This window comes from Bifidobacterium amazonense (genome assembly GCF_018555435.2).
GTDB lineage: Bacteria > Actinomycetota > Actinomycetes > Actinomycetales > Bifidobacteriaceae > Bifidobacterium > Bifidobacterium amazonense.
Map to the genome: position 1 here is coordinate 1 of NZ_JAFEJT020000018.1, position 51,095 is coordinate 51,095.

A 51,095-nucleotide genomic window follows, 5' to 3' on the forward strand; every position below is an offset into this window, starting at 1 on the left:
CATCGGCGTCTGTTCGGCGGCGAGGCCGACGCCCTTGAGACTCCAAATGTCATGATGGTTGACGGTGGCGGCCTTGACGGACACGCTCGACCAGTACGGGCGGGGTTCGGGTTCGGGCCGCTCCCCCCCCCCATTGCCTGATGAGTGCATTATGCTGGCAAGAGAGCAGGAGTGCTGTTCGCGCCGAGTGGCTCCATCCCGGATTCGCGGCCGAAGCGCATGGCCTGCGGGCGCGCCGGGTCGAACGCGTCCCAGTGGGGCAGCGGTTTGCCGCCCCGGCCTTCGCCGTTCGGGTCTCCGGCGCGGATGAAGTTCGCCCAGCAGTCGCACATCGTCTCCGACAGCTCGTAATGCCAGCCGGAGAACGGCCTCCAGCAGGTGTGCAGCGAGTTGAACGTGAACCACAGGTCGGAGGAGTGGAACGCGCCGGCGTCGTCGCCGGGCATCTGTACGTCGAACCGGTAGAAGAAGGGGGCCGGATTGCCGGCCTCGATCCAGGCTTTCGCCAGCCTGATGTTGCCCAGCTCGCCTTCCGGCACGGGCGTGCCGCCCGGTCCGGGAACGGTGAACTCGCCGGTGGTGTTGCCGACCAGCAGTTCGCGGCGGTCGCGGCGTCCGTCGCGCAACAGGCTCGCGCCGTACTGGCCGGTGAGGAAGCGGCCGTCGATGCAGGGGATCCAGTTGACCAGCATCGGCCATTCGCCCTCCCGGCCGGAATCGGGCGGCACCGGGAACTCGCATGCGGCGTCGAGCAGTTCGGATGCGGGAATCGCGCGGGCCTCGTCGATCGATCCGACGCCGAGCGAGGAGAGGAAGCGCTCGCCGTTGCGCTGCGATTCGGCCAGCGACCACAGGTGCTCGTTGAAGACGCCGAGTCCGCCGCCGGACTGCATGATCGCGCGCCGGAACAGGCCGTCCGACGTGGCCGACGCGCATTGCGCCAGCACGCTGGCCGAGCCTGCGGACTGACCGGCGACGGTGATGTTGCCGGGGTCGCCGCCGAAGACATCGATGTTGTGCTTCACCCACGCGATGGCGGCCTGCTGGTCGAGCATGCCGAAGTTCGCGGTCGGATCGGTGGGATGCCGCAGATCGGGATGCGTGAAGAACCCGAATACGTTGAGACGGTAGGACACGGTCACCACGACGATGCCGCGACGCGCGAGCGACGCGCCGTCGAACTCCTTCTCCGACGTGGTGCCGCACTGGTAGGCACCGCCGTAGATCCACACCAGCACCGGCAGGCGCGGGCTGGCGCCGCCGGGGAACCCCGCTTCGCCGCCGGAGCCGCGCAATGCGGGTGTCCAGATGTTCAGGTACAGCGAGTCCTCGGATCGCGGGGTCGCCGGGTCGACCGCCCATTCGCGGCCGTAGAACTCGTCCGGCCGGCTCATCGGCTGCATGCCGATCGGCGCGAAATCATGTGTGCGCAACACGCCGTCCCACGGGCTGAGCGGCTGCGGGGCGCGCCAGCGCAGCCTGCCGACCGGGGGAGCGGCGAACGGCACGCCGCGGAACGCGGTGACGTTCGGATCCTCCAGGGCGAGGCCTTCGACGGCCCCGTATCGGGTGATGACTTGTCTTGATACCATGGTGCTCCTTTGCCTTGGTCGGGGCGGGCCTGGCGGCCGGCGGCGAGAATCTCCGTCAGTGGAGGTTCTCTTCTGAGATCTTTTTCCCGGATGTCGGTCCGCTGATAAAAGTTTTCTATAGATCTTAGAAAAATATCGACAAGGAAAATGCTAGCAGAAGAGTCTTCTATGTCAAGACTGATGCATGTTTGTATGTTTGGCTGAAATATAAAGGATTATCTGACTGATCGTGCAGTTCGGTTATACTGAAAAGAGAACGAAAATTTTCTATTTCTGAGGTAGATATGGCGGATAACACAGAGCGAAAAGTCACGCTGGCCGAAATTGCCCGACGCTCGGGCGTGTCGATCGCTGCGGTATCCAAGGTGATCAATGGACGCGATGGGGTTTCGGATGCCACGCGGCAGAACGTCGAGAAGGTGCTGGAGCAGGTCGGGTATCGCCGCAAGAGGCAACTCGACGCGAAGATGTCGTCCACGGTCGAGCTGATATTGCCATATGGCGATGGCAATGGCGTCATCGAGTTTCTCCGCGGCGCGACATCGCAGGCCAACGCGATGGGTGCGGTCGTGACGGTCAGCGAGACGAAGCCGGGGGCGGACCGATATGAATTGTTCCTGCAAATCTTGCGGCGCAATCCGTTGGGTGTAATCGTGAATCTCCCTGACGTCACCGACAAGGAACGCAAGCTGTTCCGCTCGCGATCGATTCCTTTCGTTATCGTTGATCTGAATCGTGGCACCAGTGACGAAGCGCTCTCCATCGGTGTCGACAACTGGACCGGAGGCCTGATTGCGGGGCGGCATCTCATCGAGTTGGGGCATCGACGAATCGCGGCCGTGTCGGGACCCGAGGACTCCGAATCGTCCGCTGCCCGTATGGCCGGATTGAGCATGGCTCTTCGGGAGGCGGGGATATCGATTGACCCGGCATTGGTGTGGACGGGTGATTTCTTGTCGGAGGCCGGCGTCGATGCGACCATGCATTTTATGCAAATGTCGGAACCGCCGACCGCCATTTTCGGATTCAATGATTTGACCGCGATCGGCGTACTGCGTGCCGCGGCCCATCTGCGGGTGTTGGTGCCGGAGGAGCTCTCAGTCATCGGCTTCGATGATGTATTCCCAGTGGCGGGGCTGGGCTTGACTACGGTCCATCAGCCGTTCTTGGATATCGCGCGGGAATCAGTCAAAATGATCATGAACGCGAAGGCCCAGCAGGACGAAGGTCGTCATATCGCGGATCGTCGTATCGTCATGACTCCGAGACTCGAGGTGCGTCAGACCACTGGCGTACCTCGGTCCTGAACGAATCATTCGTCGGGCGATGGCGCGGTGCTGCCTCTGACGATCAGGGTCGTGGGCAGCGTCAGATTGGTCATCAGCGTATCCCTCTCGTCCCAGCGCAGCAGCAGATCAACCGCTTCCGACGACATTTCGCGAATGGGCTGGCGTACCGTGGTCAGCGGCGGGCCCATGTATGCCGAAGTCTGCACATCGTCGAATCCGATGACCGACAGATCGTCGGGAATGCGCAGGTTGAACGTGTGTGCGGCGTCGTATACGCCCATGGCCTCCAAGTCGTTGCCGGCGACGATTGCGGTGGGGCGCGGTGTGCGTTTGAGGAGCTTCATTGCCAGGTCGCGCCCGCATGTTGTGGTGAAATCTCCTTCCATGATCATCGATTCGTCGACTGCCAGTCCTCGCTCCGCCATCGCGGCCAGATGTCCTGCCAGCCGTGCCTGCGAGCACAGCATGGACGAGGGGCCGGTGATGACCCCGATGTTCGTGTGGCCGAGATCCAGCAGATGCCGGGTGCCTGCAAGTCCGCCGCTCCAGTTGTCGGCTCGGATAGAGGCCGAATCCGGATCGGGGTCTCCCGAAGGGTCGAGCAGCACGTAGGGGATGTTTCTGGCGGTCAGCCGTTGCGCCGCGTCCTTGGTCAGATCGCTGAGTACCAGAATCACGCCTATGGGATTGCGCTCCACGCAAGCATCCACCCAGAACGAAGGATCATCGCTGACTCCTCGGGTCTCCGTGATCACCACGCCGAGACGATGCTTGCGGGCGGATCGCTCCACGCCGATGATGACCTCCAGCCCCCATACGTTGTCGAGACGTTCCAATACCACATCGATCAGCGGAGAGGTCGTAGATCGGCTTTTCGCATAGTTCATCGCGTCAAGCGCAGCCTGTACGCGACTTCTGGTGGAGTCGGCCACATCGGGTTTTCCGTTGATCACTTTGGACACCGTCGCCACGGAGACGTCCAGCTGGCTGGCGACTTCGGTCAGCGTCGGGCGTCTCTTCGAACGTGCTGGGCTTGTGAACTGTCTGATGTGTGTGTGATATGGCATGCTGCACATCCTCGTTGAGATAAAATTTTCGAAAAAACTTCTAAAAAGAATTATACACAAAAGTTGTTGTTTGTGGTGTCTAAGGCGACGGCTTCGATGTTTTAGTGTTGCCATAAACGGCTATTTTTCAATGTTTTAAGGTTTTGATCTTCTCGGAAAAAGTTTCGAGAACAGCGTTTTGTGACTGTTTGACGAATATGTTGGTTGAGCTGTATAAATGAATTGTTCTTGAGATATCGAGAACAGGGGGAAAATTTTCGCACAAAGGAGAGTGCAATGACACGACGAAGTGGCAAAGCCCGGATGATCACTGTTATGGCAGCGAGCGTCGCCGTCCTCACCGTTCTGGCCGGATGCGGGCCGGATTCCGAAAGCAACGGCGAGCGCCTCGCCTCGGACGGCAAACCGGAAGTGGAGATTCAAGTCCTCAAGTGGGATAACCAGGCGGCCATGAAGGACATGAAATGGACCGACGAACTGGAATCGGCCTGCGATTGCCATATCACTTGGAAGGAAGTCTCCACCACCGCTTGGGAGCAGCAGAAAGCGACCGCTCTCGCCGCCGGCGACGTCGCCGACATCTCTATCAACGGCCTGTATTACTCCGATGCGGTAAGCCAGTACCCGTATTTCGAGGATCTCAGCCAGCATCTCGATCAAATGCCCAACGTCAAGAAGATGCTTGACGAACAGCCTACGCTTAAGAAATGGGTAACCGATCTTGAAGGTCACATCTATGTGATGGGCCAGAGTAATGTGCAGGGTGGCATGTCCGTGCATCGCCGTGTGATCAATAAGACTTGGCTCGACAAGCTCGGACTCGCCATGCCGACCACATGGGATGAGCTGATCGACGTGCTTGAGAAGTTCAAGACCGAAGATCCGAACGGTAACGGCAAGGCCGATGAAATCCCGATGGATATCCGTAAGTTCGCCACCACATCCTATCGCTGGTGGGATCCGTTCGTCATCATGAACGATACCGGTATCCCGACTTCGTTCAACACCGCTCCCGGTCAGGAAGGCGTCTATGTCGAGAACGGCACGGTGAAGGCGTGGCTGACCGACGACCGTTATAAGGCCGCCATCGAGTTCTATCACAAGCTCATGAGCAAGGGGTTGCTGCCCGCCGACGCACTCACCCACGAGGACTCCTCCTATGATTCCGAGAAACAGGGTGAGGGTACGACCGCATCCGTCGGCGTCGCCATCGAATCGAACGCTTACTCGATGGGCAGCGACATCGCCGACCAGTATGTCGCGCTCGGACCGCTGAAGTACGATCCGTCCATGTCAGATGACGACCTCGTGTGGGACACCTCGCTGCAGGCATCCAAGTACGGCCAAGGCACATTGGCTGTCGCCAAGGACGCACCTAATAAGGAGGCCATCTGGAAGATCATCGACAAGATGTACAGCACTGATATGGCGGTGCAGATCAGCTACGGCACCGACTATATCAAGAAGACCGGCGACAATGAGTACACGGTCGATCCGTCCCGGTATGACGCCAATCTCAAGATCGCGCCGACCATCAACATGACCACCTACATCCCCGACGACATTACGATCAAGGGCGATGTGGACGTGGACCGCAATAAAGCCGTTGACGCTCCCTTCGAGGCGGCACAGCGTCATGTCAACGAGAAGAGCTATATGCCGGTCTATGTGAAGATGAACACCGAGGACGGCACCACACTGAGCAACCTGTACAACCGCGTGATGACCTACGTCATGACCACCACCGGCAACTGGATCCAGAATGGTGGCATCGAAGACGGATGGGATGACTATGTCAAGCAGGTCAAGGCTGCCGGCCTTGACGAGATACTCAGCCTGTGGCAGAAGGCATACGATGATCAGGTGACCGATCCGCTGCCGCTGTTCTCGGACGAAAAGTAACGCCGATACGGCATTGCATATACGCTGCGGAGATGCTTGACGGCGCAGTCGTCACATCTCTGCGGCCATCTCCCGATCGAATTGACAACTTCTTGTAAATAAGAAAGACCCGCTATGAGAAAGACCGCGCAGCGTGGCGCACAAGTCGTCACAACCCTTTCATCCTCCATTCCAGACAACATCGCCATCCAGCGAAGTCAGCCCCTGCCTGTGCGATTGGCGCGACACTTCCAACGATTCTGGCAGATCTGGCTGATGATTCTGCCCGGCTGCTGTTTCGTGCTGTTCTTCTCGTACGTACCGATGTGGGGTATTCAGCTCGCCTTCCGCGACTTCGACCCTCGCAAGGGTATCACCGGCGGCAAGTTCGTTGGATTCAAATACTTCAACCAGTTCTTCACCGACCCGAATTTCACCGCGGTCATCACCAACACCGTGCGCATCAGTTTGTGGACACTGGTCATGGGCTTCATTTTCCCTGTCATCCTCGCATTGATGATCAATCAGGTATCCAATGCCAAGGTCAAAGGCTTCATTCAGACGGTCACCTACATGCCGCATTTCATTTCGACAGTGGTCATCGTCTCTATGCTCAACATCCTGCTCACTCCGAACACCGGCATCATCGGCCGGTTCTTCCCCGACCATAGTCTGATGGGCGAGCCCAAGGCGTTCACGGCACTGTACTGGATCAGCGAGGTCTGGCAACATGTCGGCTGGAACTCGATCATCTATCTGGCTGCCTTGTCCGGAGTGAATACCGCGCTGTACGAGGCCGCGAAAATCGATGGTGCCGGCCGTCTCCAGCTCATTCGCCACGTCGACATACCCACCATCCTGCCGACGATGGGCATCCTGCTGATCATGAACATGGGTTCCGTGCTTTCCGTGGGATTCGAGAAAGTCTACCTCATGCAGAACGTGCTCAACCAGCCAGCATCTGAAGTCATTGCAACGTTCACGTACAAGATCGGTATCCAGCAGAGCCAGTTCTCCTACTCGACGGCTATCGGTCTGTTCAATACGGTTATCAACTTCATTTTCCTGGTCTTGGCGAACTTCATCGCCAAGAGGACTTCAGAAACCAGCATCTTCTAAAAAGGAACCTATCGTGAGCGCTCAAGCAATGCAAGCATCCGTGGCACCTGCGGCCAAGATTTCGCCGTCAGATATCCCGTGGAACAAACATGTCCGTCAGAAGCAGACGATTTCCGATTGGATCGTCAATATCGCCATCGCCGTGCTGATAGTCGCGGTGATCCTCGCAATCCTCTATCCGTTATGGTTCATCATCATTGCGTCCATCTCCGATCCAAAACTCGTGGCTACCGGCAAGGTGCTATTGCTGCCACGAGGTGTGCAAATGGGCGGGTATCAGCGCATTTTTGAAGATGCCCGCATCTGGACCGGCTACCGTAACACGATCATCTATTCGTTCATCGGCACCGCGCTGAACATGGCGATCACATTGCCGATGGCATTTGGTCTGTCCCGCCGCGAATTCAAGCCACGTCGTCTGATCCTGTTCCTTCTCACGTTCACAATGTTCTTCTCTGGCGGTCTGATTCCCAGCTACCTGCTGTACAAGCAGGTTGGTCTGCTTGACTCCATGTGGGTGTTCATCCTGCCGGGCGCGCTGTCCGTATGGAACCTCATCATCGCCCGTTCGTTCTTCGAGAACTCGATCCCCGAAGACCTGCACGACGCAGCACAGATCGACGGTCTGGGATACTTCGGATACTTCTGGAAGATCGTGCTTCCGTTAAGCTCGGCTATCATCGCCGTGATCGCGTTGTACTACTTCGTCGGCCATTGGAACGACTACTTCACGGGCCTTATCTACATACGAACCACCAACAAACAGCCGTTGCAGGTGGTATTGCAGTCCATCCTGCTGTCGAACCAGTCCGCGCAGAACACCGCCACTTTCGGTGACACCGCCCAGCAGGCCCGTCAGGTCGCCGACCAGATCAAGTACGGCGTGATCATCGTCTCCACTCTTCCGCTGCTGATCCTGTACCCCTTCCTGCAGAAGTACTTCAACAAGGGCGTCATGATCGGCGCCGTGAAGGGCTGACCCACTCGTAAAGGACCGACACCATGACCCAGATGACCCATGCCGAAGCACTCGAACAGGCCAGACGCATCGTCGCGCAGATGACGTTGGACGAGAAGATCGGCCAGCTCAACTACACGGCCCCCGCCATCGAGCGGCTCGGCATCCCCGAATACAACTATTGGAACGAGGCGCTGCACGGCGTGGCGCGTGCGGGAGTGGCCACCGTGTTCCCGCAGGCGATCGGCATGGCCGCCATGTTCGACGATGCCGAGCTCAAGCGCGTGGCCGAGACGATCGCCGAGGAGGGGCGCGCCAAGTACAACGAGTACGCCGCGCACGGCGACCGCGACATCTACAAGGGCCTGACCTACTGGTCTCCGAACGTGAACATCTTCCGCGACCCGCGCTGGGGTCGTGGCCAGGAGACGTATGGCGAGGACCCGTATCTGACCAGCCGGCTCGGCGTGGCGTTCATCCGTGGCCTGCAGGGCGACGGCCGTTATCTGAAGCTCGCCGCCACCGCCAAGCATTTCGCCGTCCACTCCGGGCCGGAGGCCAAGCGGCACGAGTTCGACGCGACCGCCTCCGCCAAGGACATGGCCGAAACCTACCTGCCCGCGTTCAAGGCGGCGGTCGAGGAGGCGGACGTCGAATGCGTGATGACCGCGTACAACTCCACCAATGGCCAGCCGTGCTCCGTCAACGACGATCTGCTGCACCGCCACCTCTACGGCCGGTGGGGCTTCGAAGGCCATGTCGTCTCCGACTTCATGGCGCTCGAGGACGTGCACGAGAACCACCATTACACGAAGGATGCGGCCGAGACGATGGCCGCGGCGATCAAGGCCGGGCTCGACCTGTGCGCCGGACGCTGCTCCGGGGCCACCAAGGAGGCGATCGAACGCGGGCTGGTGAGCGAGGACGAGGTCACGCACGCCGTCGAGGCGCTCTTCGCCACGCGCGTGCGCCTCGGCATGTTCGCGCAAGACTGCGAATACGACCACATCGGCTACGAGCGCAACGATTCGGCCGCGCACCGCGCGTTCAACCGCGCGCTCGCCCCGAAGACGTTCGTGCTGCTCAAGAACAACGGCATCCTGCCGCTCGACAAGTCGAAGCTCGACGCGATCTCGGTGACCGGACCGAACGCCGACTCCGTGCAGGCGATCCTCGGCAACTACTTCGGCCGTCCCAGCCACAAGTCCACGATCCTCGAAGGCATCGAACGCGCGTGCGGCGACGACGTGCGCGTCTACTCCGGCCTCGGCTGCTCGCTGTTCGGCACGCACGCCGAATCCGGGCTGTCGCGCGAGAACGAACGCGAATCCGAGGCGGTCATCAACGCGGAGCATTCCGATGTGATCATCGCCGTGATGGGCCTCGACTCGACCATCGAAGGCGAGCAGGGCGACGCCGGCAACTCGATGGGCGCAGGCGACAAGGCGAACCTGAGCCTGCCCGGCCGTCAGCGGCATCTGCTCGAACGGCTGCTCGAGGTCGGCAAGCCGGTGGTCGTGCTGCTCGCCTCCGGCAGCGCGCTCAGCCTCGACGGGCTCGAGGACCACCCGAACCTGGCCGCGCTCATGCAGGTGTGGTATCCGGGCGGGCAGGGCGGCGACGCGGTCGCCGATGTGCTGTTCGGCAAGGCCGCGCCCTCCGGCAAGCTGCCGGTCACGTTCTACCGCGACTGCGACGGGATGCCCGACTTCGAGGACTATTCGATGAAGGGCCGCACCTACAAGTACATGGAAGGCGAGGCGCTCTATCCGTTCGGCTACGGCCTGACCTATTCGACCACGGCGATCGGCGACCTGAGCGTGGACCTGAACCACGACGCGCGCACGGCGAACGTGAGCCTGACCGTCGAGAATACGGGCAAGCGCGATGAGCGCGAAGTCGTGCAGGTGTACGTCAAGAACCTTGACTCGCCGCTCGCGCCGCGCAACTGGCAGCTCGCCGGGTTCCGCCCGGTCGAACTGGCCGTCGGCGAACGTACGCAGGTCACGCTGCCGGTCGACCCGGACGCGTTCAAGGTCTATGACGAGAACGGCGAGCAGATCGTCGACGGCGACCGATTCGAGATCTACGCGGGCGTCAGCCAGCCCGACGCGCGTTCCGTCGAACTGCTCGGCTTCGCGCCGCGCTCGCGGACCGTCGAATTCTGACGATGCGGATCGGCCGGCCCGGCGATGGCGAACGGATCATCGCGGGCCGGCGATGACAAGGAGGACGTCAATGACATTGCAGTCAATGACTTTGCGGATCACGCCGCTGGTATCCGACGGCTGCATGATCCAGCGCGACCGGCCGGTCGCCGTGTGGGGCACCGCCGAGCCGGGACGTACGGTGAACGTCACGATGCGCGCGGCGGTCGCGACGGGGACCGCGGACGCGACGGGGACTGCGATCGCGACGGTCGCGACGGAATCATCCGGGTCCACGGAACCGGCCGTCGTTTCGTCGCACGTCACGGCCGGGGCCGACGGGCGCTGGGAGACGACGCTGCCGGCGCGTCCGGCCGGCACACGCGCCGAGATCACGGTCAGCGACGGCGAGACGACGACGGTCGTGCGCGACGTGCTGTTCGGCGACGTCTGGCTGCTCGCCGGACAGTCGAACATGGAACTGCGGCTCGAACGCGTCGCCGGCGAGGCGCCGCGGCTGCTGGACGACGTGGACGACGATCTGATCCGCTGCTTCGACGTGCCGCAGACGTTCGATTTCGAACGCGAACACGACGATCTGGACGCGGGGGAGTGGTTCAGCTCCTCGCGCGAACGCATCGCCGACATGTCTGCGGTCGGCTGGTTCTTCGCGCAACGGCTGCGCGCCGACGTCGGCGTGCCGGTCGGCCTGGTCTGCACGGCCGTGGGCGGCAGCCTGATCGAAACGTGGATGAGCCGCGGCCGGCTCGCTGCGATGGGCGCGCTGCCGGACGACTTCGACCGGCTCACGCCCGCGTACGTGGCACGCCAGCAGCGGCTGTTCACCGAGGCCGCGGCACGCTGGGACGAACAGGCCGACGCGGCCGACCCGGGATTGGGCGAACGTTGGCAGGAACCGGACTTCGACGATACGGACTGGGACGTCATGCGTCTGACCGAATCCGGACGGGTCGAACTGCGCGCGCCGGGCGTGATCTGGCTGCGCAAACGCATCAGCGTGCCCGAACGGTTCGCCGGCCTGCCGGCGCAGCTGCGATTCGGCACGATGCGCGACGCCGACCGCGTGTATCTCGACGGCCGGCTGATCGGCGAAACGTACTACCAGTATCCGCCGCGCGACTACGACATCGACGCGCTGCCACAGGAGTTCACGCTGGCCATCCGCCTCAAGGTCGAGAACCCGGGCGGCGGTTTCACGCCGGGCAAACGGCATCTCATCGTCGTCGGCGATGCGCTGAAGCGTGATCTGGTCGAACCAGCGGCGGTGAACGCGGCCATCGAGGCGACCGATCGCGCGGGAGCAGGTGAGCGCGCGGACGAAGGTGCGGCCGGCAAGGCCGGCGAGACCGGGCGTTCCGGAGGCGTGATCGACGTGGACGCGATGGGAGCATGGCGGTTCCGCCGCAGCGTGTGGATGCCGGTCAAGCCGGGCGACGAGTTCTTCCGCATGGAGCCGGTCGGCGACTACAACGCGATGATCGTGCCGTTGCGCCGGCTCGCGCTGACCGGCGTGCTGTGGTATCAGGGCGAGTCGAACTGCTGGCATCCGCGCGGCTACGCGGAACTGCAGATGGCATTGGTGCAGGATTGGCGACGGCTGTTCGGCCGCCCCGATCTGCCGTTCATCTACGCGCAGCTGCCGAACTACCGGCTCGACGATCCGAGCAGCTGGCTGTATCTGCGCGACGAACAACGGCGTGCGCTCGCCGTGCGGCACACGGCGATGGTCATGACCTACGACGTCGGCGACGACAGCGACCTGCACCCGCTGAACAAGCGTCCCGTGGGGGAGCGTATGGCCGTCGCGGCCGAGTCGCTCGTCTACGGCGGCGACGGCGAGCCGATGGGGCCGGTGCCGTGTTCGGTCCGGTCCGAACCGAACCGTCTCGTCGTGCGGTTCACGCACGTCGGCGACGGGCTGCGCGCGTGCGGGGCGCTGCGGTTCGAGGTCGTGAACGGCGCCGGACTGCCGCGCGTCGCCACGTTCGACGGGCGGATCGCGGCCTGCGACCGCATCGTCGTCGACCTGCCGCAGGGCACTGCCCCCGGCCGCGACGCAAGCCTGCGGTTCCTGTGGGAGCCGTCTCCCAAACCGTGCCTGACCAATTCGGACGGCCTGCTCGCCTCGCCGTTCTCCATGCCGATCGACTAGCACAAGCCGGTCCCTGCCGACCATCCGCGGCACCGACCATCATGGCACCAGATCATCGCACCAGATCATCGCACCAGAGCGCAGGAAAGGAAACCGTACATCATGACCACGAACGCAACGACCATGCCGACCGCGGCGACCGCGACGTCTGCGGCGATCGCAACGGGACAGCCGTCCCTGTTCGCACGATTCGGCCACGCGCAGGCCGACGTCGACGCGAGGCTCGCGCAGGTATGGCACGAGATCTTCGAAGGGTCGAACAAGTTCTACTGGCAGACCTCCGACGGCCTCGGCTACGTGATGGACACCGGCAACGACGACGTGCGCACCGAAGGCATGAGCTACGCGATGATGCTCGCCGTGCAATACGATCGGCAGGACGTGTTCGACAGGCTGTGGGGCTGGGTCATGAAGCACATGTACATGGCCGACGGCCCGCAGGCGCACTACTTCTCGTGGTCGGTCAAGCCCGACGGCTCCGAACGCGCGGGCGGCCCGGCCCCCGACGGCGAGGAGTACTTCGCGATGGACCTCTTCCTCGCCTCCGACCGGTGGGGCGAAGGCGAAGGACTGCAGGCGTACGCCGCGCAGGCGCGCGAACTGCTCCACTACTGCGTGCACAAGGGACGCGACGAGGATGGCGAGCCGATGTGGGACGCCGGCAACCATCTCATCGAATTCGTGCCCGGCATCGGCTGGAGCGACCCCTCATACCATCTGCCGCACTTCTACGAGACGTTCGCGGCACGCGCCGACGAGCAGGACCGCCCGTTTTGGCGGGCCGCGGCGGCCGCCAGCCGCGACTATCTGACGCGTGCGATCGACGCGACGACCGGACTCAACCCGGAATACGCCGACTACGACGGCCGGCCGGTCACCGTGGAATGGGGCAGGCACGACTGGTTCTACTCCGACGCGTACCGCACGGCGGGCAACATCGGACTGGATGCGGCGTGGCGCGAGACGGACGTTGCGGATGCCGCCGGTGACGCGCCCGATGTTGCGGATGTCGCGGATATTGCGGATGCTACGGGCTTGCCGTCGTCGGCATCAGTCGAACGAGAACTGTGCAACCGCGTAGCCGCACTGCAGCGCTTCTTCCTGACCCACGACCGCACCTGCGCGTACGAGGTGGACGGCACGCCGGTCGCCGACGAACGCGTGCTCCATCCGGTCGGCTTCATCGCCGCCACGGCGGAAGGCGCGCTCGCCGCCATCCACGCCGATCCGGCCGCATACCCCGACGCCGAACGCAACGCGCGCGCCTGGGTCGACCTGCTGTGGAACACGCCCATGCGCGTCGGGCCGCGACGCTACTACGACAACTTCCTCTACGCGTTCGCGATGCTCGCGCTCGCCGGCCGCTACCGGCGCGCGTGGTGAGCCGTTCGCGCCCCTTCCCGGGTTCCCGTTCTCTGCAGGAGCGGTCGAGGGGCGCGGCGCGTTGTCGCGACGACACATCGGTCGTGGCCGGTCATGGCCGGTCATGGGCCACGCAAAGGAGCATCATGGCACAGACTTCCAAAGCACAGACTTTCAATCGTATGGCCGCCCGCATCATCGCCAATCCCGTGCTGCGCGGCATGCATCCCGATCCGTCGTGGATCTGGGACGAGACGCGCGGCGAGATCGTGCTCGTCAACTCGTCGTTCGAACTCATCCCCGGCCTGCCGATCCACACGACACGCGACCTGGCGACATGGACGCACGTCGCCGACGCGGTCGACGAGCGCATGGCCCGCCGGCTCTTCCTCGACGGCGTCGCCGACTCCGGCGGCCTGTACGCGCCGACGTTGCGCCGCATCCGCGGCAAGTACGTGATCGTGTGCACCACCACGCGTGTCGACCGCGACAAGGCCGTCGCCGAGGGGCTTGGCGACGAGCTGGCCCGCTGCGACGCGGCCGGCGGCAACTTCGCGATCGTCGCCGACTCGTTGGAGGGGCCGTGGCGCGGGCCGTACTGGGTCGCGGGTGCCGAGGGCATCGATCCGGACATCTTCGAGGACCGCGACGGCACCGTCTGGTGGACGCAGACGCGACCCGCCGTCGACCCGCATTGGGACGGACAGACGGAGGTATGGGCCGCGCCGCTCGACATGGACTCCGATACCGGTTCCGACTCCGGTTCGGGCGTATGGCGTCTCGCCGGCGAGCGCACGGTGCTCTGGCGCGGCTACGGTCTGGACGCCGTGTGGGCGGAGGGTCCGCATCTGTACCGGATCGGCGACTGGGTGTATCTGATGACCGCGGAAGGCGGCACCGGCCCCGAGCACAGCGAGATGATGATGCGCACGTTCGCGCCGGATGGTCTGGTTCGGGCGATCGACGGGTTCGAAGAGGACTGCGCGTCCCGTGGCGTCGCGATCCGGCCGGCCCGCGAAGGCGAGCGCAGCGTGCTTGGCGAATACGACCGGCTGTTCCGCGCCTGCAAACGCAACCCCATCCTCACGCACCGGCATCTCGGCTTCAACGAGCCGGTGCAGTGCGTCGGACACGCGGACCTGCTGCGCCATCCCACGGCCGGCTGGCTGCTCGTCTGCCTCGGCGTGCGTGAAACCCCCGGCGACGAGCCGGGGGAGCGGTTCAGCTACTTCGGCCGCGAGACGTTCGTCGCTCCGGTCGTATGGGACGGCGAGCCGCGCGGCGGTGCCGATGGGCCTGCAGATGCCGACGGTGACGCGCAGACCGACCCCGGCTGGCTGACGGTCAACCCCGGCTTCGGACGTTTGCCTGCAGCCTTGGCTGTGACGGCCGGTGACGACGGGAGCCTGACGGTTGCCGATGCCGCATCCGCGACGGATCGTACGTCATCGTCGTGCGGTCCGGTGCCGGCCGACATCGTCGTGCGCGACCGTGACGGTGTCGACCCGACGGTCGGCGTCGCGGCCGCCCCCGGCTACCGGTTCATGCCGGTCGCCGACATGGACGTCGTCTACGCCGCGCGTCCGGATCGTTCGCTGATGCTTAGGCAGAACACGGACCGTTACGTCACGCTCGCCGTGACCGACTCGCAGGCCGGGCCGATCGCCGTCATGCACGTCGTCGACGAACACAATTCGTCGTGGACTCAGGTCGGACTGGACTCGTCCGAAACGGTGGGACTGCGGCTGCGCGGCAACCGTCTGGACATCCTCGCCCTGCCTGCGGATGCGGTGACGGAGAATACGACGCCGTCCGACACTTCCCGGACCCGTCTGCTGCGCTCGTACGATGCCCGTTTCCTGAGCACCGAGCGCGCCGGCGGATTCGTCGGCTGTCTGATCGGCGTGCGCTGCAAGCTGCAAGGAATAGGCCGGCAGCACCGACTATGTGTTGTGGGCATAAACGGCATCGTGGGCATGGGCGGTACGCGAACGGCGTTGATTTGACCTCTTCGTGTACCGTCCATGCCCACGATCGGATATATGGACTGCTTATGCCCACGATTTGAGTGGCTTCATGGCTGGTCTATGCCCACAACCAGCCGATCTCTGACTTGAATCTTCGTTATCCGGTCTCATACGTGGCCGGTTTATGCCCACAATCGTTCTGCGACCATCCCTAGCCGAGGCCCCGGTCACATGGAATGTGGGCATAAACAGGTCTTTTCCGTCGGTTTCCATTACCGAACCCTACTGTGCGGGCTCCTCGAAACGCAGATACGTGATCAGGTCGGCGGCGGCCTGCGACAGCACGCTGTCGTCGCCGTAGCCCGTCGGGGTGTCCGGATCGGCTTCGGCGAGGCCCAGCACGTAGGGCGTGCGGTTCGTGGCGGCCGCGCCGGCATGGTCGCGTGCGGCGGTCCACCGTGCGGACGTGTCGAGCCGCAGGCCGTACACCTTCGTCTGACGGATCATGATCGGGCCTCGCTGCGTCCACGAGCCGTCCGTCGCGGCGCCCTGTGCGGCAGGGTCGGCGTTTGAGTCGTCGCCCGCGTCGTCGCCGGCATTCGCATCGGCCTGCGGCACGACGACGATCGACGCCGGCTCGTACGTGCGGATGTTCAGCTGACGGCCGGCGGCCGTGCCGTCGTCCGTCGCACGGCACGTCACCTGCGCGACGGACGATGCCGACGCGGCGGACCGCGTGCAGTCCCAGGTTCCGTCGGCCGTGCCGGGCGCCTGTCCGGCCGTGCCGTCGACCGGCAGCTCGTACCACGTGTCGCGCATCGCGGTCGGCTGCGATCCGGCCGCGCCCGCGTCGCTGTACCAAGTCGTCGCGTCGTCGGTCGTCATCGCGGTCGAACCCTGCGCATACTGCAGTTCGGGCAGCGACGAGAACGGCGTGACGTAGCCGTCCTCGGCCAGCCGGTCGAACGTGCCGGACGGGGCGACGATCACGTCCTGCACGTTGTCGGCGCGCATCGTCTCCCACGCTCGGCGCAGCTGGTCCTCGTCCGACGACGAAAGCGTGCGCACCTGCACGTCGCGTGCGCGCATCCGCTTCGCATCGGCGAAATCGCGGGCCACGCCGGACGCGACCTGCGCGTACTGGCCGGCGTCGACCAGCGTGATCCTGATCTGCGGGTCGGCGAAGACGAGCATACGCAGCAGGGACAGCACCATCAGCAGCGCCACGAGCGCGAACGCGATCCAGCCGAGGATGCGGCGGCGACGCGTGTTGCGCCGCGGAGGGCGACCGCCGTGCAGCTCGTCGACGGCGTCGTCGTGATTGAACAGAATATCGTAGGTCGCGGGGCCGGCGAGCACCTGGTTCGGGTCGCCTGGCTGGTAGAGCGGATCGTTCATTGGAACTCCAGATAACGGGCGAACTGGTCGTTGAGTTCGGTGGCGGATTGGCTGCTGCTTCCGGTGAATTCGGAAGGGTAGAAGGCGATGAGATAGTCGCCGGGCAGGGCGGACGTGCCGGCACCGGACGAGCCGGGCGTATTGGACGAGCTGGCTGCGGCGCGGGAGGCCGCGGCCCACGTGCGCGAACGGTTCAGCGACAGTCCCTGCACCACGGACGCGTACGTTTGCAGCATGGCGGTCTGCTCCCACGCGCATTCGCCGGTGCTCTCGCACTGTTTGGCGGCGTCGGCGTCAAGCACCTTGATGCTGGCGGCCGGACGGTATTCGGTGCTGCCGCGGTCGGTGGCGCAGATCGTCGACCCTCGTTCGTCGGAACGTTCGCACCGGCGCACGAGATGGTCGTCGGTGGTCTCGTCGAGCACGGCGGCGACGCCCTCGCCGTCGCAGGTGAAGTAACGCCACGCGCCGTTCGGCACGGTCGCGGCGAACGAGTCGCCGAACGCCGGAGCGGCGCCCGCCGACCGATCGGGATACATGGCGACGTAGTTGGAACAGCCGACGGGGTCCATGGCGCTGTCGAACGATGTTGCGGAGGCGATGAGCGCCACCGAGCCCTGCTGCTGCGCCTGGTCGATCTGCTGGGACAACTGGCCGGGATCGTCGCCGTCCGGTGTGACGACGCTCACCTGGTCGGCGTCCAGTTCGTTCGCTTGCGCGAATCGTTCGCCCAGACGTTGCGTCTGTTCGACCAGCGCGTCGGAACCCCACGCGATGATCGTGAGCCGCATGCGATGCTCACGGCGGAATCCGTACGCCGCGGCCGCGATCAGCGCGATGATCACGACCGCGATCGCCGTGGCCTTGAAGATTCGCATGATGGCTGCCGTGCGGTGGCTGGCCGTGGCGGAGGCGTCGGGTGTGCGGGGTGCTCCGGGTGTATCGGGCATGCTGTGCGTGCCGGGTGCACTGCCGTCCCCCATTCGGCCTGCCTCATCCGTCTTGTCTGTCAAGCCTGTCATGTCGTTGATGCCGGGCTGCTTCATGATGGCCTCCTTCGGCTCGCCGGCAGTGCCGGAAGTCTTCGGTGCCTCCGGTGATTCCAGTGTGCGTCCGCCGCCCCGCATATCCAATCTCACGTCGCGCCCCACGTGACGCGGAGCGGTCAATGATGCTTGCAATTCCTGTAGAAGGTTGATTTTCCAAGGGTTTTGTGTGGTTGGAGATAGATGCGATTCGCTCCCTGTTACGCTCCGCGTCGCAAAACGGGACCGTGTCACGTGCCGCTCGGGGGTGTTGCTCGGGGTGTGCCGGGGATGCCGATCGGGGGATGGTGTCGCGAATCGGGAGTACATCACGCGCAGTAGGGGATGATCGCCTCGCACTGCCATGCGTCGCCGTCGCGGGACGCGGTCAGCGTGCCTCCGAGTCGTTCGATGACGACCCGGTGACGGGTCAGGCCGGTGCCCTTGACCGTTGCGTGTCGGACGGGCTCGTCGCCGCGAACCGTGTCGGCGCAGGAGACGATGATGCGGTCGGCGGTGGCGTTCACCGCGACGATGTACGGACTGTCCGGATCGGCATGGCGGACGATGTTCGCATAGCATTCGTCGATGAACGCCAGCGTCTCGCCCAGTACCGGCCGTGCGATCGCGGGCGGCGCCGTTTCGGCCGTGGGCGGCAGTCCGGTGCCGTCGAACCCCGATTCCGCCAGACGCGCGTCATGCGCGCGCAATCGTTCGCCGATCAGTCCGATCCAGCGGTATCCGGCGAGGGAATCGGCCGACGGCATGGTTACTCCGGCCGTCCCGCGGCCGCTGTCGTCGAATGCGTCTTTGTACGTCCCGTCGTTTGTCGCGTCGCGCGGCCCGCTTCCCGCCTCGCCAAACGTGCCGGCGTTCGGCGCATCGAATGCATCGCCGGACGATTCGGCATTCGTCCTGCCGCTCCCGTCGTCGTTCGTATCGGAGTCCGCGCGCGGCGTTCGCCCCAGCGTGCGGATCAGGCCGCGCGTCGTGCCGTACGCCTCCTGCGCGGCCTTACGCATCAGCCGCAGTTCCTCGCCGCCGACCGGATCGCCGGCCTCCAGCCGCCGGTCCATGACCATGAGTAGAAACGCGAGTTTGTTCGACACGTCGTCGTGCAGTCCGGCGGCGACCGTCTCGCGCGTGCGGCTGCGTTCCAATAGCAGACGATTGCGTTCCAGCGCGGCTTCCGTCGCCTGCCGGCGCATCTGCTCGCGCAGCGCGTATCCCGCGACGCCGGCCACTGCGAATCGGACGATCGTCGCGATCAGACCGCCCGCGACGTCGAACCCGGCGTCCGTGAACGCCGCGGCGGCTATTCCTGCACGCACGGCGACGGCCAATGTCCCGCACGTGTAGATGACGATGGCGGCGACCGGCGCCGGCAGGCATCGCAACCCGGCGTGGAACACGGCCACACCGACCGCGAACAGGACCGCATACTCCAGATTCGGCGGCAACACCGGTATCGCAACGTTGCTGACGCCGCCGGTGCCGACGTTCGCAACGATGTTCGGAAGGCTCGAACCGACGGTCCATCCGCTCGCGGATGCGGCTCCTGACGGGCTTCCCATACTGCCGCCGGATAGACCGTCCACAAGAGCGCCGATCGGGTCTCCCGCCACGCCGGTCGCAGAACCGGCGGATACGCCCACGATCCACGGCGTCGCCGACCACACCAACGTCAGCACGGCGGCACCCGCCGTCGGCAAGGCCGGCAGCAGCAGGCACGCGGCCGCGCAGACCGCCGTCGCCGCAGCCGAACCCCACGTCGGCGCCGCATATCGGGCCATGTGCTCCACGATCGATCCCAGCGTGAGATACGCGGCGAACAGCGTCGCAAACGCGGCCGTCCACCGGTGGTCGCCGTACCGTTGCGCCAGCCGACGTGCCGCGCGGGTCGCATCGGACCACGTGGGCGGCCGGCGCGACAGCCGGTTGGGGGAAGGCTTCGGAGAGGGCTGCGGGAACGTGCCGTCCGTCATAATGCCGACTCCGATGTGGCTCGGGTCGCCAGAATGGTACGTGCTGTCGTAGTGTGTACCGCCGTTGCCGCCGGTTCGTTCGACATGGTTGATGATGTTGGTTCAGCCGTCATATCCGGTGCCGTCGATTCGGCGTTCGTCGTTCGATCCGAAAGAGCCGGTTCCTGCGCTGGCATCATTGCCGTGGGGTGCGTGTGTGCCGTCGATGACGATGCGACCGCCGCCGTTGAACCTGCGGCGGCGACGCCGAACAGACGACGTTCGGTGCAGATGCGGATCGCCTGCGGCAGGCTCGCCGCGCCGAGCTTGGCACGCGCCCGATTGACGAGCGTCTGCACGCTGGACACGGTGACGCCCATGCGCTCGGCCACCTGCGCGGTCTTCAGCCCGTCCGCATACAGCGACAGCGCCTCGCGTTCGTGCGCCGACAGTTCGACGCCGCGCGATCGGCCCGCGTTGACCCGCGCGAACGCCGTCGCGACCGATTCGAACGTCGGCCTGTCGGATGGCGGTGCCGGATCGTACGGCAGGCCGTCGGCCGCCGCGGCGAGCACCGGCGCGAGCGCGCGCGGCGCGATGCGCTTGTTGATGAGCGCCTGCGCGCCGGCTGCGATCATCGCGTCCCGGTACTGCTCAAGCGGACGTGAGCTGATGCCGACCAGGCCGATCGTGCGCGACCGTTTGCGGATCTGCGCGCACAGGTCCGGGCCCTGCATGTCGGTCAGGGACATGTCGACGAGCATGACGTCGGGGGAGTGCTTGGGCGAGAGCGCCTTCTGGAACGCGGCCGCGCCCAGCTCGCACTGCCACGCGACCTCGAAACGCGGTCCGCACGCCTTCACCTGGGCGGCGAGCCCGTACAGCGCGTACGGGTCGTTGTCCACGATGCCCACGCGGATCCCCGCGCGTATGGGCCGCTGCGTCGTTTCCCCCGTTGCCACGATGCCTCCGATCCTGTCTCTTCGCTTCGAGTGTAGGATCGGAGGCATCGACATGCCCAATTCACGTCGTGCGATGCACGACGGGGCTCCTCTTATGCTTCCGCCCCTCCTCCTGATCCCAGTCTGATCTCGGTTCTGGCCGATTCCCAACGCAAATAAGTCTCTCTGCGTTGGGAATCGGCGGGTAGCGGGGTGGTTCTCGCCAGAAACCAACGCCGGGCGTCCTTTCCGCGTTGGGAATTGGCGAACACGTTGGGATTTGGCGGGTAGTGGGGTGGTTCTCGCCAGAGGCCAACGCTGGGTGTCTTTTCGGCGTTGGTTTCTGGCGAGAGCGTTGGAAGTTGGTGAGCGGTGGCATGAATTCGGCCGCCCGGTCAGGCGTCCGACGGGCTGGACCGCTCAGCCGCGATAACGGGCGTACTGCTCGTACACCTCGGGGGTCGGCTCGCCGGTGAGGGTCCCGTCGATCGCGAGCTGCCACGCCGGCGGCTCGGCCTCGCCCGACAGCACCCACGCGGCCTGGCGCGCCGCGCCGATCGCCACGTATTCGTCCGTCGCCGGCAGCACCACGTCCATGCCGAAGACGCCCGGCGCGTAGGCGCGCACGGCCGCCGACTTCGCGCCGCCGCCGATGAGCAGGATGCGCTTGACGTCCACGCCGAGCCCCTTGACCAGTTCGAGGCAGTCGCGCTGCGAGCACAACAGACCCTCGACGAACGCGCGCGCGATGTTCGCCTTCGTGGTGTTCCTCAGCGTCATGCCGTACAGGGCGGCCGTCGCGTCCGGACGGTTCGGCGTGCGCTCGCCGTCGAAGTACGGGATCAGCGTAACGCCCTCGGCGCCCGGCACGGACTGTGCGGCCAGATCGGCCAGTTCGTCGTAGTCGACGCCCAGCGCCGCACGGCCCGCGTCGGAGATGCGCGAGCCGTTGATCGTGCAGGCGAGCGGCAGCCAGTGGCCGGTGCAGTCGGCGAAGCCGGTCACCGACGCGGTCATGTCGTACGCGGGCACGGGGGAGATGGCTGCGGCCACGCCCGACGTGCCGAGCGAGATCGACACGTCGCCGACGCCCATGCTCAGTCCCAGCGACGCCATCGCGTTGTCGCCGCCGCCCGGCGCGATGATGCAGCCGCCGGGCACGTCCTTGCCGGCGATGGCCGGATCGGCGACGGCGCCGGTTTCGGTCGGTCCGAGCACGCGCGGCAGCGTCACGTCGTCGCGTCCGAACGCCAGCTTGAACAGGTCCATGCGATACTCGTTCGCCGCGGAGTCGAAATAGCCGGTGCCGGACGCGTCGGAACGGTCGGTGAACAGCGCGGCCAGATCGGCGGTTTCTCCGTCCGCGACCGGACCGTGGCCGGCGATGCGCCAGCTGAGCCAGTCGTGCGGCAGGCAGACCGCGGCGACGCGCGCCGCGTTGTCCGGCTCGTTCGCGGCGACCCACGCGATCTTGGTGATCGTCAGTGATGCGACGAGCGACGATCCGACGGCCTTGACCCAACGCTGACGGCCGCGCAGCGTCGCGTCGTCGGACAGGTCGTCCTCGGAGCCGTCCGCGGCCTTGGGCGCCGCGCCGAGCTCGGCGACGAGACGTTCGGCGTCGGGCGCGGAACGGGTGTCGTTCCACAGCAGCGCGTCGCGCACCACGCGGCCCTGCCGGTCGAGCAGCACCATGCCGTGCTGCTGGCCGCCGACCGCCAGCGCGGCGACGTCGTCGAGCCCGCCGGCCTGCGCCGCGGCCTCGCGGAACGCGTCCCACCACGCGTTCGGATCGCAGCTGGTGCCGTCCGGGTGCTTGGCCTGGCCGAAGCGCACGAGTTCGCCGGTCGCGGCGTCGGTGACGCGCACCTTGGTGGACTGGGTGGACGTATCGACGCCCGCCACGAGGATTCGGGTCATGGTTGCCTCCTTGCTGGTTCCGTCGCCGTGGCGGCCGTCGTTGCCGCGTCGGGTTCCGGAATGGGCGGCATGATGCCGCCGGTATTTAGTTAGATGGTTGAACTATGCCTCCAGTGTAACACATGAGGCCGTCGCGTCTGCTATGGTGTCGTGCGGCGTTCCCGCCCAAATCGCGCAGGTCAAGGAACGCCGGAAACCGGCCGGCCGGGCGCTAGGATCATCTGGATCATGCCGATCGTTTCGATCGTCGTGATCGTCCGGATCATCCGATCGCCGACGCGACGGACCATGCGGCGCACGCCCGCGGCGTCCCGCGCGGCACAGGTCGCGGACGCATCCGCAACGGCCCGGTTTCATCGATCACTGTGCGCGATCGCAAGTCAGGAGAAGGCCATGTCAGGCAAAGCCGACGCAACATCACCCACCAATCGTTCCATCGTCAACCAAACATCAGCGCGAACCGCGCCGGCCGGCATCTCCGACACGGCCGCGGCGGACGCTGTCTCGGCCATCGACGACCTGTCCCGCCTGCGCTGGAAGCCGCAGGACATCGCCGTCGGCGCGGCGCTCGGCGTCGCCTGCGGACTCGTCTTCTGGGCGTTCGACTTCGCGTACACGCCCGTCTCGTCGCTGCTCAGCGCGATCCTGCCGGGACTGATGAGCCTGTTCCACGGATTCTGGTACTTCTCCGGGCCGCTCGCGCTGCTCATCCTGCGCAAGCCCGGCGCGGCCGTCTACGTGAACCTCGTCGGCGCGCTCGCCGAGGCATTGATCGGCAACAGGTTCTCCATCGTGTCCATCCTCATCGCCGCGCTGCTCGAAGGCATTTCGGCCGACATCCCGTTCCTGCTGACCCGCTACCGCAGGTTCAGCCTGCCGATGTCGATCGCGTCCGGCGCGTTCACCGCGCTCACCTACGGCCTGTACCTGCTGTTCTTCTATTTCCAGGGCGTCGCGCCGTTCAGCCCGCGTGGCATCGTGCATATGATCAGCGAAATGATCGGCGGCGTGCTCATCGCCGGTGTGATGAGCTGGTTCCTGTACTTGGCGATCGGACGGACCGGCGTGCTCGACCGGCTCGCCTCCGGGCGTGACCTGCCCGGGCGCAAGATCGTGGACGCCTGAGTCGGCGGCGGGATCCCGGGAAACGGTTGTGATCCGCGGAGCCGGGATGGAATGGCGAACCGCCTGTGGACGGCCGCCGGGACGTGGGGCGCGTTCCTCGGACCGGGTGCGGGACGGCCGTCGCGTGTCGGGGGAGCGGTTTGCTACACTGGCGTGGTCGGTTTTCGCGCCACGCCACATGCGGCCGTGAAACCGACGTGGGGCCGTAGCTCAGTCGGTTAGAGCATGCGACTCATAATCGCCCGGTCCAGGGTTCAAGCCCCTGCGGCCCCACCGGCAAAGCCCTTGGAATCATTGGGTTCCAAGGGCTTCGTTTATGTGATGGAACCATCGATTGGCGTATCATTGCGCATGATGGGCGCCGTTCTCGTCCTTCGACGGGATTGATCCGCCGGGCCGATATGGGCAATGTAAGCGGCGGGTCTCCCTGCTGGTATCGTCCACCCCCGCGCGTATATTCCCATAGGTTCCGGTTCACGTCGGCCATAGGGGCGCGACGACCCGGGTCCCCCGAATCCTTAGGAGACACACCATGAAGCAGGGAATCCATCCCGATTACCATGCCGTCGAAGTCCTGTGCTCGTGCGGCAACACCTTCGTCACCCGTTCCACCTACAAGGGCGACCACATGACGGTCGACGTCTGCTCGCAGTGCCACCCGTTCTACACCGGCAAGCAGAAGATCATGGACACCGGTGGCCGCGTCGCTCGCTTCGAGCGTCGCTACGGCAAGAAGGCCAAGTAGCTTCTTCAACGCCAGTCCGTGCGGTCCGGCGTCGCCTCGGCGACCCGCAATCCGCCCGCGGACTGGCGTTTTTGTATCCCTCCGCGTACGGTTTCGCGGGAGCATCCGCAAAATCGTACGCATGCAGCTCTTTCCCGTACGGTTTGGCAGACAGTTACGCGAAACCGTACGCCAAGCGTCCCTTTCTGTACGGTTTCGCGGGAACATCCGCAGAAACGTACATACATCGGCTCTCTCTGTACGGTATTGCCGACGTCTTCCGCAAAACCGTACATATGGCACATCCATCCGTACGATATTGCCGAGGTTTCCGCACAATCGTACGCATGACGTGACCGATCCAGCTTGAACCACATCGTAAGCGAAGGAAGTTCCATGGCAGACGAACAGTTCCCCGCCGCGCAGACCGCGCTCGAGGAATATCACGACCTCGAAGCGAAGATGGCGGACCCGTCGGTCGCATCCGACCCCGAGAAAATCCGCAAGCTGGGCCGTCGCCACGCCGAACTCGGCGGCATCGTGTCCGCATACAAGACCTACCTGCAGATCCGCGACGACCTCGAGGCCGCCCGCGAAATGGCCGGCGAGGACGAGGACTTCGCCGCGGAGGCCAAGCGGCTCGAAGCCGAGCTGCCGGCCGCCGAGGAGAAACTGCGCACCGCGCTCATCCCGAGGGATCCGGACGACGCGCGCGACACGATCATGGAGATCAAGGCCGGCACCGGCGGCGAGGAGGCGGCCCTGTTCGCCGGCGACCTGCTGCGCATGTACACGCGCTACGCGGAAAAGCGCGGCTGGACCGTCACCGTGCAGTCCGAGAACACCACCGAGCTCGGCGGCGTCAAGGACGTGCAGATCGCCATCCGCGCCAAGGGCACGCCCGCGCCGGAGGACGGCGTGTGGGCGAGCCTCAAGTACGAGGGCGGCGTGCACCGCGTCCAGCGCATCCCCGTCACCGAATCGCAGGGCCGCATCCAGACCTCCGCGGCCGGCGTGATCGTCTTCCCCGAAGCCGACGAGGACGACGACGAGATCGAAATCGATCCGAAGGACCTCAAGATCGACATCTTCATGAGCTCCGGCCCCGGCGGCCAGTCGGTCAACACCACGTACTCCGCGGTGCGCATGACCCACATCCCCACCGGCATCACCGTGAACATGCAGGACGAGAAGTCGCAGATCCAGAACCGCGCGGCCGCGCTGCGCGTGCTCAAGTCGCGACTGCTCGCCATGAAGCACGAGCAGGAGGCCGCCGAGGCCGCCGACATGCGCCATTCGCAGGTGCGCTCGCTCGACCGTTCCGAGCGCATCCGCACGTACAACTTCCCGGAGAACCGCATCGTCGACCACCGCACCAACTACAAGGCGTACAACCTCGACGCGGTGCTCAACGGCGACCTGCAGGCCGTGATCGACTCCGACATCCAGGCTGACGAGGCCGAACGCCTCGCCAACCAGAAGTAGTGCTCGTTAATCAGCGAAGTACGTGACTGGAATGAGCTACGTAGTGTGACCGGGATGGGCCGGGGCATACGACGCTCGACACGCTCCGGGCCGCTCGGCCAAGTCATACGGTCGAGCATCGCATGCCCCGGCCCATCCCTCGTTGCGTACGTATGTTGCGCGGGTTGTAGCCGGAATGTAAGAGTGGATGTGTGCATGACGACTGTTGTTGATGTGATTCTGGACGCGGCGGCCACGTTGCGCGAGGCGGGAGTGGATACGCCCGAGCATGATGCGAAGCTGCTGTTGGCGGAGGCCCGCGGACGCGAGCTGCGCGACGTGGACAAGGCGATGCTGATGGGCGACGAATGGGGGCCCGACGCGGATGCCGACGCTCGTTTCGCCGGCATGATCGCGCGGCGGGCGAAGCGCGAGCCGCTGCAGTACATCGTCGGGCACGCGCCGTTCCGTTATCTCGACCTTGAGGTCGGGCCGGGCGTGTTCATTCCACGTCCGGAGACCGAAACCGTGGTGCAGGCCGGGATCGACTGGCTGACGCGCAACCGCATCGCGACCCCGCGCGTGGTCGACCTGTGCGCCGGCTCCGGCGCGATCGGCCTGTCGGTGGTCACCGAAGTGCGCGGCGCGCAGGTGTGGGCCGTGGAGCTTTCGCCGGACGCCTACCGGTGGACCGAACGCAACCGCGAGCTGGTCGCCCGGAAGGACCCGCTGGCCGGCTACAACTACACGCTCGAACAGGGGGATGCGACCAGCCCGCTCACCCTGCCGCAGCTCGACGGCACGATCGACCTGGTCATCACGAACCCGCCGTACGTGCCGCTGTCGGAGATCCCCGAACAGCCCGAGGTGCGCGACCATGATCCCGACCTCGCCCTGTACGGCGGTTCGGCGGACGGCGTGCTCATCCCCGAGCGGATCATTGAACGCGCGGCGAAGCTGCTGCGTCCCGGCGGAGCGCTCGTCATGGAGCACGACATCTCGCAGGGGGACAGGCTCGTCGCCTTCGCGCGTGCCAACGGCTTCGCCGAGGCCCATACGGAGAACGATTGGACCGGCCGGCCCCGCTATCTCTTCGCCGAGCGATACACGTAAGGGAGATAGCTTATTGAGAATGGCTTAATTCCGCCATTCTCAATAAGCTATCTCCCTTACGTGTAGCGGCCTATCGCGCATACTCCTGATACACGGACGCATCCGCGTCGCTGATCGTGCGCACGACGCGCGCGGGATTGCCCACGGCCACCGAATTGGCCGGAATGTCCTTGACGACCACCGAACCGGCGCCGATCACGCAGCCGTCGCCGATGGTCACGCCGCCGATCACGGTCACGTTGCCGCCGAACCAGCAGTTCGAGCCGATCACGATCGGCTTGCCGTACTCGTAGTCGTAGAACGAGCCGTCGGCGCCGCGGCGCACGTTGCGGTCCTGCCAGCGGATCGGGTGCATCGGCGGCAGGAGCGACACGTTGGGGCCGAACAGCACGTCGTCGCCGATCGTCACCGGCGCGCAGTCGAGGCATGTGAAGTTGAAGTTCATGAACACGCGGTCGCCGATCGTGGTGTGGCAGCCGTAGTCGAAGAACACCGGGCCCATGACGGCCAGGTTCTCGCCGTGGTTCGGCAGCAGTTCGTCGAGCACCGCGGCGCGGGTGGCGTGGTCGCCGCGCGGCAGCGAGTTGAACCTGGTGCACAGGTCTCCGGCCTTCTCCCGCAGGGCGACGAGCTGCGGGTCCTCGGGGTTGTAGAGGTTGCCGGCGAGCATCTCCTCGCGTTCGGAGGCGCGCGGCCGGCGCAGTTCGACGGGTGGGATGGGGGATGACGCGTTGCCGGTCATGTGGGGCTCCTTTGCGGTGGTTGGACGTGCGGTTGGGGATGAATACGATAGCAGTATACCTATGTGTACGAACGTACATATTAGGTCGTCGCGCAGACGCGCAGACGCGCAGACGCGCAGACGCGCAGACGTCGGACGCCGGACGTCACGATGTCGCACGTCATGACGTGACGCGGGGCGCGTCGTGACGCGGCGCACGACGTCACGTCACGTGCCGTGTGACGGGAGCGCGGCTGCGTTGCGCTCAGGCCGCCTTGGAACGCGGGACGGGATAAGGCCGGGAGCGCCCCATGATCGGGCCGCGATTGCCGGTCGGGGCGCAATGGTGCAATTATGGGGTTGAAACGTCAGGAGGAAGCATGAGCGCGGTATGCACGGTAACCGATGAGTCGCTGGACGAGGCGCGGCGGATCATAGCCGCCGGCGGACTGGTCGTGATCCCGACCGATACGGTGTACGGCGTGGCCTGCGACCCGCGCAACGAGGCCGCCATCGCCAAGGTGTACGAGGCCAAGCGCCGCCCGCGGTTCAAGGCCCTGCAGGTGCTGCTCGCCAACGTCGACCAGCTCGACGAACTCGGCCTCGACCTGCCCGCGCCGCTCAACCGGCTCGCCGCGCAGTTCATGCCCGGCGCGTTCTCGCCCATCGCCGTGTCCCGCGAGGACTGCGATCTGAAAACCCTCAACCCGACCCCGCAGGGCTCCAAAACGCAGGGCATCCGTATTCCCAACTCGGCGGTCACGCTGCGCGTGCTCAACGCGCTCGGCCCGCTTGCCGCCTCGAGCGCGAACCGCTCCGGCGAGGAAAGCGCGCAGACCGTCGAGGAGGCCCGCGCCGCGCTCGGCGACATCGTGGACCTCTATCTTGACGGCGGCCCCACGCAGGGTCATGTCGCCAGCACCGTCGTCGCCGCGAACCCGCTGTCGCGCGACGGCATCGACATCCTGCGCGAAGGCGTGATCCCGCAGTTGGTGATCCGCCGCGCGTTGCACATGAACGGCGGAGGGCTCGGCGCATGAGGGTCTACCTGTTCGTGGCCGCCGTCGCCGGCGGCATCACCTGGCTGCTCACCCCGCTCATCCGTCACGTGGCCATCCATATCGGCGCGGTCGGCAAGGTCCGCGCGCGAGACGTGCACACCATCCCCACCCCGCGCATGGGCGGCCTTGGCATGCTGTGCGGCTTCCTCGGCGCGATGCTGTTCGCCAGCCGCATGCCGTTCCTCGGCGGCCTGTTCCGGTCCGGCCATCAGGCGTGGGTCGTGATGCTCGGCGCGATCTCGATATGCCTGATCGGCATGGCCGACGACCTGTGGGACCTCGATTGGATGCTCAAGATGTCCGGCCAGCTGCTGACCGCCGTGTTCGTCGCGTGGGGCGGCCTGCAGATCATCTCGCTGCCGCTCGGATCGCTCGTCACGGCCAGTCCGAGCATTTCGATCACGATCACCGCGTTCCTGATCGTCGCGTCGATCAATGCGGTCAACTTCGTCGACGGTCTGGACGGACTCGCGTCCGGCATCGTCGCGATCGGCGGCATCGCGTTCGCCGTCTACTCGTACATCCTCGCGCGCAACTCGCCGTCGTACGCGTCGATGGCCACGCTCATCGACGTGGCGATGGTCGGCATCTGCGTCGGCTTCATCCTGCACAACTGGCATCCGGCGAAACTGTTCATGGGCGACTCCGGCTCCATGCTGCTCGGCTATCTGATCACGTGCGCGTCGATCATCATGACCGGCCGGCTCGACCCGGCCTCCATCCACGCGAGCATCTACCTGCCGGTGTTCATGCCGATCCTGCTGCCGATCCTCGTGCTGTTCCTGCCCGTGCTCGACATGTGCATGGCGATCGTGCGCAGGCTCGCGAAAGGCCAGTCGCCGATGCACCCGGACCGCATGCACCTGCACCACCGCATGCTCAGGATCGGGCACAGCGTACAGGGCGCGGTGCTGATCCTGTGGGGCTGGGCCGCGCTCATCGCGTTCGGATCGCTGATGATCCTGTTCTTCCGCGCACGCTACGTGGCGATCGGCATGGCCGTGGCCGTGGTATTGCTGTCGCTGGCGACGATGTACCCGTATCTCAAGCACCGGATCCCCGAGATCCGTGAGGAGAACGCGCTCGAACGCGCGCAGCACGCCAGCGGCGGCATGACGAAGGGCGGGAAGGACTGACCGGGCGCCGGCGCATGCGCCGGCCGACGGTTCATAGCACGGGGGCGTGTCCTGTGTCAACGCACGTTCATATAGTGGGTCTATGGCTTTAATTCCTGACATGAATTCAGCAACCAATTACGCCCCTCTCCCGCCTATTTTCGCCCAGCTCGGACTCGCGTACGACGACGTCCTGCTGCTGCCGAACGAGACGGACGTGATCCCGTCCGAAGTGGACACCACCACTCACCTGACCCGTGAGATCACCATGAAGGTCCCGGCCATCTCCGCGGCCATGGACACCGTCACCGAATCCGAAATGGCCATCGCCATGGCCCGCAACGGCGGCATCGGCGTGCTCCACCGCAACCTGTCCATCGACGACCAGGCCGCCCAGGTCGACGTCGTCAAGCGCTCCGAGTCGGGCATGATCACCGACCCGCTGACCGTCAACCCGGACGTCACGCTGGCCGACCTCGACAAGCTGTGCGGCAAGTTCCACATCTCCGGCCTGCCGGTCGTGGACAAGGACAACAAGCTCGTCGGCATCATCACCAACCGCGACATGCGCTTCATCGCCTCCGAGGACTACGACCACCTCAAGGTCCGCGACGTGATGACCAAGGAGAACCTGGTCACCGGTCCGTCCAACATCTCCAAGGAGGACGCGCACCGCCTGCTCGCCCAGCACAAGGTCGAGAAGCTGCCGCTCGTCGACAACGAGGGCCACCTGACCGGCCTGATCACCGTCAAGGACTTCGTCAAGACCGAGCAGTACCCGGACGCCACCAAGGACGGCCAGGGCCGTCTGCGCGTGGCCGCCGGCGTCGGCTTCCTCGGCGACGCCTGGCAGCGCGCCTCCGCCCTGATGGAGGCAGGCGTCGACGTGCTCGTCGTCGACACCGCGAACGGCGAGGCCCGCCTTGCGCTCGACATGATCCGCCGCATCAAGAACGATCCGGCCTTCCGCGACGTGCAGGTCATCGGCGGCAACATCGCCACCCGCTCCGGCGCGCAGGCCATGATCGACGCGGGCGTCGACGCCGTCAAGGTCGGCGTGGGCCCCGGCTCCATCTGCACCACCCGCGTGGTCGCCGGCGTCGGCGTCCCGCAGCTCACCGCCGTGTACGAAGCCGCCCAGGCCTGCAAGGCCGCCGGCGTCCCGTGCATCGCCGACGGTGGCATCCACTACTCCGGCGACATCGCCAAGGCCCTCGTGGCCGGCGCGTCCTCGGTCATGCTCGGCGGCGCGCTCGCCGGCTGCGAGGAGGCCCCGGGCGAGAAGGTGCTCCTGCACGGCAAGCAGTACAAGCTGTACCGCGGCATGGGCTCGCTGGGCGCGATGGCCCCGCGCGGCAAGAAGTCCTACTCCAAGGACCGCTACTTCCAGGCCGACGTCACCAGCAACGACAAGGTCGTGCCGGAAGGCGTCGAGGGCGAGGTTCCGTACCGCGGACCGCTGAACGCCGTGCTGTACCAGATGATCGGCGGCCTGCACCAGTCGATGTTCTACATCGGCGCGCACAACATCCCCGAGATGAGCGAGAAGGGCCGCTTCATCCGCATCACCGACGCCGGCCTGCGCGAATCGCACCCGCACGACATCGTGATGACCGCGGAGGCCCCGAACTACTCCGGCTTCCACAACAACTGATCGGTGTGACTGACCGGTGTGACTGACCGGTCGGTCTGATCCGACCGGTCGACCGGCAACGGCTCTCCCGCCCATTCTCGGCGGGGGAGCCGTTTTTGTATCGCCGCCGCGGTAGCCTGTACTGTTCGATACAGGGATACGACGTGACGAAAGGCGGCCCGACATGGTGGATGCACATGATGCGGAAACGTACAGCGCGAAGGATTCGCGACTGATCTGGATCGATTGCGAGATGACCGGACTCGACATCTTCGGCGGCGACGAGCTCGTCGAGGTGTCCGTCGTGCCCACCGACTTCGACCTCAACGTGCTCGACGAGGGCGTCGACTACGTCATCAAGCCGAGCGACAAGGCAGTGGCGCACATGAACGACTTCGTGCGCAACATGCACACCCGCTCCGGCCTCATCAACGAGTGGGAGCACGGCCTGAGCCTCGCCGAAGCGGAAGCCAAGGTCACCGAGTACGTGGCCCGCTTCACCCCCGACGGCGTGCGCCCGCTGCTCGCCGGCAATACGATCGGCTCCGACAAGAAGTTCCTCGACCACTACATGCCGAACCTCATGAGCCACCTGCACTACCGCAGCATCGACGTGAGCACGTTCAAGGAGCTCGCCCGCCGCTGGTATCCGGCCGTGTACGAGAACCGCCCGCCGAAGAACGGCGGCCACCGCGCGCTCGCCGACATCATCGAATCGCTCGACGAACTGCGCTACTACCGCGAGGCCGTCATGGCCCCCGCCCCCGGCCCGGACGAGGCGACGGCCAAGCGCATCGCCGCCGACATCGTCGCGACCAGCATCAACAAATGATCAACAAGTAACCAACAAGTGACCCGGACGATCCGGCACACGGCAGGCAGGCGGTAATCGGCACATGCGGCAAAGCGAAGCCTTGGCGATCCTGAACGCCGGCGCGAACGTGTTCCTCACGGGCGCTCCCGGCGCGGGCAAGACGTACGTGCTCAACGAGTTCGTCACGTCTGCGCGTAAGGCGGGCGCGCACGTCGCGGTCACCGCGTCCACCGGCATCGCCGCGACGCACGTCAACGGCCAGACGATCCACTCGTGGAGCGGCGTGGGCGTGTCCACGGCGCTGACGACCAGCCTGCTCAAGCTCATCCGCACGCGTCGCCGGCGCAAGATCCAGGACACCGACATCCTCATCATCGACGAGGTGTCGATGATGCACGCGTGGCTGTTCGATATGGTCGATCAGGTCTGCCGCGACGTGCGCCGCGACCCGCGGCCGTTCGGCGGCCTGCAGGTCGTGCTGTCCGGCGATTTCTTCCAGCTGCCGCCGGTGAGCGTCTCCGGCCGCAACCGCGACCTGATCGCCCCGCCGCCGGAGTATGTCGCCGCGCGCGAACGCTACGCGAAGGCCGGGCTCAATCCGGAAGGATTCGTCACCGAATCGCTGGTCTGGAACGAGCTGAACCCGACGATCTGCTATCTGACCGAGCAGCACCGCCAGGACACCGGTTCGCTGCTCACCGTGCTCACCGACATTCGCGAGGGCTGCGTCGACCAAAAGGACCACGACGTGCTCGCCGCACGGCTGGGACTTGCGCCCGCGCCCGGCGAGGTGGCCGTGCACCTGTTCCCGGTTAACCGGCAGGCCGACGGGCTCAACGACCTGCGACTCGCGCAGATCGGCGCGGAGGAGCACACGTTCCACGCCGAGGAGGCGGGGCCTGCGACCATGGTCGACCGGCTCAAGAAGAACATGCTCGCGCCGGAGACGCTGGTCCTGAAGACCGGCGCGGCCGTGATGGCGCTGCGCAACGACGCCGACCGGCAGTACGTGAACGGCTCGCTCGGCACGGTGCGCGGGTTCGCGCCCGAAGCGAAGGGCGGATGGCCGATCGTCGAGTTCGAGAACGGCAACATCGTCACGTTGAAGCCCGCATCGTGGGAGATGACGGACGGCGAGACGGTGCTCGCGTCGGTCAACCAGGTGCCGTTGCGCTGCGCGTGGGCGATCACGATCCACAAGTCGCAGGGCATGACGCTGGACCGTGCGGTGATGGATTTGAAGCGAACGTTCGCGCCCGGCATGGGTTACGTCGCGCTTTCGCGCGTCGAGTCGATGGACGGACTGTACTTGGCCGGCGTGAGCGAGCGCATGTTCTACGTCTCGCCCGACGCGGTGATGCTCGACGGCGATCTGCGCGCCGCTTCCGACGATGCGGCGATGCGGCTGGACGCGGAGGGTCCGGACGCGTTCGACCCGCGGCTGACGGCCGCCGCGGCCGCTGGCGGTGCCAGAGCCGCCGGCGCGGGCGCCGATCCCGAATTCGAGCAGGCCGAACTGTTCTGACGCCGTACGGTGTCGGCTTGATTGAGTACCTTGGAACGCATGAGTTCCAAAGCACTTCGTATGTCTACCCTGTTCCTGCGCACGCTGCGCGAGGACCCCGCCGACGCGGACGTCGATTCCGCGAAACTGCTCCAGCGCGCCGGATACATCCGCAAGGCCGCGCCGGGCATCTGGACGTGGCTGCCGCTCGGCCTGCGCGTCCTGAACAAGATCGAGGAGATCATCCGCGAGGAGATGAACGGCATCGGCGCTCAGGAGGTGCACTTCCCGGCGCTGCTGCCGCGCGAACCGTACGAGGCCACCCACCGCTGGGAGGAGTACGGCGACAACATCTTCCGTCTCAAGGACCGTCATCAGGCCGACTATCTGCTCGCGCCGACGCACGAGGAGATGTTCACGCTGCTGGTCAAGGACATGTACTCGTCGTACAAGGACCTGCCGGTCGTGCTCTACCAGATCCAGACCAAGTACCGTGACGAGTTCCGTCCGCGCGCGGGCCTGATCCGCGGCCGTGAGTTCGTGATGAAGGACGCCTACTCGTTCAACGTGGACGAGGAGGGCATGCGCAAGGCGTACATGGACGAGCGCGGCGCGTACGAGCGCGTGTTCCAGCGCATCGGCCTCAAGTACGTGCCGGTGTTCGCGATGTCCGGCCCGATGGGCGGCTCCGCGTCCGAGGAGTTCCTCGCCCCGATGCCGATCGGCGAGGACACGTTCGCGCTGGCCCCGTCCGGCAAGGCGTGGAACGTCGAGGCGCTGCACACGCCCGAACTGCCCGAGATCGACGCGTCGAACACCCCGGCCGCCACCAAGGAGCCGACCCCGGACGCGAAGACCATCGACAAGATGATCGAGCGCGCCAACGCCGACCATCCGCGCGCCGACGGCCGCTCCTGGGAGGCCTCCGACATCCTCAAGAACGTGGTCATCGCCGTCAAGCATCCGGAGGACGCGGATCACGACGAGCCGTGGCGCGAGCTGATCGTCGTCGGCGTGCCGGGCGACCGCACGGTCGACATGAAGCGTCTCGAGGCGCAGTTCGCGCCCGCGGAGCTCGAGGAGGCCACCGAAGAGGACCTCAAGCAGCATCCGGAACTCGTGCCGGGCTACATCGGCCCGATGGTGCTCGGCCCGCAGGCCGAGGCCGCCGGCGTCAAGGAGCCGCTGCGCTACTTCGTGGACGCGCACGTCGTCAAGGGTTCCGCATGGTTCACCGGCGCCGACGAGTTCGAGGTCGACTACTACGACCTCGTCTACGGCCGTGACTTCAAGGCCGACGGCGTGGTGGAGGCCGTCGAGGTCCGCCACGGCGACATGAGCCCGGACGGCTCCGGCCCGCTGAGCTTCGAGCGCGGCGTGGAGATCGGCCAGGTCTTCCAGCTCGGTCTCAAGTACTCCAAGGCGCTCGACCTGAAGGTCCTCGACCAGAACGGCAAGACCGTGCCGGTGTGGATGGGCTGCTACGGCATCGGCGTGTCCCGCGTGCTCGCGTGCGTCGCCGAAACGCATCACGACGAGAAGGGCCTCGCCTGGCCGGCCGTGATCGCCCCGGCGCAGGTGCATGTCGTGGCCACCGGCAAGGACGAGGCCGCGTTCGACGCCGCCGAGAAGCTGGTCGACGAGCTTGAGGCGCGCGGCGTCGAGGTCATCTACGACGACCGCAAGAAGGTCTCCCCGGGCGTCAAGTTCAAGGACGCCGAGCTCATCGGCGTGCCGCTGATCGCCGTCGCCGGCCGCGACACGGTCAACAACGGCACGATCGAGGTGCGCGACCGCAACGGCGAGAACTCGGTCGCCGTGCCGGTCGAGGACGCCGTCGCCGCGATCGTCGACCGTCTGGCCTGATCGCAGTCGTTTGCAATCCTTGCGATCCTGACCCGGATCGGATAACGGATCCGATAGCGGAGCCCCTCCCCAAACGGAGGGGCTCCGCTCGTTATCGGAGAAAAATCGGCATACGGCAGTCCGCACGGCCGGTGATGGCGTAGTCTTGAATACGGTTGCATGAATATGAAAGGACCCATCATGGCCAACGAAGACAAGATGAACGCCGACGACGTCGTGGCGGAGGCGGAAAGCATCGTGCACGCCGCAGACCAGGCGAATGCCGCGAACGCCGCGAACGACGCCGACGACAACAAGCCGCGCATCATCGGCTGGTTCTACGCGTTCGACGCGGACAACGATCCCAAAGACTCCGATCAGCTGGTCTGGGTGTCGCTCGAACAGCCGAAGGGCGGCGAACGCGAGATCAGCATCCACGCCGGCGACCTCATCAAGCAGCATGCGGAGAACCGGCAGCTGCTGCTCGCCGACGTCAAGCTGCTCGGCCAGGCGCTCGCCGAACACGACGATCCGAACGCCAAGGACATCACGTTCCGCCGCTATGCGTTCTCCTGCACCGAAACGCTGCCCGAGCACGTCATGCCGGTGGCCCGGTTCACCGCCGAATTCAGCGCCAGCGAGGAGGGGGTGAGCGTCTCCCACCGCTGCGCGATCAACAGCCAGCTCAAGGCGGAGGTGCTGACCGGCGCCAAGCGGCTCGTCGACGGCGTGGCGGAGCATCTGCCCGACCTGTTCGGCCAGCTCGAGGAGGCCGAGCGCAACGCGGCCGCCGAAGCGCAGGCCGCGACGGTCGAGACGTCCGATGCCGACGCGACGTCCTCCGTCGACGCGATCACCGACATCGCCTCGATCGCGGCCGACATGGCAGCCATCGGCGGCGAGGACGCGGCCGGACGCAACGGCGGCGGCGCCGGCGGCAACGGGGCCCGTGAGTCGAAGGTGTTCGGCTACTTCTACGCGTACGACATGAACGTGACCGTCGACGATCCCGGCGCGATCGCGAAGATCGGCGTCGACGAACCGGACGCCGACGGCAAGACGAAACTCGAGTTCTCGTTGTCCTCGTTCGTCACCGACAACGTCGACAACTGCGGCGCGCTGCTCGCGTTCGTCTCCCAGCTGTACGACGTGCTGCCCAAGTCCAAGGAGAACGGCAGCGTCTACCGCCGCTACGCGTTCACGACCCGGCCCGAACCGCCGCAGAACACGCTGCCGCTCGGCCGCATCGTCGTCGAACTCGAGAACGGCAAGCCGGTCGGCTCGCATTGCGAGACGCCGGGCGACGAGAAGCTGCACGACGATCTGATCGGCGCGGCGCACATCGTCGAGGCGTTCGGCCCGTACATGCGCCAGGTCTTCGACCAGAAGCGCGGCAAGCAGGGCGGCGACGAGTCTGCGTCCAACGGCGGCGACGACTGATCCGACTGGTTCGGAACGTCCGGTTTCTGTTTCGGCGGTCCGTTTCGGCACGTCCCGGCGACGGGCGTGACCGAAACGGACCGCCGTCGCGTATCGGGGCGTGCGGACCGCGCGGGCCGCGTCGCTCAGCGAGATGATTCGCGCGCGATAAGATGGTACGGGATCGTCTCGTGCATCGTCTCGGGCGGGGGAGCGCCGGCCGAGCGGGCCTCGATGAGCGAGACCAGTCGCGCGACGACGGTCGCGACCATCGCCGGCACGTCCATGGCGACCGTGCTGAGCGACGGCACGGCGTAGGCGTCGATCGCGAGCCCGTCGAAGCCGATCACGCGCACGTCGTCGGGCGCGCGCACGCCGCGTTCCGCGAACGCCCGCAGCGCGCCGAGCGCGACCGTGTCGGTCAGACACAGCACGCCGACGGGGGACGTCGTTGCGGTCGGAGCTGCCGGAGTGTCCGGGACGTTAGCGGCGTCCGGGACGTCGGCGCCCGCGGTTCCGGTCGCGTCGTGCGGTCGCGTCGCGAGTCGTGCCGCGAGCGTGGATCCTGCCGCATGGCCGCCTTCCAGCGTCCAGTCGCAGGGGATGCGGTGATCGGCGTCGATCTGCACGCCGTGACATGCAAGCGCGTCGGCGATCGCGGCGAATCGGCGCGGGCCGAAGCCGGTGGGATTCGGCGCGGCGGTGACGTGAGTCGAATCATCCGACCTGTTCTGGGCCGTCGCATCCGCAAGCTGAGCAGTCCGATCGGGCCAGTCTTCCGGCGCGCCGAGCACGTAGAACTCGCGGCAGCCGCGCTCCCACAGATGTTCCGCCGCCGCGGCCGCGCCGGGCGCGCATGCGGTGTCCATCGAATCGACGGCACGGAAGGCCGATCCGTCGCCGATCACCAGCGCCGGCCGGCCGTGCGCGTGGGCGAGCACCTGCGCTTCGGTGATGTTCGGCGCGTCGAGGATGACGCCGTCGTAGATCAGCCCGCGCTCCGTGCGCAGCACGCGCATCTCCGCGCTGCCCGAGCGCTCCGACTGGCGGACCGCCACCTGATAGCCGCGTGCGGTCGCCTCCTGCGCGAGATACTTGGCCAGACTGGCGTGGAACGGCACTTCGAAGTCGTCGATGACGATCTGGATGATGCCGCTGCGCCGATTGCGCAGCATCGTCGCCGCCGCGTTGGCCTGATAGCCCATACGTTGCGCGGTTTCCTTGATCTTCCGCCGATTCGCCTCGCTGACCTTGGGGCGGTCACGCAGCGCGTTCGACACGGTCATCTGCGAGAAGCCGGTCGCGCGGGCCACGTCGGCCAGCGTGACGACGTGGTTCGGATCGTCTGGTTCGGTACGGGCCGGCGCGGCGGCATCGGCGTCATTCTGGCTGGACTGCATGGATTCCATCTTAGAAAGCGGCTCCTTGCGGCGGGCTTGGCGGCTGCTGGCGTGTCGTCTGCCGCGGGGTGCGATAATCATATTGGTTTAAGGTTAAACCTAACCATGAATCCGGTGAAGGGGAAACGGGGAGATGCCATGGATCAGCTGCTCAAACCGGCGACGTTCCTGCTGATCATCCTGTTCGGCTACGCGCTCAAGCGCTGCGGCCTGTTCAAACCGCGCGACTATCGCATCATGCAGGTCGTCGTGTTCGACTGCACGCTGCCGGCCGCGATCGTCGTCTCGTTCGCCGAGAATCCGCACAACGCAAGCCTGCTGTGGGTCGCGCTGTTCGGCTTCCTCGCCGCGTTCCTGCCGGTCCCGTTCGTCTACTGGGCCACGCGTCGCCGTCCCGTCGCCGACCGCGCGTTCCTCATGCTCAACACATCCGGCTACAACATCGGCAACTTCTGCTTCCCGCTCCTGCATGCGTTCTACGGATCCGGAGCGATCGTGATCGGCGCGATGATGGACATCGGCAACGCGATCATGACCACGGCCGGCGGCAACGTCATGACCACGACGTTGCTGCGCATCGACCCGTCGCGTCCGCTCACCGAACAGCGCACGGACGGGCCGGTCGGCTGCCTCGCGCCGCCGGCCGCGGCCGACCGTCGACGTGCCCTGCGCGCGCGGCTGACGTCGATCGCGCTCGGCTTCCTCAAGTCCGGTCCGTTCGACATGTACATGATCATGACGATCGTCGTGCTGTTCAACCTGCCGATACCGCACCTGATACCGGACGTGCTCGGGCCGGTCGCCGACGCGAACCCGTTCTGCTCGATGCTCATGGTCGGCATGCTCATGGAACTGCCCGCGACCCGCAACGACGTGCGCGACGTGGCGCTGGTGATCGGCTGGCGACTGCCGTGCAGCGTGCTGTTCGCGCTCGCCGCATGGTTCCTGCTGCCGCTCGACGCGACCACGCGGCAGGCCGTTGCGCTTATGTGCTTCGCGCCGACCGCCGTGTTCTGCACGCTGTTCACCGACCGCGTGCTCGGCAACGCGCGTCTCGCCGGCTTCACCCTCGCCGCCACCAGCTTCATCGCCATGTTCGCCATGACCGGCCTGCACGCGGTGATCGCGGGGTGACTGACTTTTTCAATCAACATCAGCCAGCGTCAACCAATATCGACCAACGCAACAAGGAGCGATCAATGAACGACATCTGCCGGCTCGACGTCGACGCGACGCGCGCGGCCGGACCGCTGGGCCACGACTGGCGGTTCATCGGCTACGACGAATGCAACTACACGTACCTGCCCGAAGGCAGACGGCTGCTCGGCCGGTTCGGCGGGCTGCCGGACGCGCCGTACTGGGTGCGCACGCACTTCATGTTCTGCTCGGGTAACTGCTACGGCAGCCCCAAATTCGGCTCGACCAACATCTACGCGGAGGACGCGGACGGCAATCCGGTCTACGACTTCACGCACTACGACATGATCCTCGACGCGATCGTCGAATCCGGCAACAAGCCGTTCGTCGAGCTCGGATTCATGCCCGAGGCGCTCGCCGATCCGAAGTACCGCGACCAGCCCCGCCTGCCGTGGGTCGACCTGTATCATGCGAACGGCTGGACGTATCCGCCCAAGAGCTGGGAGAAGTGGCATGCGTTCATCGCCGCGCTCGCCGAGCACCTCAAGGAGCGCTACGGCGAGACGGAACTCGGCACGTGGTACTTCGAACTGTGGAACGAGCCGGACATCGGGTACTGGGCCGGCGGCGACGACGGCTACTGCACGCTGTACGACCACACGGAGGACGCGCTGCATACGGTCCTGCCGGGCGCGCGACTGTCCGGCCCGGCCGTCACCGGCGTGTTCGACGACGGCAGCGGACGCCGGCTGCTGCAGACGTTCCTGAAGCACTGCCGCGAAGGTGCGAACGCATGCACCGGCGGCACGGGAGCGCGGCTCGACTTCGTCACCTTCCATGTCAAGGGCGCGCACTTCCCCGGCGGCCGGCCGAACGCGGACAAGGCCGTGCCGAGCGTCGGCAACCTGGTGCACCAGGTCGAACGGGGGCTCGACATTGTTGCGGCGGAAGGATTCGGCGATCGGCATGTGGTGCTGTCCGAAGCCGATCCGGACACGTGGGCGGCCGGCAACATCGCCGACAATGCCAACATGCGATTCCGCAACACCGAATACTACGCGTCCTACGTGGCCGCGGCATACGATCGCATCCGCGTGCTGGGCGAGAAACGCGGCATCGCCGTCTCGCCGCTCGCGTGGGCGTTCATGTTCCCGCAGGAGGAGTGCTTCGCCGGCACCCGCTCGTTCAGCACTCAGGACATCGACAAGCCCGTGTTCAACGCGTTCCGCATGTTCTCACGGCTCGGCGGCGAACGGCTCGCGGCGGGCGGCGGCATCGCTCCGGACGTCGAACTCGAGCGTTCGATCGACGAGGCGTACGGCAAGGGCACGCCGCAGCGGTACACCGGCGAAGGCGCGCAGACGGTGATCGGCTGCGTGGCGACGGTTGGCGGGTGCGGCGGCGGGTGCGGCGTTGCGTCGGGGTGCGATGCACGCGATGATCGTGACGGCCATCGTGCGGTGCAGGTGCTCGTCTACTCGCACTGCGACGACATCGACGTCGAGGAATCGCATGACGTCGAAGTGCGCGTGACCGGTCTGCGTCCGGGAACGTATCGGCTGACGCACTACCGTCTCGACGCGACGCACTCGAACGCGTACGCGCGTTGGGTCACGGAAGGCCGGCCGGCGTATCCGCAAGGCGAACGGTACGACGCGATCCGTGCGGCCGGTTCGCTCGAGCGACTGGACGACGACCATGATGTCGCGGTTTCGGCCGACGGCACCCCGCTTGCGCTGCGCTTCGCCCTGCCGACCCACGCGCTCTCGCTGCTCCTGCTCGACCCGATCGACTGATCGCGTTTCGACGTGCGAGGGCGAGGGTCGAACGATTGCCGTGGATAAGTCGGCGGGTTGTCCACATGGAGTTATCCACAACACGCCGAGAGGTCGAGTCTGCGTCCACAGTCCCCGTTTTCCCTATGGTGATTGCGATCGATCGTGCATAGTGGTGTCACCGCGTGGATCACGGCGCTGGCTGACGACGAAGGCCCTTTCTCTCAACCTCGCATCTCCACCTCCATCCAAGGGCAAGTCCCATGCCCCGTGGTTCACGCGGTCCAACTTCGCCGGCGACCGTGCCGGCGTCAGCGCCGAAGAAAGGACCGATCATGGCACTGCAGCAGGGACTCGTCACCATCACCGGCCGCGTAGGCAGCACGCCGCAGGGCTTCGGGCACAGCAGCCCGCCCACGATCTGCACGTTCCGCCTCGGCTGCACGCGCGGCTACTACGACGCGAACCGGCAGTGGAGATCCACGCCGACCACATGGATCACCGTCAAAACGTTCCGCGCGCTCGCCGCCAACGTGATCTCCTCCGTGCGCACGGGCCAGCCGGTGATCGTCGTCGGCGTGCTCGCCACCGAGGAATGGACCGCGGAGAACGGCGACAAACGATCTCGCACCGTGCTCGAGGCCAGCAATGTGGGCCACGACCTCAACTACGGCACCACGTATCTGAACCAGCCGCGGCGCGATGCGGCGGGGGCCGGTCAGGGCGGCGATGGCGGCGGCGCTGGCGGCGTCGGATCGAATAACGCCGGTCCGGCGGGCGCGAATGGCGCTTTCGCGGCCGGCAACGCATCCCTGTCGTCGGCGATCGGCAACGACCCGTTCCTCCCGAATGCCGGCATGCCGCCGAATTCGCCCGCAACCGGTGGTGTTGCGCCGAACGCCGCGGATTATCGGCCCGTCGAGATAGTCAGCGAACCGGCCGATGCCTCCGCCGGAGAACCGCGCCCGGCGCAGGCCGCCACTCCGGACGGGCCGCCCGCGTCCGACCAATCCCCATCCGGAGGCATCCCGCCCGTCGACACCCCGCCGCCGGACGAATTCGGCAACGACGAATTCTAACCGGATTGTCCCGTATGCTAACGTGTCGCGATACTAACGGATTGCGGTAGTATTATGTATGTCGTCACGAGAGACCCGGAGCTTGCCGACTTCCTGTACGGCGGTCCGTATCCGCGAGGATATCCGTCCGGATGCGAGCGGCAGCTGGCGCGCCGGCTGCAGATGCTGAAGGCTGCGGGTTCGCTGCGTGATCTCGCGGTGCCGCCGGCCAACAGGCTTGAGAAGCTTTCGGGCGATCTTGCCGGCTGGTGGAGCATCCGCGTCAACCGTCAGTATCGGCTTGTTTTCCGCTGGAATGACGAGGAGCAGGAGGCATACGATGTCTACTTCACCGACTATCACGACTGATCGTGCGGATGCGGCTCGTCCGGGCGCATACCTGAGCACTCCGGGGGAGATCCTCCGGGAGGAGTTCCTTGAACCGCTGCATATCAGCAACTATCGTCTGGCGAAAACCATCGGGGTGTCCGAAACTGCGGTGGGGGAGATCGTCAACGGCAAGCGCCGCATCAGTGTGGCGATGGCGTACCGTTTGGGCAAGGCGTTCGGCACCACTCCCGAATTCTGGATGAACCTGCAGCGGGACTGGGATGTGTTCACGTTCGATCCCAGCGGAATCGGCGATATCAAGCCGCTGGTCGGGGTGTAACGGCGGGGTGGCATGTTCGGAAGAACGGGCTTTGTGGCGTGATGCGTGCGTCGGCTGAGCGGCGTTCGCTTGGTTTCGGAATCGCGTTGCGCGCGATGCTGTGAAGCTGGCGGCTTTTGGCCGCGAAGCTCCCCCACCCGGCTTCGCCGGGAGCCCCCTCAGTGAGGGGGCCGAGGCTCCGCCAGCTTCACTGCCGGTGCTACTTCAGTTGCCGTCGGCTTTACCGCCTGAAGATGTCACACGCGGCGGCATGAGCCGCGCCATGGCAACACAGCATCGCGCGACGCGCGATGCCGCGATCGTCACCAGATGGAGACGCGCTGGGCCGGGTCGAGCCACATGGCGTCGCCCTCGTGCACGCCGAACGCCTTGTAGAACAGGTCGACGTTGCGCACGATGCCGTTGGTGCGGCATTCGGCGGGGGAGTGCGGGTCGATCTGCAGGTACTGCTCGGCCAGCTCGTCGCGGTTCTTGGTGCGCCAGATCGACGCGTAGCTCAGGAAGAAGCGCTGCAGGCCGGTGAAGCCGTCCATGACCGGCGCGGTCGCCAGCGAAGCCTCGATCGCCTCCGGCGAGCCGTCCTTCGGGCGGCCGGCCGCATCGTCGAGCGCGAACGCATACGCCTTGAGCGCGATGTTCACGCCGCCCAGATCGCCGATGTTCTCGCCGATTGTCAGCGCGCCGTTGACGTGCGGGGCGCGGCCCGGCTCGTCGGCGTACTTCTCGGCCAGCTGCGTCGGCACGAACGCGTTGTACTGCTCGATGAGCGCCTTGGTGCGCTGCTCGAAGTTCGCCTTGTCGTCGGCCGTCCACCAGTCGTTGAGCACGCCGTCGCCGTCGTACTGGGCGCCCTGGTCGTCGAAGCCGTGGCCGATCTCGTGGCCGATCACCGCGCCGATGCCGCCGTAGTTGGCCGCGTCGTCGGCCGCCGGGTTGAAGAACGGCGGCTGCAGGATCGCGGCCGGGAACACGATCACGTTCATGCTCGGCTCGTAGTAGGCGTTCACGGTCTGCGGGTTCATCAGCCATTCGCCCTTGTCGACCGGCTTGCCGGCCTTGGCCAGCTGATAGCCGGATTCGTAGAGCGAGGCGGCCTTCATGTTGGCCGCGAGTCCCGCGTCGGCATGCACGTCGAGCGCCGTGTAGTCGCGCCAGTGCTCGGTGTAGCCGATCATCGGCATGAACTTGGAGAGCTTCTCGAGCGCCTTGCCGCGCGTCTCGGCGCCCAGCCACGTGCTGTTCGTGATCGAGACGCGGTACGCGTCGATCAGGTTCGCGACGAGCTGCTCCATGCGCTGCTTGGAGCTTTCGGGGAAGTGGCGGCGCACGTACTCGCGGCCGACGTCCTCGCCGCAGATGCCGTTGACCAGCGACACCGCGCGCTTCCAGCGGTCGCGCTGCGCCTTCGCGCCGGAGAGCACCTTGCCGTAGAAGTCGAAGTTGGTCGTGTCGAACACGCGCGACAGCATCGAGGCGGCGCCGATGATCACGTGCACGCGCGACCACAGCTTGAGGTCGTCGAGCTCGGCGGACTTCCAGAACGCATCGAGGCCTTCGAGGAAGCTCGGCTCGTGCACGATCGTGCGCCTGAGCACGCCGAGCACGTCGACCGGCTGGGCCGCGGCGGCCGGCGTCGCGTCGTACGCGGCCTGCCATGCCTCGGCCCATGCGGCGATGTCGAAGTCGGCGAGCGTGGCGCTCAGCTGCGCGAAGTCGGTCGGGTTGTAGGTCTTGACCGAGTCGCGCGTGGACACGTTGTCCCAGTGGTGCGCGGCGATGCGCGTCTCGACGTCGAGGAAGCGCTTCGCCTGTTCCTGGGTCGCCTCGAGTTCGCCGTAGCCGGCGTTGCGCAGCTGCTTGGCGACCATGTCGACGTACGCCGCGCGGATCGGCTCGTAGTGGTCCTCGCGATAGTACGCCTCGTCGGGCAGGCCGAGGCCGCCCTGTTCGATGTGCGCGATGTTGGTGGTCGGATCCTTCGGGTCTCCGTAGATGCCGACGCCGAACAGGTCCGGGCCGCCGGTCGGGTTGAGCGAGCCGAGCGTGCGGACGAGCGCGGCCTTGTCCGCGGCGGAGTCGATCGCCTCGAGATCGGCCTTGATCGGGGCGGCGCCGGCCGCTTCGATCGCGTCGACGTCGAGGAAGGAGCGGTAGAGGGCCTGCGACTTGGCGGCCGGGCAGTCGTCGTCTTCGAGGATTTCGCGGATCTGCGACTCGGCGTCTTCGGCGAGCTTGTCGAACGAACCGTAGCGCGCCTTGTCGTCGGGCAGGCGGTACGTGTCGATCCACGGTCCGTTCACGTAACGGAACAGATCGTCGGACGGCTTGATGACGGATGAGAACGATGCCGGATCAAGTCCGGATGTGAGCGTTGTAGTCATGCCGCCCATACTATCTGCGTTCGGTGACGTTGCGGACGGCGTGCGGCCGGTCGTCCGTGCGTACGTATGCGGCGCGTACGGCTGCATCATAACTGGACAGATTGTCGCATTATGCTGATGGTGTGAATTAGACAGTATGTCTAGACTGGTGGTAGTCAGATATCCGTCAGCGAGCGAAGGAGTCAACATGAGCGATCCGAACATCAACGGCGCGAACGGAACCGGCGACGGACAGACCGGCCGTCCCGAATACGGCGCGTACGCGCCGAACGGACAGCCGACCAATCAGGACTACCCGTACGGCGGCAACCCGAACGATCCGAACAGCCAGGCCAATCAGGGCAACCCGTACGGCCAGTACCAGCAGAACCCGTACGGCCAGCCCAACGGCCAGTACCAGCCCAACGGACAGACCGGCAATCCGTACGGACAGCAGAACCAGCTGTACGGCCAGCCGTTCGCCTACCAGCCGTTCGGCCAGGGCCAGTCCGGCGGCCCCGGGCAGAACCAGTACCAGCAGTTCAGCCCGTTCAAGCTCATCGAGGAGATGCTGCCGCAGAAGGCCAAGAACGCGATCCGCGGACTGTACGGCGTGATCGGCGCTGCGGCCGTGATCCTCGGCATCGCGCTGCTCGTCTGGCCCGGCAAGACGCTCACCGTGTTCGCCGTGGCGTTCGGCATCTACTTCATCGTCTCCGGCGTGATCCGCATCGTCGGCGCGCTCGTCACACTCGGCCTGCCGGCCGGCTGGCGCATACTCGACGTGTTCATCGGCATCCTGCTCGCGTTCGGCGGCGTGATCATGCTGAAAAACGCGGCGCTGTCCGGCACGTCGCTCGCCGTGTTTGTCACGCTCATCGTCGGCTTCGGCTGGATCATGGAAGGCGTGATGGCGCTCGCCGAATCGTGGCGGCTGCCCAAGTCCGGCTGGGCCGTGTGCTACGCGATCGTGTCGATCATCGCCGGCATCGCCGTGATCCTCTCCCCGGTCAGCTCGATGGTTTTCCTCGTCATCCTCGGCGGTTGCGCGTTGGTGGTGATGGGCGTCTCCGCGATCGTGCGCGCGTTCACGTTCGGCAAGCCCGCCAAGAACAAGAAGTAGCGCGCGGCGAGTAGGCTGGGCCGCATGATCGAACTGAAAACACCCAAGGAAATCGAGGAGATGAAGCCGGCCGGACGTTTCGTCGGCGGCATTCTCAAGGAACTCGCCGAAACCACTAAGGTCGGCACCAACCTGCTCGAAATCGACGAATTCGTGCACAAGAAGATCGTCGACCGTAAGGGCGCCGAATCCTGCTACGTTAACTACGCGCCCGACTTCGGCACCGGCCCGTTCGCGCACTACATCTGCACCTCCGTCAACGACGCCGTCCTGCACGGCGTCCCGTACGACTACAGCCTCAAGGACGGTGACCTCGTCAGCCTCGACCTCGCGATCAGCGTCGACGGCTGGGTTGCCGACTCGGCCGTCAGCTTCGTGGTCGGCAAGGACAAGGACCCGGAGGACCTGCGCCTCATCAAGTGCACCGAAGAGGCGCTCGCCGCCGCCATCGACGCGGCCAAGCCCGGCAACCGCCTCGGCGACATCTCCAACACGATCGGCGACGTCGCGCGCGAGTACGGCTATCCGATCAACCTCGAATTCGGCGGCCACGGCGTCGGCCACATCATGCACGGCGACCCGCACGTGCCGAACGACGGCCGCGCGCACCACGGCTACAAGCTGCGTGAGGGCTTGGTCATCGCGATCGAACCGTGGTTCCTCAAGACCACCGACGAGATCTACCAGGATCCGAAGGACGGCTGGACGCTGCGCTCCGAAGACGGCTCCCGCGGCGCGCATAGCGAGCACACCATCGCCATCACGGAAAACGGCCCGATCATTTTCACCGACCGCACCAACCTGTGACGATGCAATGATCCGGCGAGATCGACCGGTAAGATTAACCGAACGAACGGCTCCCCAACGCGGGGAGCCGTTCGTCGTTTTTGAGACGCCGACTTGCGCCGAAACACGCATGCCATATAGTGAGCCCTACTTTTGGGCCGATCGGCCCGCACCAATCGAGGGAGCAAGTATGGCAACAGCTCAGCTGAACGTGGATGACAGCAAGTACACTCTGCCGGTCGTCAAGGCCACGGCCGGAGCGGACGGCATCGTGGTCTCCACGCTGCGCAACGACGGCTGGGTCACGCTCGACCCCGGCTTTCTGACCACCGCGCAGTGCGAATCGAAGATCACGTTCATCGACGGCAACAATTCGATCCTGCGCTACCGCGGCTATCCGATCGAGCAGCTGTGCGAAAACTCCGACTTCCTCGAAGTCGCGTGGCTGCTGCGCCACGGCGAACTGCCCAGCCGCGAACAGTACGACAAGTTCGTCTCCGCGATCAACCATCGCACCATGGTCGGCGAGGACTTCCGCACGTTCATGGGCTCGTTCCCGCGCACCGCGCACCCGATGAGCGTGCTCGCGTCCGCGATCAACGCGCTCGCCACGTTCTACCCGGATACCACCGACATCACCGACTCGGACCAGCTCGACGAGGCGGCGATTATCATCATGGCGAAGGTGCGCACGATCGTGTCGTACATCTTCCGCCGCCGTCGCGATGAGCCGATGCTGTACCCGGACTACGCGCGCGGCTACGTTGACGACTTCCTGCGCATGTGCTTCGCTGTGCCGTACGAGCCGTTCGAATCCGACCCGCTGTACGTGCACGCGCTCGGCCGTCTGCTCATCATCCACGCCGACCACGAGCAGAACTGCTCCACGTCGGTCGTGCGCATCGCCGGCTCGGCCCACGCGAACCTGTATTCGGCCGTCGCGGCCGGCGTCAACGCCCTGTCCGGCCCGCTGCACGGCGGCGCGAACGAGGCCGTGCTGCGCCAGCTCAAGGCGATCCGCGACTCCGGCAAAACCGTGCGCGAGTTCGTCGAGGACGCGAAGGCGAACGGCCACCGTATTTCTGGCCTCGGCCACCGCGTGTACAAGTCGTACGATCCGCGCGCGGCGATCGCCAAGACGTATCTGGAGAAGATCATGGAACGCGAGGACACGTCCAAGCTGCCTGCCGACGAGCGTGCGCTGTTCGACGTGGCCACCGAACTCGAAGGCATCGCGCTGAGCGACGACTACTTCGTCTCGCGTCATCTGTATCCGAACGTCGACTTCTACACCGGCCTGATCTACCGCGCGATCGGCTTCGATCCGGCCATGTTCACCACGCTGTTCGCGCTCGGCCGCATCCCCGGCTGGATCGCGCAGTACCGCGAGATGCTCGCCGATCCGAACACGAAGATCGGCCGCCCGCGCCAGGTCTACACCGGCGAGACCGAACGCGACTACGTCCCGCTCGACGAGCGGTGAGTCTGAAACGGCCCGGATCCGCATGATCCGGGCCGTTCCGCGTTTTCGGGGCGTGCATTCATGTGCCGTGGCCGTGCGCCGGCCCCTATCGGGTGACCTTATACGCCGTCACAAGGAACGGCGATAATCGGGCCACCGTGTCGTGAGGCTGCGTCTGGAAAGATGACAACCAACCCGCGCGGGAGGGAACCGCGCAGCCACACCGACACGAACAGGGGAACCCATCATGGCACTGGAACTCAAGGAATCAGCCGTCAGCCTCAGCGCTCCCGCGGCGGACGCATGCGGCGTCCGTCCGGCCCCGCGCCCCGGCCACGACAAGCGCGACCGTCCGATCGAGGAGACGACCGTCGAGCAGACCCCGGACGGCGCGTTCCGCCGCCAGCGCAACGCGTTCACCGTGCGCTTCGGCGACGAGCCCGGACAGGCGCCGGTCGAAGCGGGCCGCTACCACGTGCTCGGCGCGATCGGCTGCGGCTGGAACCGCCGCCAGCGCATCGTGATCCGCCTGCTCGGCCTTGAGCAGGCGTTCGTGCCGGAGGTCGTCTACGGCCGCGACGCGGACGGCTGGAAGCTCACCAAGACGCCGGGCGGTGTGGCCGAACTGTTCGGCTACGACCGGCTCAACGACTTCTACCGCGCCACCGTCGGCGACAAGTTCACCGGCCGCGGCACCTCGCCCACGGTCGTGGACCTCAAGACCGGCAAGGTGGTCACCAACAACTACCACATCCTGAGCAACGATCTGGAGACCGCGTGGGCCCCGTTCCACAAGGAGGGCGCCCCGGACCTGTACCCGCAGGAGCTGCGCGAGGAGATCGACCTGCTCAACCAGCAGATCTTCGACGACGTGAACAACGGCACGTACAAGGTCAACTTCGCCACGTCGCGCGGCGCCGCCGAGGCCGCGTACACCGTCTTCAAGGCCCGTCTGGCCGACTACGACTTCCGTCTCGCCTCCCGCCGCTACCTGTTCGGCGACAAGTACACGGACAGCGACGTGCGCCTGTTCCAGACGCTCGAATCGTTCGAGAACGGCTATCGTCCGGGCTTCATCGACAGCCTCGGCACCGAGGACATCGTGCACGTGTGGGACTACCCGAACCTGTGGGCGTACGCGCGCGACCTGTTCCAGACGCCGGGCTTCATCGACGACGCCGAACTGTTCACGCTCGGCTACACGCCGGACGAGAACGGCGACTATGCGCGCAACCCGTTCACCGACGACGAGGGCCACACTCCGCAGTCCGTCAAGGACGCCCGCAAGGCCGTCTACGAGCAGTGGCTCGAACCGGCCGGCCGCGAGTCGCTCGGCGGATCCCCGCTCTACTCCGGCCCGGGCGGCGGCGGCTCGTTCGAGCTGTGGAAGTTCGGCGCGTACGCCGACTTCTACCAGGGCTGATCGGCTGAATTTATCAGCTGGGCTGATCGAGTAAAGCAAAAGGCCGGACGATTCGTCGTCCGGCCTTTTGGTTTTCACGGCTAGTCGCGTACTTGTTTGCGGCATCGTTCCTCGTTGTGATGCTGCGTCGCTTTCAGACGGATGGCTCGTGCCCGAAGGCTGGGATTGTATGCATCGGTCGGAGGGCGGGGGTCTCCTGGTGGTGTGACACGTGTATGTGTGTGCAAAGGTGGGGCCTGTGGGGGGGGCAGTTTGACGATTGAGAGGCTATTTCAGCCGCGTGCAGAGGTCAGTTTGACGATTGAGAGGCAGGTATCCTCCGAACGATCGCCCACACATACCCCCTAAGTTGCTATAGGGAGCATGTGCGGGCGATGTTTGTCGGGTCGGCAGCCTCTCAATCGTCAAACTGACCTACGCACATTCGAAAAACAGCCTCTCAATCGTCAAACTGTCCCTGCGCGGGGAGCAAACTGGGAGCAAACTGACCCGCAGTTGACTGTTGCGCGTCTAATCGTTACCAGTTCTGCGAGGCCGCGCGCGAGACGCGGGCGAAGCGC

The 51,095-nt window shown here is 65.6% G+C and carries 38 protein-coding genes and 1 tRNA gene; 29 read left to right on the top strand and 10 right to left on the bottom strand.

Annotated elements, in window-relative coordinates:
- Positions 1-149 precede the first annotated feature (149 nt).
- Positions 150-1,592, bottom strand: a complete 1,443-nt coding sequence (locus JS533_RS05765; protein WP_241513497.1) for a carboxylesterase/lipase family protein — start codon at positions 1,590-1,592, stop codon at positions 150-152.
- Between the two features lie 284 nt (positions 1,593-1,876).
- Here JS533_RS05765 and JS533_RS05770 point away from each other — a divergent pair, with 284 nt between their 5' ends.
- Positions 1,877-2,899: a LacI family DNA-binding transcriptional regulator gene (locus JS533_RS05770; protein WP_241513498.1), complete on the top strand. Its 1,023-nt coding sequence runs from the start codon at positions 1,877-1,879 to the stop codon at positions 2,897-2,899.
- Between the two features lie 5 nt (positions 2,900-2,904).
- Here the strand turns inward: JS533_RS05770 and JS533_RS05775 are convergent, their stop codons facing one another.
- Positions 2,905-4,062, bottom strand: a complete 1,158-nt coding sequence (locus JS533_RS05775) for a LacI family DNA-binding transcriptional regulator (protein ID WP_338024164.1) — start codon at positions 4,060-4,062, stop codon at positions 2,905-2,907.
- Between the two features lie 114 nt (positions 4,063-4,176).
- Here JS533_RS05775 and JS533_RS05780 point away from each other — a divergent pair, with 114 nt between their 5' ends.
- From JS533_RS05780 to JS533_RS05810, 7 genes are all read left to right on the top strand, one after another.
- Positions 4,177-5,850 (top strand): extracellular solute-binding protein, encoded by a 1,674-nt coding sequence (locus tag JS533_RS05780; RefSeq protein WP_241513500.1) that lies wholly within the window; start codon positions 4,177-4,179, stop codon positions 5,848-5,850.
- A gap of 114 nt (positions 5,851-5,964) precedes the next feature.
- Positions 5,965-6,948, top strand: coding sequence for an ABC transporter permease (locus JS533_RS05785; protein ID WP_241513501.1), 984 nt, complete (start codon positions 5,965-5,967; stop codon positions 6,946-6,948).
- Between the two features lie 28 nt (positions 6,949-6,976).
- Positions 6,977-7,927, top strand: coding sequence for a carbohydrate ABC transporter permease (locus JS533_RS05790; protein ID WP_241513532.1), 951 nt, complete (start codon positions 6,977-6,979; stop codon positions 7,925-7,927).
- Positions 7,928-7,950: 23 nt separating this feature from the next.
- Positions 7,951-10,074, top strand: a complete 2,124-nt coding sequence (locus JS533_RS05795) for a glycoside hydrolase family 3 C-terminal domain-containing protein (protein ID WP_241513502.1) — start codon at positions 7,951-7,953, stop codon at positions 10,072-10,074.
- Positions 10,075-10,144: 70 nt separating this feature from the next.
- Entirely contained in the window at positions 10,145-12,226 is a 2,082-nt protein-coding gene (locus tag JS533_RS05800; protein WP_241513503.1) for a sialate O-acetylesterase, read from the top strand.
- Between the two features lie 102 nt (positions 12,227-12,328).
- Positions 12,329-13,609, top strand: coding sequence for a family 8 glycosyl hydrolase (locus JS533_RS05805; RefSeq protein WP_241513504.1), 1,281 nt, complete (start codon positions 12,329-12,331; stop codon positions 13,607-13,609).
- A gap of 125 nt (positions 13,610-13,734) precedes the next feature.
- Complete coding sequence (locus tag JS533_RS05810) at positions 13,735-15,594, top strand: glycoside hydrolase family 43 protein (protein ID WP_241513505.1); 1,860 nt, start codon at positions 13,735-13,737, stop codon at positions 15,592-15,594.
- Between the two features lie 243 nt (positions 15,595-15,837).
- Here the strand turns inward: JS533_RS05810 and JS533_RS05815 are convergent, their stop codons facing one another.
- The 5 genes from JS533_RS05815 to JS533_RS05835 all read right to left on the bottom strand — a co-directional run bounded on the left by JS533_RS05815 (position 15,838) and on the right by JS533_RS05835 (position 22,803).
- Positions 15,838-16,953 (bottom strand): hypothetical protein, encoded by a 1,116-nt coding sequence (locus tag JS533_RS05815; RefSeq protein WP_241513506.1) that lies wholly within the window; start codon positions 16,951-16,953, stop codon positions 15,838-15,840.
- Complete coding sequence (locus tag JS533_RS05820; protein WP_241513507.1) at positions 16,950-17,831, bottom strand: hypothetical protein; 882 nt, start codon at positions 17,829-17,831, stop codon at positions 16,950-16,952. The genes JS533_RS05815 and JS533_RS05820 overlap by 4 nt, the downstream gene beginning before the upstream one ends.
- Before the next feature lie 476 nt (positions 17,832-18,307).
- Positions 18,308-19,963 (bottom strand): sensor histidine kinase, encoded by a 1,656-nt coding sequence (locus JS533_RS05825; RefSeq protein WP_241513508.1) that lies wholly within the window; start codon positions 19,961-19,963, stop codon positions 18,308-18,310.
- Positions 19,960-20,904, bottom strand: coding sequence for a response regulator transcription factor (locus JS533_RS05830; protein WP_241513509.1), 945 nt, complete (start codon positions 20,902-20,904; stop codon positions 19,960-19,962). Before JS533_RS05830 ends, JS533_RS05825 begins: the two co-directional genes overlap by 4 nt.
- Before the next feature lie 399 nt (positions 20,905-21,303).
- The gene (locus JS533_RS05835; RefSeq protein WP_241513510.1) at positions 21,304-22,803 is read right to left on the bottom strand and encodes a xylulokinase; all 1,500 of its coding nucleotides are present in this window, start codon (positions 22,801-22,803) and stop codon (positions 21,304-21,306) included.
- Positions 22,804-23,196: 393 nt separating this feature from the next.
- Here JS533_RS05835 and JS533_RS05840 point away from each other — a divergent pair, with 393 nt between their 5' ends.
- From JS533_RS05840 to prmC, 5 genes are all read left to right on the top strand, one after another.
- Complete coding sequence (locus JS533_RS05840; RefSeq protein WP_241513511.1) at positions 23,197-23,928, top strand: ECF transporter S component; 732 nt, start codon at positions 23,197-23,199, stop codon at positions 23,926-23,928.
- Between the two features lie 199 nt (positions 23,929-24,127).
- Positions 24,128-24,201: transfer RNA gene (locus JS533_RS05845), tRNA-Ile, on the top strand.
- A 259-nt stretch (positions 24,202-24,460) separates the two neighbouring features.
- Entirely contained in the window at positions 24,461-24,673 is a 213-nt protein-coding gene (rpmE, locus tag JS533_RS05850; protein ID WP_033495260.1) for a 50S ribosomal protein L31, read from the top strand.
- Between the two features lie 375 nt (positions 24,674-25,048).
- Positions 25,049-26,137, top strand: coding sequence for a peptide chain release factor 1 (gene prfA / locus JS533_RS05855; protein ID WP_241513512.1), 1,089 nt, complete (start codon positions 25,049-25,051; stop codon positions 26,135-26,137).
- 195 nt (positions 26,138-26,332) lie between these two features.
- Complete coding sequence (prmC, locus tag JS533_RS05860) at positions 26,333-27,229, top strand: peptide chain release factor N(5)-glutamine methyltransferase (protein ID WP_241513513.1); 897 nt, start codon at positions 26,333-26,335, stop codon at positions 27,227-27,229.
- Between the two features lie 70 nt (positions 27,230-27,299).
- On the opposite strand, the gene JS533_RS05865 is transcribed toward prmC, so the two are convergent.
- Positions 27,300-27,971 carry a sugar O-acetyltransferase gene (locus tag JS533_RS05865; RefSeq protein ID WP_241513514.1) on the bottom strand — a complete coding sequence of 224 codons (672 nt, stop codon included), beginning with the start codon at positions 27,969-27,971 and terminating at the stop codon, positions 27,300-27,302.
- Between the two features lie 359 nt (positions 27,972-28,330).
- Here JS533_RS05865 and JS533_RS05870 point away from each other — a divergent pair, with 359 nt between their 5' ends.
- The 7 genes from JS533_RS05870 (at position 28,331) to JS533_RS05900 (ending at position 37,362) form a co-directional block, all read left to right on the top strand.
- Complete coding sequence (locus JS533_RS05870) at positions 28,331-28,990, top strand: L-threonylcarbamoyladenylate synthase (protein ID WP_241513515.1); 660 nt, start codon at positions 28,331-28,333, stop codon at positions 28,988-28,990.
- Positions 28,987-30,147: an MraY family glycosyltransferase gene (locus tag JS533_RS05875; protein WP_241513516.1), complete on the top strand. Its 1,161-nt coding sequence runs from the start codon at positions 28,987-28,989 to the stop codon at positions 30,145-30,147. The genes JS533_RS05870 and JS533_RS05875 overlap by 4 nt, the downstream gene beginning before the upstream one ends.
- An 82-nt stretch (positions 30,148-30,229) precedes the next feature.
- Positions 30,230-31,780, top strand: a complete 1,551-nt coding sequence (gene guaB, locus JS533_RS05880; protein WP_241513517.1) for an IMP dehydrogenase — start codon at positions 30,230-30,232, stop codon at positions 31,778-31,780.
- Positions 31,781-31,943: 163 nt separating this feature from the next.
- Positions 31,944-32,591, top strand: a complete 648-nt coding sequence (gene orn / locus JS533_RS05885; protein WP_241513518.1) for an oligoribonuclease — start codon at positions 31,944-31,946, stop codon at positions 32,589-32,591.
- 64 nt (positions 32,592-32,655) lie between these two features.
- Complete coding sequence (locus tag JS533_RS05890) at positions 32,656-34,098, top strand: DEAD/DEAH box helicase (protein ID WP_241513519.1); 1,443 nt, start codon at positions 32,656-32,658, stop codon at positions 34,096-34,098.
- Between the two features lie 39 nt (positions 34,099-34,137).
- Positions 34,138-35,943, top strand: coding sequence for a proline--tRNA ligase (locus JS533_RS05895; RefSeq protein WP_241513520.1), 1,806 nt, complete (start codon positions 34,138-34,140; stop codon positions 35,941-35,943).
- 180 nt (positions 35,944-36,123) lie between these two features.
- Positions 36,124-37,362 carry a hypothetical protein gene (locus JS533_RS05900; protein ID WP_241513521.1) on the top strand — a complete coding sequence of 413 codons (1,239 nt, stop codon included), beginning with the start codon at positions 36,124-36,126 and terminating at the stop codon, positions 37,360-37,362.
- A gap of 125 nt (positions 37,363-37,487) precedes the next feature.
- Here the strand turns inward: JS533_RS05900 and JS533_RS05905 are convergent, their stop codons facing one another.
- Positions 37,488-38,750 (bottom strand): LacI family DNA-binding transcriptional regulator, encoded by a 1,263-nt coding sequence (locus JS533_RS05905; RefSeq protein WP_241513522.1) that lies wholly within the window; start codon positions 38,748-38,750, stop codon positions 37,488-37,490.
- A 129-nt stretch (positions 38,751-38,879) separates the two neighbouring features.
- Between JS533_RS05905 and JS533_RS05910 the strand changes: the two genes are divergently transcribed.
- From JS533_RS05910 to JS533_RS05930, 5 genes are all read left to right on the top strand, one after another.
- Complete coding sequence (locus JS533_RS05910; protein WP_241513523.1) at positions 38,880-39,875, top strand: AEC family transporter; 996 nt, start codon at positions 38,880-38,882, stop codon at positions 39,873-39,875.
- A 65-nt stretch (positions 39,876-39,940) separates the two neighbouring features.
- Positions 39,941-41,674, top strand: coding sequence for a GH39 family glycosyl hydrolase (locus tag JS533_RS05915; protein ID WP_241513524.1), 1,734 nt, complete (start codon positions 39,941-39,943; stop codon positions 41,672-41,674).
- Positions 41,675-41,988: 314 nt separating this feature from the next.
- Positions 41,989-42,732 carry a single-stranded DNA-binding protein gene (locus JS533_RS05920; RefSeq protein WP_241513525.1) on the top strand — a complete coding sequence of 248 codons (744 nt, stop codon included), beginning with the start codon at positions 41,989-41,991 and terminating at the stop codon, positions 42,730-42,732.
- Between the two features lie 54 nt (positions 42,733-42,786).
- On the top strand, positions 42,787-43,080 hold the full coding sequence (locus JS533_RS05925) for a type II toxin-antitoxin system RelE/ParE family toxin (RefSeq protein WP_241513526.1): 294 nt from the start codon (positions 42,787-42,789) through the stop codon (positions 43,078-43,080).
- On the top strand, positions 43,052-43,381 hold the full coding sequence (locus JS533_RS05930) for a HigA family addiction module antitoxin (protein WP_241513527.1): 330 nt from the start codon (positions 43,052-43,054) through the stop codon (positions 43,379-43,381). Before JS533_RS05925 ends, JS533_RS05930 begins: the two co-directional genes overlap by 29 nt.
- 302 nt (positions 43,382-43,683) lie before the next feature.
- Here the strand turns inward: JS533_RS05930 and JS533_RS05935 are convergent, their stop codons facing one another.
- Complete coding sequence (locus tag JS533_RS05935; protein WP_420838626.1) at positions 43,684-45,771, bottom strand: M13 family metallopeptidase; 2,088 nt, start codon at positions 45,769-45,771, stop codon at positions 43,684-43,686.
- Positions 45,772-45,949: 178 nt separating this feature from the next.
- Between JS533_RS05935 and JS533_RS05940 the strand changes: the two genes are divergently transcribed.
- From JS533_RS05940 to JS533_RS05955, 4 genes are all read left to right on the top strand, one after another.
- Entirely contained in the window at positions 45,950-46,864 is a 915-nt protein-coding gene (locus JS533_RS05940; RefSeq protein WP_241513529.1) for an HdeD family acid-resistance protein, read from the top strand.
- A 24-nt stretch (positions 46,865-46,888) separates the two neighbouring features.
- Complete coding sequence (gene map, locus JS533_RS05945; protein ID WP_033495239.1) at positions 46,889-47,671, top strand: type I methionyl aminopeptidase; 783 nt, start codon at positions 46,889-46,891, stop codon at positions 47,669-47,671.
- Between the two features lie 169 nt (positions 47,672-47,840).
- Positions 47,841-49,133 (top strand): citrate synthase, encoded by a 1,293-nt coding sequence (locus JS533_RS05950; RefSeq protein ID WP_241513530.1) that lies wholly within the window; start codon positions 47,841-47,843, stop codon positions 49,131-49,133.
- 226 nt (positions 49,134-49,359) lie between these two features.
- Positions 49,360-50,535, top strand: a complete 1,176-nt coding sequence (locus tag JS533_RS05955; protein WP_241513531.1) for a glutathione S-transferase C-terminal domain-containing protein — start codon at positions 49,360-49,362, stop codon at positions 50,533-50,535.
- The last annotated feature ends 560 nt before the right edge of the window (positions 50,536-51,095 follow it).

Excerpts from the sequence above, each read along its gene's own strand:
- JS533_RS05900 (WP_241513521.1), top strand. The coding sequence starts at position 36,124 with ATGGCCAACGAAGACAAGATGAACGCCGACGACGTCGTGGCGGAGGCG.
- JS533_RS05915 (WP_241513524.1), top strand. The coding sequence starts at position 39,941 with ATGAACGACATCTGCCGGCTCGACGTCGACGCGACGCGCGCGGCCGGA.
- JS533_RS05955 (WP_241513531.1), top strand. The coding sequence starts at position 49,360 with ATGGCACTGGAACTCAAGGAATCAGCCGTCAGCCTCAGCGCTCCCGCG.
- prfA (WP_241513512.1), top strand. The coding sequence starts at position 25,049 with ATGGCAGACGAACAGTTCCCCGCCGCGCAGACCGCGCTCGAGGAATAT.
- prmC (WP_241513513.1), top strand. The coding sequence starts at position 26,333 with ATGACGACTGTTGTTGATGTGATTCTGGACGCGGCGGCCACGTTGCGC.
- JS533_RS05835 (WP_241513510.1), bottom strand. The coding sequence starts at position 22,803 with ATGACCCGAATCCTCGTGGCGGGCGTCGATACGTCCACCCAGTCCACC.
- JS533_RS05910 (WP_241513523.1), top strand. The coding sequence starts at position 38,880 with ATGGATCAGCTGCTCAAACCGGCGACGTTCCTGCTGATCATCCTGTTC.
- guaB (WP_241513517.1), top strand. The coding sequence starts at position 30,230 with ATGGCTTTAATTCCTGACATGAATTCAGCAACCAATTACGCCCCTCTC.
- JS533_RS05790 (WP_241513532.1), top strand. The coding sequence starts at position 6,977 with ATGCAAGCATCCGTGGCACCTGCGGCCAAGATTTCGCCGTCAGATATC.
- JS533_RS05805 (WP_241513504.1), top strand. The coding sequence starts at position 12,329 with ATGACCACGAACGCAACGACCATGCCGACCGCGGCGACCGCGACGTCT.
- JS533_RS05930 (WP_241513527.1), top strand. The coding sequence starts at position 43,052 with ATGTCTACTTCACCGACTATCACGACTGATCGTGCGGATGCGGCTCGT.
- map (WP_033495239.1), top strand. The coding sequence starts at position 46,889 with ATGATCGAACTGAAAACACCCAAGGAAATCGAGGAGATGAAGCCGGCC.
- JS533_RS05865 (WP_241513514.1), bottom strand. The coding sequence starts at position 27,971 with ATGACCGGCAACGCGTCATCCCCCATCCCACCCGTCGAACTGCGCCGG.
- JS533_RS05815 (WP_241513506.1), bottom strand. The coding sequence starts at position 16,953 with ATGAACGATCCGCTCTACCAGCCAGGCGACCCGAACCAGGTGCTCGCC.
- JS533_RS05940 (WP_241513529.1), top strand. The coding sequence starts at position 45,950 with ATGAGCGATCCGAACATCAACGGCGCGAACGGAACCGGCGACGGACAG.
- JS533_RS05775 (WP_338024164.1), bottom strand. The coding sequence starts at position 4,062 with ATGGCAACACTAAAACATCGAAGCCGTCGCCTTAGACACCACAAACAA.
- JS533_RS05870 (WP_241513515.1), top strand. The coding sequence starts at position 28,331 with ATGAGCGCGGTATGCACGGTAACCGATGAGTCGCTGGACGAGGCGCGG.
- JS533_RS05920 (WP_241513525.1), top strand. The coding sequence starts at position 41,989 with ATGGCACTGCAGCAGGGACTCGTCACCATCACCGGCCGCGTAGGCAGC.
- JS533_RS05890 (WP_241513519.1), top strand. The coding sequence starts at position 32,656 with ATGCGGCAAAGCGAAGCCTTGGCGATCCTGAACGCCGGCGCGAACGTG.
- orn (WP_241513518.1), top strand. The coding sequence starts at position 31,944 with ATGGTGGATGCACATGATGCGGAAACGTACAGCGCGAAGGATTCGCGA.
- JS533_RS05925 (WP_241513526.1), top strand. The coding sequence starts at position 42,787 with ATGTATGTCGTCACGAGAGACCCGGAGCTTGCCGACTTCCTGTACGGC.
- JS533_RS05770 (WP_241513498.1), top strand. The coding sequence starts at position 1,877 with ATGGCGGATAACACAGAGCGAAAAGTCACGCTGGCCGAAATTGCCCGA.
- JS533_RS05905 (WP_241513522.1), bottom strand. The coding sequence starts at position 38,750 with ATGGAATCCATGCAGTCCAGCCAGAATGACGCCGATGCCGCCGCGCCG.
- JS533_RS05840 (WP_241513511.1), top strand. The coding sequence starts at position 23,197 with ATGTCAGGCAAAGCCGACGCAACATCACCCACCAATCGTTCCATCGTC.
- JS533_RS05820 (WP_241513507.1), bottom strand. The coding sequence starts at position 17,831 with ATGCGAATCTTCAAGGCCACGGCGATCGCGGTCGTGATCATCGCGCTG.
- JS533_RS05895 (WP_241513520.1), top strand. The coding sequence starts at position 34,138 with ATGAGTTCCAAAGCACTTCGTATGTCTACCCTGTTCCTGCGCACGCTG.
- JS533_RS05785 (WP_241513501.1), top strand. The coding sequence starts at position 5,965 with ATGAGAAAGACCGCGCAGCGTGGCGCACAAGTCGTCACAACCCTTTCA.
- JS533_RS05810 (WP_241513505.1), top strand. The coding sequence starts at position 13,735 with ATGGCACAGACTTCCAAAGCACAGACTTTCAATCGTATGGCCGCCCGC.
- JS533_RS05800 (WP_241513503.1), top strand. The coding sequence starts at position 10,145 with ATGACATTGCAGTCAATGACTTTGCGGATCACGCCGCTGGTATCCGAC.
- JS533_RS05950 (WP_241513530.1), top strand. The coding sequence starts at position 47,841 with ATGGCAACAGCTCAGCTGAACGTGGATGACAGCAAGTACACTCTGCCG.
- JS533_RS05935 (WP_420838626.1), bottom strand. The coding sequence starts at position 45,771 with ATGGGCGGCATGACTACAACGCTCACATCCGGACTTGATCCGGCATCG.
- JS533_RS05875 (WP_241513516.1), top strand. The coding sequence starts at position 28,987 with ATGAGGGTCTACCTGTTCGTGGCCGCCGTCGCCGGCGGCATCACCTGG.
- rpmE (WP_033495260.1), top strand. The coding sequence starts at position 24,461 with ATGAAGCAGGGAATCCATCCCGATTACCATGCCGTCGAAGTCCTGTGC.
- JS533_RS05825 (WP_241513508.1), bottom strand. The coding sequence starts at position 19,963 with ATGACGGACGGCACGTTCCCGCAGCCCTCTCCGAAGCCTTCCCCCAAC.
- JS533_RS05765 (WP_241513497.1), bottom strand. The coding sequence starts at position 1,592 with ATGGTATCAAGACAAGTCATCACCCGATACGGGGCCGTCGAAGGCCTC.
- JS533_RS05795 (WP_241513502.1), top strand. The coding sequence starts at position 7,951 with ATGACCCAGATGACCCATGCCGAAGCACTCGAACAGGCCAGACGCATC.